At 66.5% G+C, this 57,204-nt stretch carries 48 protein-coding genes, 1 other RNA gene and 1 pseudogene (2 of these 50 running past the window's edge); 25 read left to right on the top strand and 25 right to left on the bottom strand.

Annotated elements, in window-relative coordinates:
- Positions 1-528 carry the 5' portion of a DNA gyrase subunit A gene (gene gyrA, locus L6Q67_RS12405; RefSeq protein ID WP_296569741.1) on the bottom strand. The gene continues 2,064 nt to the left of window position 1, outside the view, so only the first 528 of its 2,592 coding nucleotides appear in the window; the start codon lies at positions 526-528; the stop codon falls past the left edge of the window.
- Between the two features lie 218 nt (positions 529-746).
- Here gyrA and L6Q67_RS12400 point away from each other — a divergent pair, with 218 nt between their 5' ends.
- The 9 genes and pseudogenes from L6Q67_RS12400 to L6Q67_RS12365 all read left to right on the top strand — a co-directional run bounded on the left by L6Q67_RS12400 (position 747) and on the right by L6Q67_RS12365 (position 6,788).
- Complete coding sequence (locus L6Q67_RS12400) at positions 747-1,475, top strand: OmpA family protein (protein WP_296569740.1); 729 nt, start codon at positions 747-749, stop codon at positions 1,473-1,475.
- A 71-nt stretch (positions 1,476-1,546) separates the two neighbouring features.
- Positions 1,547-2,866: a TRZ/ATZ family hydrolase gene (locus L6Q67_RS12395; RefSeq protein WP_296569738.1), complete on the top strand. Its 1,320-nt coding sequence runs from the start codon at positions 1,547-1,549 to the stop codon at positions 2,864-2,866.
- Between the two features lie 89 nt (positions 2,867-2,955).
- Positions 2,956-3,687: an OmpA family protein gene (locus tag L6Q67_RS12390; RefSeq protein ID WP_296569736.1), complete on the top strand. Its 732-nt coding sequence runs from the start codon at positions 2,956-2,958 to the stop codon at positions 3,685-3,687.
- Positions 3,688-3,817: 130 nt separating this feature from the next.
- Entirely contained in the window at positions 3,818-4,513 is a 696-nt protein-coding gene (ubiG, locus tag L6Q67_RS12385; RefSeq protein WP_296569735.1) for a bifunctional 2-polyprenyl-6-hydroxyphenol methylase/3-demethylubiquinol 3-O-methyltransferase UbiG, read from the top strand.
- On the top strand, positions 4,506-5,165 hold the full coding sequence (locus L6Q67_RS12380) for an HAD family hydrolase (protein WP_296569733.1): 660 nt from the start codon (positions 4,506-4,508) through the stop codon (positions 5,163-5,165). Before ubiG ends, L6Q67_RS12380 begins: the two co-directional genes overlap by 8 nt.
- Before the next feature lie 56 nt (positions 5,166-5,221).
- Positions 5,222-5,587, top strand: a transfer-messenger RNA (tmRNA) gene (gene ssrA / locus L6Q67_RS12375).
- Positions 5,588-5,856: 269 nt separating this feature from the next.
- Positions 5,857-5,931 (top strand): annotated as a pseudogene (locus L6Q67_RS24565) (hypothetical protein); the annotation flags it as partial.
- A gap of 174 nt (positions 5,932-6,105) precedes the next feature.
- Positions 6,106-6,435: a hypothetical protein gene (locus tag L6Q67_RS12370; protein ID WP_296569732.1), complete on the top strand. Its 330-nt coding sequence runs from the start codon at positions 6,106-6,108 to the stop codon at positions 6,433-6,435.
- 47 nt (positions 6,436-6,482) lie between these two features.
- On the top strand, positions 6,483-6,788 hold the full coding sequence (locus tag L6Q67_RS12365) for a hypothetical protein (protein ID WP_296569731.1): 306 nt from the start codon (positions 6,483-6,485) through the stop codon (positions 6,786-6,788).
- Positions 6,789-6,931: 143 nt separating this feature from the next.
- On the opposite strand, the gene L6Q67_RS12360 is transcribed toward L6Q67_RS12365, so the two are convergent.
- The 12 genes from L6Q67_RS12360 to L6Q67_RS12310 form a co-directional block, all read right to left on the bottom strand.
- A complete protein-coding gene (locus tag L6Q67_RS12360) occupies positions 6,932-8,554 on the bottom strand; it encodes a methyl-accepting chemotaxis protein (protein WP_296569729.1) in 1,623 nt (540 codons plus the stop codon).
- Between the two features lie 312 nt (positions 8,555-8,866).
- On the bottom strand, positions 8,867-9,337 hold the full coding sequence (locus tag L6Q67_RS24560; RefSeq protein WP_367171640.1) for a DUF4124 domain-containing protein: 471 nt from the start codon (positions 9,335-9,337) through the stop codon (positions 8,867-8,869).
- Between the two features lie 24 nt (positions 9,338-9,361).
- Positions 9,362-9,496: a hypothetical protein gene (locus L6Q67_RS12355; protein ID WP_296569727.1), complete on the bottom strand. Its 135-nt coding sequence runs from the start codon at positions 9,494-9,496 to the stop codon at positions 9,362-9,364.
- Between the two features lie 457 nt (positions 9,497-9,953).
- Complete coding sequence (locus L6Q67_RS12350; RefSeq protein ID WP_296569724.1) at positions 9,954-10,331, bottom strand: DUF192 domain-containing protein; 378 nt, start codon at positions 10,329-10,331, stop codon at positions 9,954-9,956.
- A gap of 137 nt (positions 10,332-10,468) precedes the next feature.
- Positions 10,469-11,119 carry an rRNA large subunit pseudouridine synthase E gene (locus L6Q67_RS12345; protein ID WP_296569722.1) on the bottom strand — a complete coding sequence of 217 codons (651 nt, stop codon included), beginning with the start codon at positions 11,117-11,119 and terminating at the stop codon, positions 10,469-10,471.
- Positions 11,120-11,185: 66 nt separating this feature from the next.
- Positions 11,186-12,358, bottom strand: coding sequence for a fatty acid desaturase (locus L6Q67_RS12340; protein WP_296569720.1), 1,173 nt, complete (start codon positions 12,356-12,358; stop codon positions 11,186-11,188).
- A 106-nt stretch (positions 12,359-12,464) separates the two neighbouring features.
- Positions 12,465-13,796, bottom strand: coding sequence for a mechanosensitive ion channel domain-containing protein (locus L6Q67_RS12335; RefSeq protein ID WP_296569718.1), 1,332 nt, complete (start codon positions 13,794-13,796; stop codon positions 12,465-12,467).
- On the bottom strand, positions 13,762-14,391 hold the full coding sequence (locus tag L6Q67_RS12330) for a phospholipase D family protein (RefSeq protein WP_296569805.1): 630 nt from the start codon (positions 14,389-14,391) through the stop codon (positions 13,762-13,764). Before L6Q67_RS12330 ends, L6Q67_RS12335 begins: the two co-directional genes overlap by 35 nt.
- A complete protein-coding gene (locus L6Q67_RS12325) occupies positions 14,391-15,650 on the bottom strand; it encodes an RsmB/NOP family class I SAM-dependent RNA methyltransferase (protein ID WP_296569717.1) in 1,260 nt (419 codons plus the stop codon). Before L6Q67_RS12325 ends, L6Q67_RS12330 begins: the two co-directional genes overlap by 1 nt.
- 61 nt (positions 15,651-15,711) lie before the next feature.
- On the bottom strand, positions 15,712-16,818 hold the full coding sequence (locus L6Q67_RS12320; RefSeq protein WP_296569715.1) for a DUF3108 domain-containing protein: 1,107 nt from the start codon (positions 16,816-16,818) through the stop codon (positions 15,712-15,714).
- Positions 16,819-16,825: 7 nt separating this feature from the next.
- Positions 16,826-17,470, bottom strand: a complete 645-nt coding sequence (gene purN, locus L6Q67_RS12315) for a phosphoribosylglycinamide formyltransferase (RefSeq protein ID WP_296569713.1) — start codon at positions 17,468-17,470, stop codon at positions 16,826-16,828.
- 7 nt (positions 17,471-17,477) lie between these two features.
- A complete protein-coding gene (locus L6Q67_RS12310) occupies positions 17,478-18,125 on the bottom strand; it encodes a DedA family protein (RefSeq protein WP_296569711.1) in 648 nt (215 codons plus the stop codon).
- On the opposite strand from L6Q67_RS12310, the gene L6Q67_RS12305 reads away from it, so the two are divergent.
- From L6Q67_RS12305 to rffA, 5 genes are all read left to right on the top strand, one after another.
- Positions 18,108-18,275: a hypothetical protein gene (locus tag L6Q67_RS12305; protein ID WP_296569710.1), complete on the top strand. Its 168-nt coding sequence runs from the start codon at positions 18,108-18,110 to the stop codon at positions 18,273-18,275. The genes L6Q67_RS12310 and L6Q67_RS12305 overlap by 18 nt on opposite strands.
- Positions 18,276-18,472: 197 nt before the next feature.
- Positions 18,473-19,453, top strand: a complete 981-nt coding sequence (locus tag L6Q67_RS12300; RefSeq protein ID WP_296569707.1) for a glycosyltransferase family 2 protein — start codon at positions 18,473-18,475, stop codon at positions 19,451-19,453.
- 4 nt (positions 19,454-19,457) lie between these two features.
- Positions 19,458-20,237, top strand: coding sequence for a GNAT family N-acetyltransferase (locus L6Q67_RS12295; protein ID WP_296569706.1), 780 nt, complete (start codon positions 19,458-19,460; stop codon positions 20,235-20,237).
- Positions 20,234-20,653: a GtrA family protein gene (locus tag L6Q67_RS12290; protein WP_296569704.1), complete on the top strand. Its 420-nt coding sequence runs from the start codon at positions 20,234-20,236 to the stop codon at positions 20,651-20,653. The genes L6Q67_RS12295 and L6Q67_RS12290 overlap by 4 nt, the downstream gene beginning before the upstream one ends.
- Positions 20,650-21,774, top strand: a complete 1,125-nt coding sequence (gene rffA, locus L6Q67_RS12285) for a dTDP-4-amino-4,6-dideoxygalactose transaminase (protein ID WP_296569703.1) — start codon at positions 20,650-20,652, stop codon at positions 21,772-21,774. The genes L6Q67_RS12290 and rffA overlap by 4 nt, the downstream gene beginning before the upstream one ends.
- A 78-nt stretch (positions 21,775-21,852) precedes the next feature.
- Here the strand turns inward: rffA and pepN are convergent, their stop codons facing one another.
- Positions 21,853-24,543, bottom strand: coding sequence for an aminopeptidase N (gene pepN, locus L6Q67_RS12280; protein ID WP_296569701.1), 2,691 nt, complete (start codon positions 24,541-24,543; stop codon positions 21,853-21,855).
- A 146-nt stretch (positions 24,544-24,689) separates the two neighbouring features.
- Here pepN and mnmC point away from each other — a divergent pair, with 146 nt between their 5' ends.
- Together mnmC and L6Q67_RS12270 are read left to right on the top strand one after the other, a co-directional pair.
- Positions 24,690-26,606: a bifunctional tRNA (5-methylaminomethyl-2-thiouridine)(34)-methyltransferase MnmD/FAD-dependent 5-carboxymethylaminomethyl-2-thiouridine(34) oxidoreductase MnmC gene (gene mnmC, locus L6Q67_RS12275; protein WP_296569804.1), complete on the top strand. Its 1,917-nt coding sequence runs from the start codon at positions 24,690-24,692 to the stop codon at positions 26,604-26,606.
- 95 nt (positions 26,607-26,701) lie between these two features.
- On the top strand, positions 26,702-27,460 hold the full coding sequence (locus tag L6Q67_RS12270) for a glycine zipper 2TM domain-containing protein (RefSeq protein ID WP_296569699.1): 759 nt from the start codon (positions 26,702-26,704) through the stop codon (positions 27,458-27,460).
- Between the two features lie 86 nt (positions 27,461-27,546).
- Here L6Q67_RS12270 and gltX read toward each other — a convergent pair whose 3' ends face one another.
- The 3 genes from gltX to L6Q67_RS12255 all read right to left on the bottom strand — a co-directional run bounded on the left by gltX (position 27,547) and on the right by L6Q67_RS12255 (position 31,084).
- On the bottom strand, positions 27,547-28,944 hold the full coding sequence (gltX, locus tag L6Q67_RS12265) for a glutamate--tRNA ligase (protein WP_296569697.1): 1,398 nt from the start codon (positions 28,942-28,944) through the stop codon (positions 27,547-27,549).
- Positions 28,945-29,050: 106 nt separating this feature from the next.
- Positions 29,051-29,389: a P-II family nitrogen regulator gene (locus L6Q67_RS12260; protein WP_296569695.1), complete on the bottom strand. Its 339-nt coding sequence runs from the start codon at positions 29,387-29,389 to the stop codon at positions 29,051-29,053.
- A 75-nt stretch (positions 29,390-29,464) separates the two neighbouring features.
- Positions 29,465-31,084: an NAD+ synthase gene (locus L6Q67_RS12255; protein WP_296569693.1), complete on the bottom strand. Its 1,620-nt coding sequence runs from the start codon at positions 31,082-31,084 to the stop codon at positions 29,465-29,467.
- Positions 31,085-31,187: 103 nt separating this feature from the next.
- On the opposite strand from L6Q67_RS12255, the gene L6Q67_RS12250 reads away from it, so the two are divergent.
- Positions 31,188-32,315: a GNAT family N-acetyltransferase gene (locus L6Q67_RS12250; RefSeq protein WP_296569686.1), complete on the top strand. Its 1,128-nt coding sequence runs from the start codon at positions 31,188-31,190 to the stop codon at positions 32,313-32,315.
- A gap of 21 nt (positions 32,316-32,336) precedes the next feature.
- Here the strand turns inward: L6Q67_RS12250 and L6Q67_RS12245 are convergent, their stop codons facing one another.
- The 3 genes from L6Q67_RS12245 to L6Q67_RS12235 form a co-directional block, all read right to left on the bottom strand.
- Positions 32,337-33,569 carry an MFS transporter gene (locus L6Q67_RS12245; protein ID WP_296569684.1) on the bottom strand — a complete coding sequence of 411 codons (1,233 nt, stop codon included), beginning with the start codon at positions 33,567-33,569 and terminating at the stop codon, positions 32,337-32,339.
- 70 nt (positions 33,570-33,639) lie between these two features.
- Complete coding sequence (locus tag L6Q67_RS12240; RefSeq protein ID WP_296569682.1) at positions 33,640-37,917, bottom strand: response regulator; 4,278 nt, start codon at positions 37,915-37,917, stop codon at positions 33,640-33,642.
- 40 nt (positions 37,918-37,957) lie between these two features.
- On the bottom strand, positions 37,958-39,082 hold the full coding sequence (locus tag L6Q67_RS12235) for a two-component system response regulator (protein WP_296569680.1): 1,125 nt from the start codon (positions 39,080-39,082) through the stop codon (positions 37,958-37,960).
- 218 nt (positions 39,083-39,300) lie between these two features.
- Between L6Q67_RS12235 and L6Q67_RS12230 the strand changes: the two genes are divergently transcribed.
- Together L6Q67_RS12230 and fusA are read left to right on the top strand one after the other, a co-directional pair.
- A complete protein-coding gene (locus L6Q67_RS12230) occupies positions 39,301-41,028 on the top strand; it encodes a SulP family inorganic anion transporter (RefSeq protein WP_296569678.1) in 1,728 nt (575 codons plus the stop codon).
- A gap of 104 nt (positions 41,029-41,132) precedes the next feature.
- Complete coding sequence (gene fusA / locus L6Q67_RS12225) at positions 41,133-43,184, top strand: elongation factor G (RefSeq protein ID WP_296569676.1); 2,052 nt, start codon at positions 41,133-41,135, stop codon at positions 43,182-43,184.
- 77 nt (positions 43,185-43,261) lie between these two features.
- Here the strand turns inward: fusA and L6Q67_RS12220 are convergent, their stop codons facing one another.
- The 4 genes from L6Q67_RS12220 to crcB form a co-directional block, all read right to left on the bottom strand.
- Positions 43,262-44,101 carry a tetratricopeptide repeat protein gene (locus L6Q67_RS12220; protein ID WP_296569674.1) on the bottom strand — a complete coding sequence of 280 codons (840 nt, stop codon included), beginning with the start codon at positions 44,099-44,101 and terminating at the stop codon, positions 43,262-43,264.
- 96 nt (positions 44,102-44,197) lie between these two features.
- Positions 44,198-44,611, bottom strand: a complete 414-nt coding sequence (locus L6Q67_RS12215; RefSeq protein ID WP_296569672.1) for a hypothetical protein — start codon at positions 44,609-44,611, stop codon at positions 44,198-44,200.
- A gap of 62 nt (positions 44,612-44,673) precedes the next feature.
- Entirely contained in the window at positions 44,674-48,756 is a 4,083-nt protein-coding gene (gene hrpA, locus L6Q67_RS12210; RefSeq protein WP_296569671.1) for an ATP-dependent RNA helicase HrpA, read from the bottom strand.
- A gap of 49 nt (positions 48,757-48,805) precedes the next feature.
- On the bottom strand, positions 48,806-49,210 hold the full coding sequence (gene crcB / locus L6Q67_RS12205) for a fluoride efflux transporter CrcB (RefSeq protein ID WP_296569669.1): 405 nt from the start codon (positions 49,208-49,210) through the stop codon (positions 48,806-48,808).
- A gap of 168 nt (positions 49,211-49,378) precedes the next feature.
- On the opposite strand from crcB, the gene L6Q67_RS12200 reads away from it, so the two are divergent.
- The 6 genes from L6Q67_RS12200 to L6Q67_RS12175 all read left to right on the top strand — a co-directional run bounded on the left by L6Q67_RS12200 (position 49,379) and on the right by L6Q67_RS12175 (position 56,334).
- Complete coding sequence (locus L6Q67_RS12200; protein WP_296569667.1) at positions 49,379-50,929, top strand: response regulator; 1,551 nt, start codon at positions 49,379-49,381, stop codon at positions 50,927-50,929.
- Positions 50,926-51,240 carry a hypothetical protein gene (locus L6Q67_RS12195; protein WP_296569665.1) on the top strand — a complete coding sequence of 105 codons (315 nt, stop codon included), beginning with the start codon at positions 50,926-50,928 and terminating at the stop codon, positions 51,238-51,240. The genes L6Q67_RS12200 and L6Q67_RS12195 overlap by 4 nt, the downstream gene beginning before the upstream one ends.
- Entirely contained in the window at positions 51,237-52,082 is an 846-nt protein-coding gene (locus L6Q67_RS12190) for an HDOD domain-containing protein (RefSeq protein WP_296569663.1), read from the top strand. Before L6Q67_RS12195 ends, L6Q67_RS12190 begins: the two co-directional genes overlap by 4 nt.
- A gap of 3 nt (positions 52,083-52,085) precedes the next feature.
- On the top strand, positions 52,086-53,897 hold the full coding sequence (locus L6Q67_RS12185; RefSeq protein ID WP_296569662.1) for an ATP-binding protein: 1,812 nt from the start codon (positions 52,086-52,088) through the stop codon (positions 53,895-53,897).
- Positions 53,894-55,189: an HD domain-containing phosphohydrolase gene (locus tag L6Q67_RS12180; RefSeq protein ID WP_296569658.1), complete on the top strand. Its 1,296-nt coding sequence runs from the start codon at positions 53,894-53,896 to the stop codon at positions 55,187-55,189. The genes L6Q67_RS12185 and L6Q67_RS12180 overlap by 4 nt, the downstream gene beginning before the upstream one ends.
- A 227-nt stretch (positions 55,190-55,416) precedes the next feature.
- Positions 55,417-56,334, top strand: coding sequence for a fatty acid desaturase family protein (locus L6Q67_RS12175; RefSeq protein WP_296569656.1), 918 nt, complete (start codon positions 55,417-55,419; stop codon positions 56,332-56,334).
- A gap of 8 nt (positions 56,335-56,342) precedes the next feature.
- On the opposite strand, the gene L6Q67_RS12170 is transcribed toward L6Q67_RS12175, so the two are convergent.
- On the bottom strand, positions 56,343-57,204 hold the final stretch of the coding sequence (locus L6Q67_RS12170) for an EAL domain-containing protein (protein ID WP_296569653.1). 1,286 nt of this gene lie beyond the right edge of the window; only the last 862 of its 2,148 coding nucleotides appear in the window; its start codon lies off the right edge, out of view — the gene reads right to left on this strand; its stop codon occupies positions 56,343-56,345.

The raw sequence follows: 57,204 nt of genomic DNA, 5'->3' as shown, positions 1-57,204 counted from the left end.
CACTGCGATACCGCCGGAACCATTGATCAGCAGGTTGGGCACCCGCGCCGGCAGCACCAGCGGCTCCTTCTCCGAGCCGTCATAGTTGGGGCCGAAGTCGATGGTTTCCTTCTCGATGTCGGCCAGCATCTCATGGCCGATCTTGGCCATCCGGATTTCGGTGTAACGCATGGCCGCCGCGCTGTCGCCATCCACCGAGCCGAAGTTGCCCTGACCATCGACCAGCATGTAGCGCAGGGAGAAATCCTGGGCCATCCGGACGATGGTGTCATACACCGACTGATCACCGTGGGGGTGATACTTACCGATCACGTCGCCGACGATACGCGCGGACTTCTTGTAAGCCTTGTTCCAGTCGTTGCCAAGCTCATGCATGGCAAACAGCACCCGGCGGTGCACCGGCTTGAGGCCGTCTCGCACGTCAGGAAGAGCCCGCCCGACGATCACGCTCATGGCGTAATCCAGGTAGGCATGACGCATCTCGTCTTCGAGGCTGATGGGGAGAGTTTCTTTGGCGAACGGGATCATGGCACCGCGAGGAATCGACTATTCGTCGAAAAGACGAAAAACCCGGAGTTTATCACGCCACCAGTGCCCCACTCCCGCCACCTGTTGCGCCGGGCGCCTGCCCGGGCCGCCGCAGCCCGGATTGTGATCTCCGCAGCTCATATGCTCTAATCCGCGAGCACCTGAACACCACAAGACGGGCGCCCCGAGCGCCTCACCTTATACTGAGGAGGAACCCGATGACCGCAGCAAACCTCCGTCTGACGACGGCCACCCTTCTGATGATTGCCGGCTTCTCGGCCCTGGCCCAATCCAAGGACATCGTCGTCGACCCGAAGGGTGAAGTCCCCTACGCCATCGATCAGCGCAACGTCGTCGTCAAGAGTGGCGCCGACCTGTGCTGGCGCACCGGCTACTGGACGCCCGGCGCCGCCGGAGAAGCCAAGGCTGGCGCCGTTCCAGTGGCCTGTGAATGCGACAAGGATGTCGTAGGTGCCGACAAGTGCGCCCCGGCCGCCGCAGCCGCGCCGGCTCCTGCCCCGGCCCCGGCCCCCGTGGTTGCCGCTGCTCCCGCGCCCAAGAAGTGCGACTTCAGCATGACCCTCCATACCGACCACACCTTCGCCTTCAACAAGGCCGTGCTGGGCCCCATCGCCAAGAAGAGCCTTGACGACATGATCAGCACCAAGCTCGCCGCCTGTGCTGAAGTGAAATCCGTGATCGTCACCGGCCACACCGATCGTCTGGGCACCCAGTCCTATAACCAGAAACTGTCCGAAAAGCGCGCCGAAGCCGTTCAGGCCTACCTGGTCAGCAAGGGCATCAAGGCCGACCTGATCGACACCATGGGCGCTGGCAAGACCCAGCCGGTCCAGAGCTGCGATGACAAGCTCGGCCGCAAGAAGCTGATCGAATGCCTGGCCCCGAACCGCCGCGTCACCCTGGACGTCAAGGGCCCCGCCAAGTAAGCTTCAACGCATCCCTGCCCCTGAAAAACCCCGCCACCCGGCGGGGTTTTTCATATACGGACACCCGCCCCATGACGCCTATCCCCATCGATCTGCTGATCGAAGCCCGATACATCATCCCGGTCGAGCCGTACGACACCACCCTTGAGCACCACAGCATCGCCGTCCGAGGCGGGCGCATAGAGGCGATCCTCGCCACGGACCAGGCCCGAAGCCGCTTCAAGGCCGTCGAAACCGTCAGCCTCCCGGAACACATCCTCACCCCCGGGCTGGTCAATCTGCACTGCCACGCCGCCATGACCCTGATGCGCGGCCTGGCCGACGACCTGCCCCTGATGCGCTGGCTGCAGGAAGCCATCTGGCCCGCCGAGACACGCCACGTCTCCCATGCGTTCGTCCGTGACGGCAGCCTGCTGGCCGGCGCAGAGATGCTGCGCGGCGGCATCACCACCTGCAACGACATGTACTTCTTCCCGCAGGCCAGCGCCGAAGCCTTCGACCGCCTTGGCATGCGTGCGGCCGTCGGCATCACCGTCATCGACTTTCCATCCCAGTACGCATCCGATGCCGACGACTACCTGCACAAAGGGCTCGCTGCCTTCGAATCCTGGCGCGATCACCCGCTGATCAACTTCACCCTCGCTCCCCACGCTCCCTACACAGTCTCCAATGTCAGCTTCGAGCGCATCGGCACCCTCGCCGACGAACTGGAGCTGCCCATCCACATTCACATCCACGAAACTGACAGCGAGATACACGACAGCCTGCGTGACTTCGGCCAACGCCCCATCGCACGATTGGACAGCCTGGGGCTGCTGGGCCCTGGCCTGATCGGCGTCCACGCAGTCCACCTGTCCGACGACGACATCGACCGCCTGGCTCTACACCGCTGCGCCATCGCCCACTGCCCGACCTCCAACATGAAACTCGCCAGCGGCGCAGCCCCCGTCACCCGGTTGCTCGAGCGCGGCCTTCCGGTCGGCCTGGGCAGCGACGGCGCCGCCAGCAACAACCGTCTCGATCTGTGGCGTGAAATGCTCCAGGCCAGCCTTCTTGCCAAGCTCGGCACGGGTGACGCATCATCCCTCCCGGCCCATGCTGCCCTGCGCATGGCAACCCTTGACGGAGCCCGAGCCCTGGGCATGGACGACCACATCGGCTCCCTCCTCCCCGGCAAGGCGGCCGACCTCTGCGCCCTGCGCATCGATTCACCAGACAGCCTGCCCCTCTTCGATGCGGCCTCGCATCTGGTTTATGTGCTCGGAAGACACGAGGTTTCCGACGTCTGGATCAATGGCCAGCAGCGCGTGAGGGGTAGCGAACTGTTGCAAATATCCAACACCGAACTATTGAGCATCGCCCGCCTATGGCAGAATAAGCTCCGCCAATGAATTGGATATGCTGCCTGAGTTCATAGTGCACTTTGGCAGCCTGGATGAATCTTCCGGTTCTACCCCTTTGCCTTGCGACGAGGAAAACGATGATCAAACAAGCCAAAAAACAACTGCTGATGGCCGCCGCACTTGCCGCTCTCGGCCTGTCCGCCTCCGCCAGCTTCGCCAAAGATGTCGTCGTCGATACGAAAGGCGAAGTGCCTTACGTGATCGACTCCCGCGCTGTTGTGGCCCGCAGCGGTCACGACCTGTGCTGGCGCACCGGCTACTGGACCCCGGCCGCCGCAGCCAACACCATGGCCGGTGAATTCCCCGTCGGCTGCGAATGCGACAAGGACGTCGTTCCCCAAGAAAAGTGTGTGAAGGCTGCCGCCGCCGCTCCCGCCGCTGGTTCCAAGGCCGCTCCGCTGGCTGCCCCGGCTCTGGTTGCCGAGAAGATCAAGCTGGCCGCTGATGCGCTGTTCGAATTCGACAAGGCTGTCCTGCTGCCCGCCGGCAAGGCCAAGCTTGACGATCTGGCCGCCAAGTCCAAGAGCGTGAAGCTGGAAGTCATCCTGGCCGTTGGCCACACCGACCGTATCGGTGGCGACGCCTACAACCAGAAGCTGTCCGAGAAGCGCGCTGCTGCCGTCAAGGACTACCTGGTCGGCAAGGGTGTTGAAGCCAACCGCGTTTACACCGAAGGCAAGGGCGAGAAGCAGCCCGTGACCGGCGACAAGTGCAAAAACCTCGGCAAGGATTCCGGCAAGAACAAGAAGCTGGTCGAGTGCCTGCAGCCGGACCGTCGCGTGGAAATCGAAGTGATCGGCACCAAGTAATCGCCGACATCAAGTTTCCCGTCAGTCCTCAAAAAGCCCTGCCCTGCAGGGCTTTTTGTTTTTCCGCAGACCAGGCTCTCGCCCTACAATCTCAGCCTGCCATCCCGAATACTCGATTACGTCTCAAGCCATGAACGCCGATCCCGCCGAACTGCAAAAATTCAGTGACCTCGCCCACCGCTGGTGGGACCCCGAATCCGAGTTCAAGCCCCTGCATCAGATCAACCCCCTGCGGCTCGACTGGATCGACAACACCGTCGGACTTAGCGGCAAGAAGGTGGTGGACATTGGTTGCGGCGGCGGCATCCTGGCCGAATCCATGGCAGCCCGCGGCGCCGAGGTGACCGGTGTGGACCTCTCGGAAAAAGCCCTTGGCGTTGCCCGCCTGCACCTCTACGAAAGCGGCCAGACCGTCAATTATCGGCATATCTCGGCCGAAGATCTCGCCCAAGAATCCCCCGCGAGCTTCGATGTCGTGACCTGCATGGAAATGCTTGAGCACGTTCCCGATCCGGCCAGCACCATCCGGGCATGTGCAAGCCTGGTCAAGCCTGGCGGAAAGGTCTTCTTTTCCACACTGAATCGCAACCTCAAGGCCTACCTCCTGGCCGTGGTCGGCGCAGAGTACGTATTGAACCTCCTACCCAAGGGCACCCACGAGTACGCCAAGTTCATCAAACCCTCCGAACTCTCCCGTTACGTGCGAGAAGCCGGGCTGGACGTCGAGGAACTGCGCGGCATGAGCTACAACCCGCTGACCAAGGTCTATGCACTGGGCCGCGACACCGATGTGAACTACCTGATGTGCACATCGCGGAATGCCTGAAGCTGTCTTCTTCGACCTCGACGGGACGCTGGCTGACACGGCACCCGATCTGGCTGGCGCCCTCAACCGCCTGCAATCTGAGCACGGACTGGCGCCAAGCCCGCTGGAGCAACTGCGTCCCCAGGTTTCAAACGGCGTACGTGGCATGCTCAGCGTCGGCTTCGGAGTCGCCCCCAAGGCCCCGTCCTACCCGGCGCTGGCCGAACGCTTTCTGCATCTCTACACCAGCGCACTGTGCGTCGAAACACAGCTCTTCGCCGGTATCGACGAACTCCTCTCCCATCTCGACGACTCGGGGATAGCCTGGGGCATCGTCACCAACAAAGCTGAACGCTTTGCGCGCCCGCTGATCGACGCCCTCGGCCTCACCTCACGCTGCGCATGTATCGTCGGCGGCGACACCGCCGCCCGTCCCAAGCCCTTCGCCGACCCCTTGCTCCACGCCTGCTCAACAACAGGCGTCATGCCGGCGAAGTGCCTCTACATCGGCGACGACATTCGTGACATCCAGGCCGGCAAGGCGGCCGGCATGCGTACGATCGCCGCAGCCTACGGATACCTGGGAAGTTCGCCCCCCATCCCCTCCTGGAGTGCCGATGCCGTCATCGGACACCCACTCGAGCTGCTCCCGCTACTGGAAACACACGGATAGCGTGCTATCATCGCTCACGTGATCAGACAAAATTCTGGACACAGCAGTAATCACAAGGGGCCGACTTGGCTTCGACGTGGGTTGCAAAGCAGATCAGGGCATACCGAGGACCAGTTACCTCGTAAATCCACTGGAAAATCTACAAACGCCAACGACGAGCGTTTCGCTCTGGCCGCTTAAGGCCTAAGCCACTGCACTGACAGGTCTCCTGGGTCAGATGGGGTAAAACCCGCCGCAGTGTCATTTACAGGGACTAGCAATGAATCGGGTTACTTGGTTCAACGCGAAACTCAAGGTGACTCGCTTGTGGTCGGCCTGCCGATTGGCTAAACCACGGGTTAAACCCAAATAGGTCGGCTAAGTATGTAGAACTGACTGTAGAGGACTTGCGGACGGGGGTTCGATTCCCCCCGGCTCCACCAGAATCGAGTCCGGGATGTTCCGGAGAAGGCCGAGAAACCTAGCAAAATCAGGGTTCTCGGCCTTTTTACGTCCACAGTGTTCCGGACAGGGCTATTGCAAGCCGGCGATTCTTGGGGACATCATTGGGGGAATGGATGCCCCACACAGATTGAATGCCCCTAGATCCCGCTTCCATCAAGGCTTTCCGCCCGCGCGGTAAAACCTACAAGGTGACGGACGGGCTTGGGCTCTATCTCGACGTCCCCCCAACGGTGCGAAGTACTGGCGCCTGTGCTACCGATGGGCCGGCAAGCAAAACACGCTCTCTTGTGGCGTGTATCCGGAAACCGGTCTTGAGGCCGCGCGGGAACGGCGCGATGCCGCGAGAACCCTTCTTGCTGACGGCGTAGATCCGAGTACCCACGCGGGCGGCCTGACAGAGCAGCACTGCCGCGCCTGCTCCGACAGGAGGAAAACCGGGTTCCCTTACCCGGCCGGCGCGGCACTTTTCACAAGAAAAATGCCGAAGGGGGCATTAATGATCGATCCGGAAGAGGAGCGGGAGCGCTTCATTTCCATTCGGGAGTTGGTTGCGGCAATAGCTGCAGCAACGGGAAAGACCGAACAGCAGGCCGCTGCAATGCTATGCGCCACACTTCGCAAGTCTCCGCCAGGCTGGGATCGACTGGCGTTCTATGAATGGAGCCCTGCTTGGGGATGTACGCCGATCAGCAGTCAACTCGGCTCCCTCGATGGGAAAGTCCACCTTCGGCTCGAAGGATGGGCAACAACCGGAAGCACACAAAAGACGTTTGCGGAGATCATGGACGATGACGACATCCTTCTGATGACATTCTTGACCATGTAGGCTTTCTCCTCGCCGACATCATCCCCCTTCTCGAGTCGGCCGGGATCTTGATTGATGGGCTCACCGACTTTCCCTCCCAGACTGTCAACCCACCACCGAAGCCCTTGCCCCCTCCAGACATCCTGCCGTTTGTGCCGAAGGTGACCCTGACCGCCGATCAGGCCGGCGCGATGTACCGGGCAATCACCAGCGTCACCGCCACGCTGGGCCTTGCAGCGAATCACCTCACCCTGCTGGCAGCGGATCGGAAGGACCTGGCCGTGCTGTCGACCAATGACATGGAAACGCTGCTGGCCGGCGCCCTCCAGCTGGCGGAGATGGCGCGGGCGGAACGGGAGGGACTGCACGGCTGAGGGCGTGTCCACCGAGACGGCGCGGTAGGGCAACTACAGCCGATTAGACACTGGGCGTGCACGAAGCCGGATGGCTTGGCGGCAAACGATCCCAAGTGGTGAGCGTCCGGCGCCCTGGCGCCGGAGCTTCTGCAGATCGCTCGCTACACGCGGAAACGCGCAACACTCCTGCGGAGGGCATCGGAGACGCCTTGCAGCTCCCCTGCGGTCTGGGCCACCTCTCCGACTGTGAGGGCGTTGCGCTCTGACATCTGCGCGATCGCTTCCACGTTGTTGGCCAGTTCCGTGGAGGCGCCTCGCTGCTCGTTGAGCGCATCGGAGATGCTCGAGATCGTTGCCTGCATGACCGTCGCGGAAGATTCGATCTCGTTCATGGAGTCGCTGGCCTTGCGCGCTGCCGCGACCACTTCATCCACCAGATCCTTGCTGGCTTGCATGCCCGACATGGCATCGTCGGCTCCCTTCTGAATCTCCCCGACAACACTGCTGATCTCATGAACGGAGTTTGTCGTTCGCTCTGCGAGCTTACGCACCTCATCCGCCACCACTGCAAAGCCGCGCCCCTGCTCACCGGCACGGGCCGCTTCGATGGCTGCGTTTAGGGCGAGCAGATTGGTCTGGTCGGCGACTTCACGGATGACGACGGTGATCTGGTCGATTTTTTGGACTCTCTCAGCCAGTCGTTGCATCTGCTCGGCCGTCTCGGATACTCGGTTGGCAACCTGGCCGATGTGGTCCGTTGCCCGATTGACCTCGCCACAACTGGTGGAGGCCTGAGTCTCGGCCTGTGAGGCTCGGACATGGGCCTCGTCGGCGCTGCTGCCTACGTGATCGATGCTCACCGTCAGTTCCTCAACGGCAGCAGCCGCGGCAGCCGTCGCGGAGGACTGCTGTTCCGTACTGACAGATACCTCCCGGGCCGCGTTCGAGAGCCGGCCGGAGGAGTGTGCAACATCCTCCGCCTCCTTGACGATTTCCCGGATCGTGCTGGAGAGATCCCGTTGCATCTGCTCCAAGGCGACAAGTAGCTCTCCTATCTCATCCCCTCCAGCACCGTTGATACCCGACGAAGTGCGCTGGGAGGAAAAATCTCCTTGAGCGACTTTCTGCGCTACTTTATTTGCTTCGGCAATGCGTTGCCGGATGGATCGAATGGTGACGAATGCGAACGTGACCGTGCTCGCCAACACGGCTAGCAGGAGCACAGCTGAGATCATAGCGGCACGGCTCTTTTCATCGCGGGCCTTTTCTGCCCCCTGCAAGCCAAGCTTCTCGTTGTACGCGAGGTGCGCCTGAATGGCGGCCTGCGCCTCCTTTGCAAGGGGGGTGAGCGTCAGGAGAGCCTTCTGGGCTTCCTCGGTACGCGCGGCAGAGGAGTGCTCGAAGACCTTGTTTGCCCCCTGCATGTAAGCGCTGGTGGTTGCAGTGACAACGCCCAGCAATCGCCGATCCTCATCATCGGCAAGCAGCGGCTCATATTCCTTCAGAGCCTCTTGAAGCAGCCTCTCATCTTCACGGATGGACCTGAGCGCCTCATTCTTCGCCCCGGGATCAACGAGCAGTACATGGCGGTACGCACTCACTCGAATGTCGCTGAGGCGGCTTTGGGCCTTGTAGAGAACCTGCATGCTTGGCACGGTATTGTCGTTGCCAAAGTTTGCGGCGTCGAAGACGAGTGAGGCCTGCCGGAAGTTAACCCCAGCGACGAGCAGGATGCCCACCATGGATATGGCAACAAGCAGCAATAGACGCTTTGCAATCGACATACTTCCCTCCCTATGGATTTTAATCTGTAACCCGCTAACGGCCGGGCATCCGCAGGCTTGATGAGTGTTACAAATCTGTCGACGGCCTTGCGCGAAGCCCATTTTTCTCTTGCAGAAATACGTCCAACTGGCGGCACATCGAACAGCGTCTATGGCTCGCATTCAAACGCGAATCGCCCCCGTTTCAGCACTGGAGTCCTAGAGCAAGACCGGGGCTCCACACACATTCGGCGGTACTGGGATCGAACCAGTAGCGCCTAGCATCGCAAGCGTTTCCCCCATCGCCGGCATGAATACCCCCGACGCGCCCACCTACCTTCGCGACTGGTAGCTCCTGTTCCCGCCCGAGGTAATCGTGTAGTGCCCCCCTCTCGGGCCCACGTAGACCGTACTGCTCCCGCCATAGCTGCTTCCTCCGGAGATGTAGCCGATGCCGCCGCCCCGCGACCTCGAAGCCAACTCGGCAGCCCGTGCTGCAGCTGCTTGGGGATTGTCGTAGCTGAGGTCTTCGAAGTGCCCATCCAATGATCTGGCAGGCGTGGTGAGCTTGCTGCCCACCATGGGGGCAACCGTCACAGCTTGGCTACTGGACGATGAGCCATAAGCCCATCCGGGGGACGCTCCCTGGTTCGCGGGCCTCACTGAGATGGCTTTCCCCGTTCCTTCAGGACAAGGAGCATCGGAGTACACAACCTTGCCGGCCTCGACGCACTTGTAGACCTCAGCGCCGGCAGCATTGGCCGCAAGAAGGCATCCGACAGAGATGATGGTTCTGATCTTCATTTCGCCTCCTGAAGACTCCCTTGGCTACTCGGGAGAACTCACATTGCGACGCAGATCCTCGGCCTTCTCGACGATACCCCCAGGCCCCGCCCAGTCCAGGGCGATGAGCTTGAGGTGGAAGACCTGCGTTTCGCCGGCCACGGTGGTGGCGCGCCACATAGCAGTAGTTGAGAGCTCGGAAATCGGGCCCATACGACGTGCGGGGAATCTAGGGAGCCTTCATCCTAGGAGGCGTGGGAAGCAAGGCGCAATGACGCAGATCACTTGCCAAGGGAGGTGCGCTACCGCGGCCAAAGCCCAGCACGCCCCCCAACCGCTAGCCACCGGTTTCGGCAGGGAGCAGAGGATGAGGCGAGGAAGACCATCTCCAGCCTGGAGGACAAATTGGAAGCAGGTGTAGACTCCTCAAGCGGAATGAGGCTCCCGCGAGGGGTCACATCGAGGCCCCGGGGGCATTTCTTGGGGGCATGCAGAAATATGAAACCCCGACTCACCAAGAACTACAGGCATCTCGGGGCATTTTTTGATAGCCCCCGGCCAATTCAACGTCAAGGGATTGATTTCACTTGATGTTTTTCATTTCCGCCACCATAAGCAGCGAAGCCGTCGCACTGCTTCAGCGTGCAAGGCCTGCCAGGCGCTCCGCGCCTTCGATAGTCTGCCCCGGCTTGACGCCCTTCTGGCGGAACCAGCCCAGGTTCATCTCCAGGGCGAAGCGGGCAGGTTTGGCGGCGCAGTGGTTGTCTTCGGTCTGGGGTTGCATGTCCTCGACGTTGAGGATGCGCCCTTCCTCATCAAGGAAGGCGACGGACAGGGGCAGCAGGGTGTTCTTCATCCACATGCAGTGGCGCTGGGGCTGGGTGAACACAAAGAGCATGCCCTGGTTGGCAGGCATGCTGCGTCGCTGCATCAGCCCGGTCATACGGTTCTCCTGGGTGGAGGCCACCTCGGCCTCGATGCGATACATGCCGATCGACAGTTCGGTGCGGGGCATTGTCGACTGGGCCTGGGCCGGGAGCGTCAACAAGGAGAGTGTGCCGAGAGCAAGGAAGAAAAAGGTGGAACGTGGCAGCGACATGGCAGCAATGATCAGGAAAAACGATATGCGCGAAACTTAGCATGAAACCCGTATCAGCTCTTGCGAGGCGGGCGCCCGTAGAGGGGTGTCGCGTCTCGGCGGAATGAGGACCGCCGCTGCGGGTGAGGAGAGGGCATCGGCGCGGCTGATCGGCCCAAAGGTGCCACAGCGATCTCTCGCCACTCCCCCGGCGCCATCCCGTCAATCGACCATTCCCCAATCCGTACGCGCACGAGTCGCAAGGTGGGGAAGCCCATTTTTGCGGTCATGCGCCTGACCTGCCGGTTCTTGCCTTCCTTCAGCACGATCTCGATCCAGCTCGTGGGGATGGATTTGCGTTCCCGGATCGGTGGATTCCGTGGCCACAGCCATTCCGGTTCGGGCACCAGACGGGCCTGACAGGGCCGGGTCACGAAATCCCCCAGGTCCAGGCCGCCACGCAGCGCAGCCAGGGCAGGCTCGTCGGGCACACCCTCCACCTGGACCAGATAGGTCTTCGCCAGCTTGTGGCGCGGATCGGCAATGCGGGCTTGCAGGGCACCGTCGCCGGTGAGCACGAGCAAGCCCTCGCTATCCGTATCGAGACGCCCCGCCGCATACACACCGGGGACGGGGATGTAGCCCGCCAGCGTCTCGCGGCCGGGCTCACCGGTAAATTGGCACAGGACACCGTAGGGCTTGTTGAACAGGATCAGCGCACTCATTGGGGGGCAGGCTCCATAAACGACAAACCCGCCGAACCGGCGGGTTTGTCGGGGATGCAAACACGCTCAGACGGCGTAACGACGCAGGCGCAGGGAGAAGTCCTCCAGCTGCCGGATGCCGCTCTTCTCGGCCCGGGCGATCCAGTCCTGCAGATCCTGCAGCAGCTGCTCGTGGGTGGCGGTGGAGCGGGCCCACAGGGCGCTCAGCTCCTGGCGCATGGTCACGACGGTCTGCAGCCGGGCGTTGACCTGCAGCAGAGAAGCCAGGCGGGACTTCTCCTCGGGGGCCAGTTCGTTCTCATCGGCAACCAGCCAGCGCCGCAGTTCCTGGACGCTCAGCTTGTCCCCGGACTGGGCTTTGAGGGCCGCGAACTCTTCCTGGGCGATGAGCTTGAGGGATTGCACATAGCGGGTCATGACGTCGTAGCGGCAGGTGATGATGGCCTGCAGCGTGTCGAAGTCAGCCCGGGCTTTGGCGATTCCAAACTTCGGGGTGGGGATGATCTTCTTGACCCGTGCCAGGCCGAGCATTTCGAGAATGCGGATGTACATCCAGCCGATGTCGAACTCGTACCAGCGGGCCGACAGCTTGGCCGACGTGGCAAAGCTGTGATGATTGTTGTGGAGCTCCTCGCCGCCGATCAGGATGCCCCAGGGGAAGAGGTTGGTGGAGGCGTCGGCACAGTTGTAATTGCGATAGCCCCAGAAATGCCCCAGACCGTTGATGACGCCGGCGGCCCAGAAAGGTATCCAGACCATCTGCACACCCCAGATGAGCACGCCGGGCCAGACGCCGAAGAGGAGGATGTCGGCAGCCAGCATGATCACGACACCCATCTTGGGGTAGGCCGAGAGGATGTTCCGCTCCGCCCAGTCGTCAGGAGTTCCATGACCGTAGCGGGCGATGGTTTCCCGGTTGCGGGCTTCCTTGACGTACAGCAGCACCCCGGTCCACAGCACCTTGTTGATGCCATGGATCTGGGGGCTATGGGGATCGTCGGGGGTTTCGCACTTGGCGTGATGCTTGCGGTGAATGGCCGCCCACTCCTTGGTCACCATGCCGGTGCTCAGCCACAACCAGAAACGGAAGAACAGGGCCGGCAGGGGATGCAGGTCGAGGGAGCGATGCGCCTGATGGCGATGCAGGAAGATGGTGACCGATGCGATGGTCACATGCGTCATCGCCAGGGTGGCGACGACATAGCCCCACCAGGGCAGGTCAAGCAATCCGGAAAACATCAGGCCGTAGGTCCTTGTTCTAATGGTGCGCGAATTTTAGTTGAGCCCCCTCCCCAAACCAAGGAAAGTGCTCAAAAATCCGGGCCTTGGCGCCTTCCGGACCGCTCTACTGTGGCTGAACGGAGACAGCACTGCCCAGGTGCTCTATCGGCATGGACGGTGCCGGGTTGAGGACGCGGACCTCCCGCTGGGGAAAGGGGATCTCGATGCCCTCCTCCTTGAAGCGCCGCCAGATCTCCATGTTGATCGCGGAGCGGATGCCCAGCGTCCCCTCGGTCGGGTCGCGGATCCAGAACCCCAGTTGCAGGTTGATGCCACTGTCGGCAAAGGCCTCCAGAAAGGCTCCGGGGCCGGGGTCGTCCATCACCCGAGGCTGCTTGCGGGCCGCCTCGACCATGATCGCCATGGCCTTTTCCAGGTCGGCGGCGTAGCTCACCTGCACAGGCAGGGCGATGCGCACCCGGGGATCGGTGAAGGTTTCGTTCTGCACCACGGCCCCCACCAGGGTCTCATTGGGCACGATGGATTCGATGCCGCTCATGCCCTTGAGCACGGTGTAACGGGTGGTGATCTGGCTGACAATGCCGCGCTCGTTGCCCACCGAGATTAGGTTGCCCATGCGGATGGAGCGGTCCAGCAACAGGATGAAGCCGGACACATAGTTGGCGGCGATCTTCTGCATGCCGAGGCCCAGGCCCACCCCCAGGGCCCCGCCGAACACCGACAGGGCCGTGAGGTCGATACCCACCAGCGGCAGGCCGATGGACACGGCAAGAACAATCAGCAAGGCCTTGGAGAGGCGTGCAAAAACCAGTTTGAGGTTGGCGTCGAGACCCTCCGTGTGCATCAAGCGGGCTTCCACCACACCCGCCAGCCACAGGGCGACGAGCACCGTCAGCATCACCGTCAGCAAGCCCTGCAGCAGCATCCACAAATTGACGCTGGCCTTGCCGACGGGGAAGCTGATCTGCTCCAGCCCGTCGATGACGGCCGGCAACACCCCGACAATGTGCAGGGCCACCACCGCCCAGGCACCAAAGGCGAAGAAGCGCTCGAAGGAGGCCAGCCAGCCAGCCCGGGGAAAGGCGCGCTTGAGAGCATGCACGGTCAACCTGATCACCGCCATCGCCATCAACAGGGGCACGGCCAGCTTGAGCAGATTGACGTGATGCCACTTGTCGAGGGTGACCCGGGCCAGCGTCACCAGCAGCAGGGCCGAGAGGGGGAAGACCACCCGGCGCACCCCCTCCTCACTCGCCCCACGCAAATACTCCGGGTTGGTCGACTGGCGCTGGCGCAGCACGGCCCTGATCTGACGGGCGATCAGCCCGGCAATCAGCAGGCATACGGCCAGCACTCCCACCTGCCAGAAAATGGCGGGTTTCTGGACGTCGTCCCACAGTTCAATCAGCAGGTGCGCGATCTGGTTCTCTTCCATCCTCTTTCCTTTTCCGTCCGGGCAGTTCGTCGAGACTGTGCAGCAATTGCGCTTCGGCCTTGTGACGCCGCCAGTTGCCCAGATAGGCCCTGACCAGCGCCGGATTGCCGCGCAGGATCAGCAGGTTTTCAGCATTGGCCACCCGCGCCGAGCGGGTGAAGTTGTACGACCCGGTCGCCACAGCCCCGCGCACCGTTGCCGGGTCGAAAAGCATGAGCTTGTTGTGAGCAATGTTGTGGCGCGTCTCCACCCACACCGGAACGCCGGCTGCCATGAAGTCGGGCAGCCTGCTGGCCGATGCCGGGCGATTGCTTTCCGCATCGAGCATCACCTCCACACGCACCCCGCGGCGGTGGGCGGCAATCAGGGCACGGGCCAGGGGCTTGCTGGTGAATAGATAGGCCTGGACCAGGATCTGTTCCCGGGAATCGTCGATGGCCTTCAGCAAGGCGGCCTCCGCATCGCCCCACGGCGAGAAGACCACCTCCACCGTTCCGGTTGCCACCACGTTGACGGGCGCTTCCGGTGCCAGCGCCCCGACCGGGGCGGCCACGGCCAGCGCCAGGCCGGCCAGCAGCCACCGCCAGCGCAGCATCAAGCCTTGCGCTCGAGCACGGCGGCAAAGAAGCCGTCGGTATCGTGGGCGAGCGGAGTCAGGCGGAGCTGCTCGCCACAATCGACAGCGATGCCCTGCTTGGCCAGCACCTCCTGGGCATTGACCAGCGCAAAACCCTCATTGGCCGCCAGGAAAGCGGCGACGATGGCTTCGTTCTCTTCGACCAGCAGGCTGCAGGTGGCGTACACCAGGCGGCCGCCCGGCTTGACCAGACGGGCAGCGCTGGCGAGGATCGCCGCCTGCTTGACGGTCAGCTCGGCCAGGGCCTCGGGGCTCTGGCGCCATTTGAGGTCCGGGTTGCGGCGCAGGGTGCCAAGGCCGCTGCACGGCGCGTCCACCAGCACCCGGTCGATCTTGCCGGACAGGCGCTTGACCCGCGGGTCGTTCTCGCTGGCGATGACCACCGGGTGGATGTTGGACAGGCCGGAGCGGGCCATCCGCGGCTTGAGCTTGGAGAGGCGCTTGTCGGACACATCGAAGGCATACAGGCGGCCGCTGTTGCGCATCAGGGCCCCCAGCAGCAGGGTCTTGCCGCCGGCACCGGCGCAGAAGTCGACCACCATCTCGCCGCGCTTGGGCTGCAGCAGGTAGCCCAGCAACTGGCTGCCCTCGTCCTGCACCTCAAAGCTGCCATCGAGGAACAGGGGATGCTTCTGCAGCGCAGGCTTGCCTTCGAGACGCACGGCGGTGGGAGAGAACTTGCCCGGCGCACAGGCGATACCGTCGGCCTTGAGGCGTTCGACGAGGGCATCCCTGTCCATCTTCAGGGTGTTGGCACGCAGGTCGAGGGGCGCCGGCCGGTTGAGGCTCTGGGCCAGCGCCACGACCTGCTCAGCGCTCAGGGTGGCGAGCAGACGCTCGGCCAGCCAGTCGGGCAGATCGGCCGACTCGGCCAGGGTCAGCTCACCGCTCTCGCGGCCCTTGATCTCGGTGAAGAAGTCCGTGTCACGGCCATGCAGGCCGTCACCCAGCTGACGCAGGGTGGTGCCTTCGACACGGGCCAGCCAGGCCAGCACCAGGTGGCGGGTCGATGCCTCGGGGCCGCACAGCCGCTCCAGGGTGCGCTTGCGCCGAAGCACCCCATACACGGCTTCGGCCACGAAGGCCCGATCCCGCGCACCAAGCTCACGCAGATCCCGGAAGTAACGGGACAGCACCGAGTCGGCGGGGTAATCAAAGCGCAGCACGGAGCGGAGGGCCTGGCTGGCGGACTGGATCTGGGCGGGGGTAATGGTCATGTGAATCCGATACTGGAAAAAACGGCCGGACGCCACTGCGCCCGGCAAACTGTCTGTACTGCTACTGGGGCGTGGCCCGTTTGCCCAGGTCTACGCCGGTGGCAACCTGGTCGAGCACATCGCCATTCTTGTCCGTGATCTTGAGGCGCACCGGCAGGTTGGCGTAATCCCGGGCCAACCAGATGTCGATCTTCAGCTCACCGCGATGCCCGGTGCTGCCGAGATGGTAGGCGGAAACACGCCCCGCCGGCACCTCGATCTCTTCGATGCCAAGATTCTCGATCACCGAACGCACCGCACTCTTGCCGGTCACCACCAGCAACTCGGCCTTCAGCGGCCCCTCCGGCTGGAGGGACAGGTGGTGCATCAGGGACAGTACGTCCTGGTCCCCTTCAGCGATCGAGAACTCCCTCCGACGCTCTCCGGCCACCAGCACCACCTTGGCCGACGACCAGTCGAAGTCGGCCCGTTCGCGCATCCGGCCATCCCGTTCGACGGTGAATTTTTCGGGCTGCAGGCCCCGTGGCCCGATCCGGCCCTCGCTGCGCTGGACCATCCGGAAGGGCTTGATCAGGCCCACCAGGCCGGAGGTCTCGATCACGGTCTCCATGGAGTAATGCTCCTGGTCGTGGGTCCAGGCGTGGGTGGTACGGCCGATGATGAAGTTCTGCTCACCGCGGATCACGTTGTACTGGATCTTGCCCGACGCTGCCCAGAGTTCCCCCAGGCTCGGCCCGCTGCCCTTGGCGGGCATCCCACCGGCACCGCCCTTGCCGCTGCCGGCGCTCCCCGCTTCGACTTCCGGGAGAGGGTCGGTGCGCGGGGCGGCGTCCTTGCCCTGTGCATCGTCGCCCGCCAGCGCAGGCTCCGATGCAAGCTGCGCGACCGGCGCCGACGAGGCCTGCGGCTCCGCCGCCTTGACCGGCCTGCGTGGCGGCGGCCGCGGACGGGGTGGCGGCGCATCGCCCAGCACGACACGCTTGTCGTCGGGGTTCTTCAGGGTCGGTTTGGGTAACGGGGTGAGGCGTGCATCCAACGGTGGCAGCACACTGGCCTTCTCGTTGGGAACCTCCCAGGCCGGCCCGAGGAGCACGAACAGATGCACCACCGCCGAAACGGCAATCGCAAAAGCCAGTGTGCGGTCGTAGCGCCGGGTGGCGATGGCCATCGATGGCTCAGGCCTCGACCGGCGGCACCGTCCAGCCATCGGGGCCGGCGGATTCACCCTCCACCCGCACGCCGCCAGTGGCCGTCAGTTGCAGGCGGTCTTCGACGAACCAGCGCACGGCCTGCGGGTAGATGCGGTGCTCCTGCACCAGTACGCGGGCCGCCAGACTGTCCTCGTCATCCTCCGCCAGCACGGGCACAGCAGCCTGGATCACCACCGGACCGCAGTCGAGGGTGGGGGTGACGAAATGCACCGTGGTGCCATGCACCCGCACCCCGGCCTCCAGGGCACGCCGATGGGTGTGCAGCCCCGGGAAGGACGGCAGCAGGCTGGGATGGATGTTGAGCAGACGACCGGCATAGCGACTGACGAAGGCATCGGTCAGCACGCGCATGAAGCCGGCCAGCACCACCAGATCCGGAGACAGTGCGTCGATCTCTCCGGCCAGGGCGGCATCAAAGGTCTCCCTGCTCGGATAGGCCTTGTGATCCACCACCCGCACGGCGATGCCGTGGCGGGCAGCAAAATCAAGACCGCCGGCGTCAGGCCGGTTGGAAATCACCGCAGCAATGCGTGCACCGGGGATCTTCGCCCGGACGATGGCCTCCATGTTGCTGCCACGGCCGGAGATGAGAATGACGATGTTCTTCATGTCGGACTCAGCCGGCAAGCGGTGCACGACGGCTCTTCAGCCAGCCGATGAACACCGGGATCAGCGAGATGGCGATGATCCCGAGGATCACCACCGACAGGTTCTTCTTGACCACCGGCATGTTGCCGAAGCCGTAACCCAGCCAGGTCAGCGAGAAGATCCAGATGCAGCCGCCCAGGAAGTCCAGGGCCACGAAGCGGGCGTAGGTCATGCGCGCCACCCCCGCCACGAAGGGCGCAAAGGTGCGCAGCAGGGGCAGGAAGCGGGCAATGATGATGGTCTTGCCGCCATGGGATTCGAAATAGGAGTGGGTCTTGTCGAAGGCCGCGCGATTGAACAGGCGGGAGTTCTCCCAGCGGAACACCTTCGGCCCGATGGAATGACCGATCCAGTAATTGGTGTTGTCACCCAGCACCGCCGCCAGCAGCAGCACGCCACACAGCACGTAGATGTCCATGCCGCCGGTAGCCGCCAGAGCCCCGGCCACGAAAAGCAGGGAATCGCCGGGCAGGAAGGGAAAGATCACCAGGCCGGTCTCGCAGAAGATGATCAGGAAGAGGATCACGTAGATCCAGGTTCCGTACTGGGCCGTCAGAGCGGCCAGATGGACGTCCAGGTGCAGGATTATGTCGATGAATTGAGTGAGCAGTTCCATTGCCGCGCCGCAAAAAAACAAGACCGCCATGATACCGGAGGGCGCATCCGCACGCTCGCACAGGCTTCGCCGGAACGTGTCGAACCCCACTGCGCCGGCAATCCCGGCTTTTCCACCGAGAAACGTGCCGAACTTGTCAGCAAACAATGACTTGAAGCCATTCGTGACAAATCCGCGTTGTAGCCGGAAGCACGCCTGTGCTACTAATATCGAATAAGGAACTGCCCCGTTCCGGCGCCCCATCGCAGTGCAGCAGGCTGGTCCGGAACAGTGTCCGTCCGGCCCCGCGAGGCGGCAGAACTCCCCTCCCCCTGCCCCCACAGCCCGCCCCCACATGAGGTTCTCGCGTGTCCGTCAGTCTGTCCGTCATCATTCCCTGTTACCGCTCCCAGGCCACCCTGCCCGAACTTCTCCGCCGCCTGGCAAATGCCCTGGATGCGACGAAAAATCCTTTCGAGGTCATTTTTGTTGAAGACTGTGGCGGCGACGACACCTGGCAGGTGATCCAGGAACTCGCCCGCCAGGATGCACGGGTGCGCGGCATCAAGCTGGCCCGCAACTATGGACAGCACAACGCATTGCTGTGCGGCATCCGGGCCGCCCGGGGCGACATCATCGTCACCATCGACGACGATCTGCAGAACCCGCCGGAAGAGATCCACAAGCTGCTCGACAAGCTGCATGAAGGGCATGACGTGGTGTACGGCTCGCCCCAGGCCGAAACCCATGGCTTCCTGCGCAACCAGGCCTCGCGGATCACCAAGCTGGCCCTGCAGGGCACGATGGGGGTCGAGTCGGCGAGCAAGGTAAGCGCCTTCCGCGTGTTCCGCACCCGCCTGCGCAATGCCTTCGAAGCCTACCGCAGCCCCTCGGTCAATATCGACGTCCTGCTCACCTGGGGCACCACGTCCTTCTCGTCGGTCAATGTCCGACAGGATGACCGCCTGATCGGCGACTCGGGCTACAGCCTGAAAAAACTCATCAACCACGCCATCAACATGATGACGGGCTTCTCGGTGCTGCCCCTGCAGATCGCCAGCCTGCTGGGGATCACGTTCGGCGCCCTGGGCATGCTGGTGCTGACCTACGTGGTCGGTCGCTACTTCATCGCCGGCAGTGCCGTACCGGGCTTCACCTTCATCGCCTCCATCGTCGCCATCTTCTCCGGCGTACAGCTCTTTGCCCTGGGCATCTTCGGGGAATACCTGGCGCGCATGCACTTCCGCTCCATGGAGCGCCCGCCCTACACCCTGCTCCACGAAACCCCCCTGGCGGAAGCCACGCCATCCTCCACCGCCATCCCCCCAGTCCATGTCAGCCAGTCCTGAAGCCATGCCCCCCCTGAACGACCTGAGCGGGCACATCGACACCCCGGCCCTCCAGCTGTCCTGGTCCGAAGCCCCCTGGGACTCCGTGCTGTTCGGTGCGCCGGTACTGCAGATCAGCGCCCTGGCCCTGCGTGACGCGGGCGCGGCCGACGACATCGACACCTTCGTGCGGGCCCGGGACAGGGCCGGCGCGCTGCTGATCAGCTGCCGCCTCCGCCACGATCAGCTGGCGGAATCCATGCTGCTTGAACAGATCGGCTTCCGCTTCATCGAGATGCTCTACCAGCCGGAACGCGAACTCACGGCCCTGGCGGCTGCCAGTCACGGTCTGCAGGTCTGCCGGGCCACCGCCGACGACATGCCGGAGATCCTCGACGCGGCGGGTTCGGCCTTCGGCAACGAGCGCTTCCACATGGACCCACGCCTGTCATCGGCGATTGGCGACATCCGCTACCAGAACTGGGTGCGCAGCAGTCTCGAACACCCGGTCCAGCGCCTGCACGCCCTGCGCGATGGCGATACCCTGGTGGCCTTCTTCGTCACCGAAATGCGGGCAGACGGCACCTGCTACTGGCACCTCACAGCCGTCGCGCCGGGCCTGCAGGGCCGTGGCTATGGCCGTCGGGCCTGGGAAGCCATGCTCGAACAGGCCCGCAGCGAGGGCGCATCCCGCGTCCAGACCTGCATCGTGGCGCGCAATCACCGGGTGCTCAATCTGTATGCCCGTCTGGGGTTCCGCTTTCCGCCCCCGTTGATGACCCTGCACTGGGTACGTCCGGCATGAACGGCAACACGACAATCGGGCAGCTGCTCCGCTACGGAGTTGTCGGCATTGCCTCCAATGCCCTGCTCTACCTCGCCTACCTGGCCCTGACCGGCGCCGGCATGAACTACAAGCTGGCCATGAGCCTGCTGTATGCCCTCGGGGTGATCCAGTCCTTCCACTTCAACAAGACCTGGTCCTTCCGCCACGACGGCGCCCGAGGACAGGCCTTCATCCGCTACTGCATCAGCTACGGCATCGGTTACCTGTTCAATCTGGTGGTCCAGTACCTGATGGTCGACCGCCTCGGATATCCACACCAGCTCATCCAGGGCGCGCTGATCATCTGCACCGCCGTCCTGCTCTTCCTGCTGCAAAAACTCTGGGTCTTCCGCAACACATCCCCCACGCCCACCGCCACCACGCCGAGTCTATGAACATCCCCTTCAACAAGCCCTACATGACGGGCAAGGAACTCTGGAACATTGCCCAGGCCCACGCCAACGGCCACCTGGCTGGGGACGGCAATTTCACCAAGCGCTGCTCCCGCTGGCTGGAGGCCCGCACCGGCGCCAACAAGGCACTGCTGACCCACTCGTGCACGGCGGCCCTCGAAATGGCCGCCATCCTGGCCGACATCCAGCCCGGCGATGAAGTCATCATGCCGTCCTACACCTTCGTGTCGACGGCCAATGCCTTCGCTCTGCGGGGCGCCGTGCCGGTGTTCGTGGACATCCGCCCCGATACCCTGAACATCGATGAGAAGCTGATCGAAGACGCCATCACCGAACGCACCCGGGCCATCGCCCCGGTGCATTACGCCGGCGTGGGTTGCGAGATGGACGCCATCATGGCCATCGCCAACAAACACGGGCTGCTGGTGATCGAGGACGCCGCCCAGGCCGTGATGGCCAACTACAAGGGCCGTCCCCTGGGCGCCATCGGCCACATGGGCACCCTGTCCTTCCACGAGACCAAGAACATCATCTCCGGCGAAGGCGGCGCCCTGCTGGTCAACGCCCCCCAATACGCCGAGCGGGCCGAGATCATCCGCGAGAAGGGCACCAACCGCTCCCAGTTCTTCCGCGGGCAGGTGGACAAATACACCTGGGTGGATATCGGTTCGTCCTACCTGCCGGGCGAGATCATCGCCGCCTTCCTGGCCGCCCAGATCGAGGAGGCCGACAGCATCACCCGCCAGCGCCTGGCCATCTGGAACACCTACCACCAGTGGCTGGCCGAAGCGGAAAAGGCAGGCAAGCTGCGGCGCCCGGTGGTGCCCGCCCACTGCGCCCACAACGCCCACATGTACTACATCCTGCTGCCGGATCTGGCGCAGCGCACGGCCTTCATCGACAAGCTGCGCAAGGTGGGCATCAACACCGTGTTCCACTACATTCCGCTGCACAGCGCACCGTCAGGCCAGCGCTACGGCCGTGCCCACGGTGAGCTGCCGGTGACCACCGCAATGGCGGAGCGCCTGGTGCGCCTGCCCCTGTGGGTCGGCCTCGAGGAAGTCCAGGCCGAAGTCATCCAGCACATCCTGGCGTCCCTGTAACCGGCATAACGGCAGCCTTCATGGCGGCAGCGCGGCGGTCCACGCCCCCGCACCCGCGGCGAGGGCGCATCCGGTCCGTCAGGCCAGGGCCTTGCCCACGATTTCGGCGACGTCCGGCGACAGGCCTTCTGCCGCCGCCACCCGCTCCAGGGCCGGGCGGATACGCGCCTGGATCTCCGGCGTAAACTTGCGCCAGCCCTCCAGCGCCCGGGCCATGCGTGAGGCCACCTGGGGGTTGTTGCGGTCGAGGGCGATCACCTGCTCGGCCCAGAAGGCATAGCCTGCCCCATCTTCCCGGTGGAACTCGGCCGGGTTGGCCTTGAAATAGCCGCCCAGCAGGGAATACACCTTGTTGGGGTTGGACAGGCTGAAGGCCGGGTTGCCCATCAGCGCCCGGACCTGTTCCAGGCTGGCCGGGGCCGAATCGGCCCAGCGCCAGGCACCCGCCTGCAGCAGGAACCACTTGTCGAGCACCAGGGCGTCGTCCCGGTAGCGCTCATGGAAGGCCTCCAGCGCCTTGACGCGCTCGGGGCTGTCGCTCTGCACCAGGGCCGCCAGGGCGCCATAGCGCTCGGTCATGTTGCCCGCATGCTGGAACTGGAGAGTGGCCAGCTGCACCGCGGTGGGGCCGCCCCAGGCCATCATGTAGCGCAGGCACAGGTTGCGCAGGGCTCGACGGCCGGCATCGGCCGGGTGATAGCGGTACTCGCCCTCCACCTCCAGGTCCATGTAGCGCGCCACAAAGTCGGCCTGCAGGGCCTGGCCCAGCTCGCGCGTCAGGTGGATCAGGGCCGCCCGCAGGGGTGCCGGATCGGCCTGCCCCATGCGTTCCAGCAGATAGGCCTCGGCCGGCAAAGCCAGGGTCTCGGCCACGAAGGCCGGATCAAGGCTGTCATTGATGAGCAGCGCGCGGAAGGCGTGGCCGAAGGCCTGGGGCACGAGCATGGGCCGGCCGGCGGCCTTGTCGGCAGCCAGGGCCAGGATCACCCGCTCCATGTAGCGCTGGGCTGCGTCCCAGCGGTTGAAGGGGTCGCTGTCGTTGGCCATGCGGAAGGCCAGACGGGTGTCGTCCTCGGCGATGTCAAGGATCACCGGCGCGGAATAGCCGCGCAGCACCGAGGGCACCGGCTCGGCATCGATACCGGTGAAGGACCAGCTCTGGCGCTCGGCCTTGAGCTCCAGCACGCGGGTGGTCTCGCCGGCCCGGGCCTCGCCCTCCAGTTGCAGGGGCAGATCGGCGCCATCGACACCGATCAGGCCCACCGCCACCGGGATGTGCAGGGGCAGCTTGTCGGGCTGGCCCGGCGTGGCCGGGGTGGTCTGGCTGAGGGTCAGGGTGTAGCTGCGGCTGGGGGCGTCGTAAACGCCCTCGGCCTTCAGCCGGGGCGTGCCGGCCTGGCTGTACCAGCGCATGAAGAGGTCCAGGTCGGCGCCGTTGGCCTCGGCCATGCAGCCCACGAAGTCGTCGCAGGTCACGGCCTGACCGTCGTGGTAGGAGAAATACAGGTCCATGCCGTTGCGGAAGCCCTCGCGCCCCAGCAGGGTATGCAGCATGCGGATGACTTCGGCACCCTTCTGGTACACCGTGGCGGTGTAGAAGTTGTTGATCTCCTGGTAGCTGTCAGGGCGGATCGGGTGGGCCATCGGCCCCGCATCTTCGGGGAACTGGCCGCTGCGCAGCACCCGCACGTTGGCGATGCGGGTCACCGCGCGGGCCGAGGCGGCGGCCTCCGGCGAGTCGGACGCGCGGGCCATCATGTCGGCGGTGAACTGCTGGTCGCGGAACACCGTGAGGCCTTCCTTGAGGGTCAGCTGGAACCAGTCGCGGCAGGTCACGCGGTTGCCGGTCCAGTTGTGGAAGTACTCGTGGGCCACCACGCTTTCCACGTTCTCGAAGTCCAGGTCGGTGCCCGTCTCCGGGTTGGCCAGCACATACTTGGTGTTGAAGATGTTGAGGCCCTTGTTCTCCATGGCGCCCATGTTGAAGTCGGACACCGCGACGATCATGAAGCGGTCGAGGTCCAGCTCGAGGCCAAAAACCTCCTCGTCCCAGCGCAGGGAGTGGATCAGGGAATCCATGGCGTGGCCGACCCGGTCCAGGTCACGCGCCTCCACCCACACCTGCAGCAGCACCTCCCGGCCGGTCATGGTGGTGACCCGACGCTCCAGGGCTTTCAGGTCGGCCGCCACCAGGGCAAACAGGTAGGACGGCTTGAGGAAGGGGTCTTCCCAGCGGGCAAAGTGGCGGCCTCCGGGCAGCACACCGGTCTCCAGCAGGTTGCCGTTGGACAGCAGCACCGGGCAGGTGGCCGCGTCGGCCTCCAGGCGCACGGTGTAGCGGGCCATGATGTCGGGCCGGTCGGGGAAGTAGGTGATGCGCCGGAAGCCCTCGGCCTCGCACTGGGTGTAATAGCCCCCGCGGGATTGGTAAAGGCCGGACAGGGTCAGGTTGGCGGACGGATCGATGCGCGTCACGACCTCCAGCAGCACCGCATCGGCGTCCAGATCGACCTCCAGCCCGCCCTCCACCTCGCGCACCTGGCCCGCCGCCGGCGCCCGGCCATCGAGGCTCAGGGACAGGCGCTCCAGGGCCTCGCCAAACAGCACCAGCGGGCCAGCCGGGGCATCGGGGTTTCGCACGCAACGCATGCGATTGGTGACCACCGTCTCCTGGGGGTCGAGCACGAAGTCCAGGTCCACCGTTTCAACGGTGTAGGCCAGGGGCTGATAGGCATCGCGGCGGATGGGGGTGCCTTGCTGGGTACGCATGGGGATGATCCTTGTTGTTGCTTTGACTGACGGGGATTCTACCCCGCCCGTCCGCCCCCCACCCTGACCCCGGTTTCCCTGTCCCAAAAATTGTCGCACTGGAGGACAATCGCGGCCTCGAACGCCCCACCCCCTTGTCCGCCACCATGTTCACGCCCATCCAGCCCGCCACCCTGTCCTTTGCGCCGGACGGCACACCCTACTCCGCCACCTTCGATGACGTCTATCACACCAGCGCGGGTGGCCTGGGCCAGGCCCGGCACGTCTTCCTGGCTGGCAACGGCTTGCCCGGACGCTGGCAGGGGCGCGACCGCTGGGTCATCGTCGAGACGGGCTTCGGCCTGGGTCTCAACTTCCTGGCCACCTGGCAAGCCTGGCGAGCCGACCCCGCCCGCTGCGGGCGGCTCGATTTCGTGTCCGTCGAGAAGCACCCGTTCCAGGCCGGCGACCTGGCCCGCCTGCACGCCGCCTGGCCCGAACTGGCGCCCCTGGCCGAGGCCCTGCAGGCCCACTGGCCGGCCCTGACACCCGGCATCCACCGCTGCCACCTGGACGGCGGGCGGGTCACCCTCACCCTCGCCTTCGGCGACGCCGTGGACCTGCTCCCCCAACTCAATGCCCAGGCCAACACCTTCTATCTGGACGGCTTCTCACCGGCCCGCAACCCGGATCTGTGGTCTCCCCGGGTCTTCGAGCAGCTCGCCCGGCTGGCCGCGCCAGATGCCAGCCTCGCCACCTGGTCGGTGACCGGGCATGTACGCCGGGGCCTGGAGGCGGCCGGCTTCAGCCTCACACGCGAGCCGGGCTTTGGTGGCAAGCGCGAGATGCTCGCCGGCCGGCGCACCGGCGAGGGCTCCGCCGCGGCCGCCCCCCGGCATCGTCATGCATTGGTGATCGGCGCCGGCGTGGCCGGCACCTCGGTGGCCGAGCGGCTGGCGGCCCGGGGCTGGCAGATCAGCCTCATCGACAGCGCCGACGGGCCGGGCCAGGGCGCCTCCGGCAACCGGGCCGGGGTCTTCCGGCCCCTGCCCAGCCTGGACGACAACCGCCTCGGGCGCATCACCCGAGCTGGTTTTCTGTACGGGCTGCATCACCTCAAACAGCTCGCGGCGGCAGGGCATCCGGCACGCTGGGGGGCCACCGGCGTGCTGCACCTGGCACGGGACGACAAGCAGGCCGGCAAGATGCGCGCCGTGGTGGCTGCCCACCAGCCCCCCGCCGACTATCTGCGCTACGCCGAAGAGGCTGAAGCCAGCCAGATCGCCGGCTGGCCCCTGGCCCAGGGCGGCTGGCACTTCCCTGGTGGTGGCTGGATCCAGCCACCCAGCCTGTGCGCAGCCAACCTGGCCGCCGCGGGCACCGCCATCCAGCCCTACTTCGGACGCCAGCTTGCCCGTTTGCAGCATGAGAACGGCGAGTGGACGGCCCTGGACGCCAACGACGCCCCCATCGCCCATGCGCCGGTCGTCATCCTGGCCAATGGCGTCGGCATCCGTGCCCTGCCCCAGGCGGCCACCCTGCCTGTGCGCCCGGCCCGGGGGCAGGTGTCTCACCTGCCGGCAGCCGCCGGCTCGGCGCCCCATGTGGTGGTCTGCCGCAATGGCTATGTGAGCCCCGAGGTGGACGGTATCCGCTGCGCGGGCGCCACCTTTCTGGCGGACGACCCGGACGACGCGCTGCGCGTCGAGGAGCACGCCGAGAATCTCGCCACCCTGGATCTCATCCTGCCCGGCTACTCGGCCGCCTACGACCCGGCCAGCCTGGACGGGCGGGTCGGCTTCCGGCCGGCTTCGCCGGACCGTCTGCCCATGGTCGGCGCCCTCCCCGCCGTGCCCCGGGCCGACAGGGACACCCCACTGGACGCGATTCCGCGCCAGCCCGGTGCATACGCCCTGACCGGCTTTGGCGCGAGAGGCCTGGTGTGGGCCAGCCTGATGGGCGAACTGCTGGCCAGCCAGCTCAACGGCGACCCGCTCCCCCTGGAGCAGGACCTGGTGGACGCCCTGGACCCGGCCCGCTACCTGCGCAAACCACCCCGCCCGAGCACGGGCAGCGACGATTGAAAGCACTTTCCGCAACTTTGTAAGAGGCCTTTGCGCCTGTCCCCAAGGGGCCATCGCCGGCGTTAATCTCTGTGTATTCACAGGAGAGTCACGCCATGAGCACCCATCTGAACACCCCTGCCCTGCACCCGGCGCTGATGATCGCAGCCGTCTCGGTAACAGCCCTGAGCCTGGCCGGCGTCGCCAAACTCACCGGCGTGCTGCCCGACTTCGGCGCCAAACCCACGGCAGTGACAGAGACCGTCGCCTCCCAGCCCGCCCTGCAGGAGGCTCCGCCCAGCGCTCCGGTCGCCAAGCGCGAGGCCGAACCCGCTCCTGCCGCAGCGGAGGCCCCGGCCGCGGCCCCCTCACCCCGCCCCACCCATCAAACCTCCCGTCCCACCTCCACCCGGGAACATGGCCATCCGGCCCCTGCGGTGGTCAAGAACGTCCCGCCGCCGGCCGATGCGGTTCCCGCCCCGCCCCCCGTCAGCCCTCGCCAGACGGCCGACACGGCGCCCCCGGTGTGCCGGGACTGCGGCGTGATCGAACGCATCGAGCCCATCCAGCAGAAGGGTGAAGGTTCGGGCATCGGCGCCGTTGGCGGCGCAATCCTCGGTGGCGTGCTGGGTCACCAGGTGGGTGAAGGCTCAGGCAAGCAGCTGGCACGCATCGGCGGTGCCGTGCTGGGCGGCTTTGCGGGCAACGAGGTGGAGAAGCGTACCCGCACGGTCACCCACTACCAGGTGACGGTGCGCATGGAAGACGGCACCCGCCGGGTCATCCAGCAGCAGGGCCAGCCCGGCTGGCGCAATGGCGACCCGGTGCGGGTACGCAACGGCGAGATCGTCGGGGGCGGCAGCGCGGCGTTCTGATCAAATTGCCCTGTGGGGTCGAATGAGCTCGACCCCACAAGAGAAGCCATACCGGCCGGAGTGCCCCCAGGGGATCGGAGCCGGGCTCAGAGCACCCGGTCGAGGCGCTCCAGCACCCGCTCGCGGCCCATGGTCTCGAGCACGGCGTCGATGGACGGGGTCTGGGGCTGGCCGAGCAGGGCCACCCGCAGGGGGATCGCCACCTGGGGCATCTTCAGGCCGTGGGCGGTGCAGGTCTCCTTGATGGCGGCGTTGAGCGCCGCTTTCTCCCAAACCCCTTCGGCCAGCTTGCCGCGCAGAGTGGCCAGCGCAGCCCTGGCCGCCTCGGTGAGATGCTGGGCAATCAGCTCCGGTGCGGGATGCAGGTCGATGTAGAAGGGCTCGGCCGCATCGGCCAACACGTTGAGGGTGGCGGAGCGGTCCTTGTAGAGGGCGATGATGGCTTCCAGGGCCGGGCCAGCCTCCGGATCTACACCGCGGCGGGCGAGCCGGCGGCTCACGTCGGCGGCAAGGCGGGCATCGTCGGTCTGCTTGATGTAATGGGCGTTGAGCCAGTTGAGCTTCTCGGTATTGAACTGGGCCGCGGACGGGGTGATGTGGTCCAGGTCGAACCATTCGACCAGCTGCTCGCGGGAGAAGATCTCGTCATCCCCGTGGCTCCAGCCCAGGCGGGCCAGGTAGTTGATGACCGCCTCGGGCAGGTAGCCGTCGTCGTCGTACTGGGTCACGCTCACCGCGCCGTGGCGCTTGGAGAGCTTCTGGCCGTCGTCACCCAGGATCATGGACAGGTGGGCGTACTGGGGAACCACCGCGCCCAGGGCCTTGAGGATGTTGATCTGGCGCGGGGTGTTGTTCACGTGGTCGTCGCCGCGGATGACCTGGGTGATGCCCATGTCCCAGTCGTCCACCACGACGCAGAAGTTGTAGGTGGGCGTGCCGTCGGCGCGGGCGATGATGAGGTCGTCCATTTCGGCGTTGGCGATCTCGATGCGGCCCTTGACCAGATCGTCCCAGGCCACGACGCCGTCAGCCGGGTTCCTGAAGCGGATCACCGGCTGCACGCCGGCCGGCGGCTCGGGCAGCACCTTGCCGGCCTCGGGGCGCCAGCGTCCGTCGTAGCGCGGCTTCTCGCCGCGGGCGCGCTGGGCTTCGCGCAGGGCGTCCAGCTCTTCCGGCGGCATGTAGCAGGGGTAGGCGGTGCCGGCCGCCAGCATCTCCTGGATCACCACCTTGTACCGGTCCATGCGCTGCATCTGGTAGAAGGGGCCTTCGTCCCAGTTCAGGTCCAGCCAGCTCATGCCGTCCAGAATGGCCTGCACGGCCTCGGGGGTGGAGCGGGCCACGTCGGTGTCCTCGATGCGCAGGATGAACTGGCCGCCATGGCGGCGGGCATAGGCCCACGAGAACAGCGCCGTGCGCGCGCCCCCGATGTGCAGATAGCCGGTGGGGCTGGGGGCAAAGCGGGTACGGACGGGAGTGGCCATGGCGAGAATCCGGGAATGCGTGAAACCCGGCATTTTACGCAATCCGGTGCGGCAAAAACAAAAAGCCCGGCAGAGCCGGGCTTTTTGGTACGGCGAAGCGGCTGCGTCAGATGGCCGATTCGTTGGTCTCGCCGGTGCGGATGCGCACCACCTGCTCGACGGGCATCACGAAAATCTTGCCATCGCCGATCTTGCCGGTGCGGGCCGCCTTGATGATGGCCTCGACAGCCTGCTCCACCACGTCGGTGGCCACGACCACCTCGATCTTGATCTTGGGGAGGAAGTCCACCACGTATTCGGCGCCGCGATACAGCTCGGTGTGGCCCTTCTGGCGGCCAAAGCCCTTCACCTCGGTCACGGTCAGGCCGGTGATGCCCACCTCGGACAGGGCCTCGCGGACTTCGTCGAGCTTGAAGGGCTTGATCACGGCTTCGATTTTTTTCATCTTCATTCTCCTGGGAAGGGTGCGGCATTCTAGCCGGAATATCCGGCCCGGCGTGCCGGGCGCTGGGTGGGGCGTTCAGGCGTCGCGGTAGCGGGACGTGATGGGGTAGCGCCAGTCTTTGCCAAAGCCGCGCTGGGTCACACGGACGCCGGGGGGCGCCTGGCGACGCTTGTATTCATTGCGCCGGAGCATGGCCACGGTGCGGCGCACGTCGATCTCGGGGTAGCCCCGGGCGATGATCTCGGGGGGCGACAGGTCCTCTTCCATGTAGGCGGCGATGATGGCGTCCAGCACCTCGTAGGGCGGCAGCGAGTCCTGGTCGCACTGGTCGGGCTTGAGCTCGGCCGAGGGCGGACGGGTGAGGATGTTCTCGGGGATCACCGGGCCGCCCGGCTGGGCGTTGCGCCAGGCGCAGACGCGATAGACAAAGGTCTTGTAAAGATCCTTGATGACCGCAAAGCCCCCCGCCATGTCGCCGTAAAGCGTGGCGTAGCCGGTGGCCATCTCGCTCTTGTTGCCGGTGGTCAGCACGATGGCGCCGGTCTTGTTGGACAGGGCCATCAGCAGCATGCCGCGGATGCGCGACTGGAGGTTCTCTTCGGTGGTGTCTTCGGGCAGGCCGGCAAACTGGGGGGCCAGCATGTCGGCAAAGGTCTGCATGGCCGGCTCGATGGCGATCTCGTCGTAGCGCACTCCCAGCCAGCGCACCATCTCGCGGGAGTCGTCCAGGCTCATCTGGGCGGTGTAGGGCGAGGGCATCATCACCGCCCGCACCTTGTCGGCGCCCAGGGCATCCACGGCAATGGCCAGAGTGAGCGCCGAATCGACGCCCCCCGACAGACCGATGAGGGCGCCGGGGAAGCCGTTCTTGCCCAGGTAGTCACGCACGCCCAGCACCAGCGCATCGTAGACATCCGCCTCGACGGGACGCACGTCGGGCACGCCCTGGTCACGCCAGGCGCCATCGGCAAACTGCAGCAGGGTCAGCTCCTCGCGGAAGGAGGCACCCTGCCAGGCCAGCGCACCGTCCGCGTCAAGGGCAAAGGAGCCACCATCGAAGACCAGCTCGTCCTGGCCGCCCACCAGGTTGCAGTAGGCCACCGGCAGGCCGGTGTCGGCCACGCGTTCGCGCATCACCTCGTAGCGGCGCTGCTGCTTGTTCATGTGGAAGGGCGAGGCGTTGAGCACCAGCAGCAGCTCGGCGCCGGCATCCCGGGCGACCTCGGCGGCCCCCGATTCCCAGACGTCGGCGCAGATGTTGACACCCACCCGCAGGCCATTGAGCTCGAACACGCAGGCGCCCGCGCCGGGTTCGAAATAGCGCTCTTCGTCAAAGACCTCGTAGTTGGGCAGGCGGTGCTTGAAATACGTGTCGACGACGCGCCCGTTGCGGATCACCGCGGCCGCGTTGAAACGCAGACCATCCTGCTCGGCCGGGTAACCCACCAGCACGGTGATGCCCTGCACCTGGGCCGCCAGGGCCGCCAGCTCGTCGGTGCAGGCCTGCAGGAAGGCCGGCCGCAGCAGCAGGTCTTCGGGCGGATAGCCGCACAGGGCCAGCTCGGGGGTCAGCAGCACATCGGCGCCCGCAGCCTTCGCCCGGGTGACCGCTTCCAGGATCCGGCGCGCGTTGCCGGAAATGTCGCCCACGACACAATTGAGCTGGGCGACAGCGACGGTAAGAGGGGTTTTCATGGGGCGACACTATACCGCGAAGGGCGTGATCACCGGGTGCATCGCCTGCACGGCCGCCGTCGCCTGACGGTATTCTTGCACCCGGACCCTGCCGCCACCGACCATGCCCGAACTTCGTCTCCACCCCACCATCGATGCTCTCCCCGCCGCCCAGTGGGACAGCCTCACCGACGGCCAGCCCAGCCTGTCCCACGCCTACCTGTCGGCCCTCGAGGCCAGTGGCTGCGTGTCGCCCCGCACCGGCTGGACGCCCCGCCATGCCGGCCTGTGGGACGGCGACACCCTGCTGGCGGCCATGCCCCTCTACCTCAAGACCCACTCCTACGGCGAGTACGTCTTCGACTGGGCCTGGGCCGACGCCTACCAGCGGCATGGCCTCGACTACTACCCCAAGTGGCTGGCGGCCGTCCCCTTCACCCCGGTCCCCGGGCTGCGGGTGCCGGGGCGCGACGAAGCCAGCCGGCGCCTGCTGATCGAGGGCGTGCGCGAGGCGGCAGAAGCCTCCGGCGCCTCGTCCCTGCACATCCTGTTTCCCACTGCCGATGAATCCGCGTGGCTGCAGGCGGCGGGTCTGGAGATCCGCCATGGGGTGCAGTTCCACTGGCACAACGCCAGCTACGGGGATTTCGACGATTTCCTCGGACACCTGGCCCAGCCCAAACGCAAGAAGATCCGCCAGGAGCGCCGCAAGGTCGCCGACGCCGGGGTGAGCTTCCGCATCCTCTGCGGCACCGAAATCGGCCCGGAGGAATGGGCCTTCTTCCACGCCTGTTACAGCCAGACCTACGCCGAGCACCGCTCCACGCCCTATCTGACCCGCGCCTTCTTCGAGGACTTCGGACGCCGCATGCCGGATGCCTGCGTGCTGATGATTGCCGAGCAGGCCGGCTCGCCCATCGCCGCCAGCTTCTTCCTGCGCGACAGGGAAACCCTCTACGGCCGCTACTGGGGCGCCATCGCCTTCATCCCCTGCCTGCATTTCGAGGCCTGCTACTACCAGGCCATCGACTACGCCATCCGCGAAGGCCTGCAGCGCTTTGAGGGCGGCGCCCAGGGGGAGCACAAGCTGTCCCGCGGGCTGGAGCCGGTGCGCACCACTTCCGCCCACTGGATCGCCGACCCCCGCTTTCGCGACGCGGTGGCACGCTTTCTGGCCCAGGAACGGGGCGGCATGGAGGCCTACCTGGACGAGCTGTCGGAACGGCTGCCGTTTCGGGGCGGCAGCGACTGACCCGCCCCTGTCAGCCCAGCCTCAGGCCAGGGCCGCCCGCCGGGGGGATTCCTCGCGGATCGGGATATTCACCAGCGCCGCCAGCGAGGCGAGCACGATGTCGGCATACCACATCCAGTCGTAGTTGCCGAAGTTGACCAGGGCCAGCCCGCCCAGCCAGGCGCCAAAGAAGCCGCCGATCTGGTGGGACAGCAGGGTCAGCCCGAACAGGGTGGCCAGGTAACGCAGGCCGAACAGCTTGCCCACCAGCCCGGCGGTGGGGGGCACGGTGGCCAGCCAGGTGAGGCCGAGGCCGATGGAGAAGGCGTAGAAGGTCAGGTCGGTCTTGGGGGCAAGCAGATAGAGCCCCACCAGTACCGCCCGTGATCCGTACATGCAGGCCAGGATCCATTTCATGCGGTAATGCTGGCCCAGGGCCCCCGCCCCCAGGCTGCCGGCGATGTTTGCCAGGCCGATCAGGGCCAGGGATACCGCCGACACGCTGGCCGGCAGGCCGCACAGGTCTACAGCCCCGGGCAGGTGGGTGACCAGGAAGGCGATGTGGAAGCCGCAGGTGAAGAAGCCGGCGTGCAGACACCAGTAGCTGCGGTCGCGCAGCGCCACGCGCAGCTGCTGGCGCAGCCCCAGGTCGGCCGCTGCCGAGGGCGGATGCTCGACCTTGTGGCGCAGGGGCCACGACAGGGGAATCGTCGCCAGGGCGCAGGCGGCCAGACCGAACAGCGCGGTGGCCCAGCCGAAGCCGGCAATCAGGAACTGGGACAGGGGTGCAAACAGGAACTGCCCGAATGAACCACCGGCGTTGATGAAGCCGGACGCGAAGGCGCGCTTTTCGGCCGGTAGGCGCTGGGCCAGAGCTCCGATGAGGATGGAGAAGCTGCCCGCCCCGGCACCGGCGGCCACCAGCACGCCCAGGGTCAGGGTCAGGGCAAACTCGCTGCTGACAAAGGGCGTCAGCGCCAGCCCCAGGACCAGCATCACCGCCCCGGTGAACAGGGAGCCGCCGGGGCCATAGCGGTCGGCCACCGCACCGAAGATGGGCTGGGAGGCCCCCCACATGAACTGCCCCACCGCCAGCGCGAAGCTGATGCTGGCAATGCCCAGACCGGTGGCCGTGTTGAGCGGCGAGAGGTACAGGCCGAGGGACTGACGAATGCCCATGGTGATCATCAGCACGGCCGAGGCCGTGAGGACCAGGGGCCAGTACGAACGTGGCGCAGCACCGGCTGCCGGGTCGTGGGGAGAGACGGATTTCATGGGGTCATCCACCCGCCTGGCGGGCTTTTCGTGGCCTGCCAGCATCCCCCGGAAGCCGCGCCCGGGTCAATCAGGATTTACGTGTACGTAAGGTCGCCAGGGCAGAGGGGAAGTCGTAAGCGGTCAGCTCCCGGTCGAAGCGGGCCCAGTTTGCACCCAGACCGGCCTTCAGCAGGCCAGCCTGTTCCCGGGCGGCGCGGACTGCGGCGACGTTGTCCTCCGCCAGCAGGGCTTCAAGCTGAGCCAGGGCGGCGACCACCGAGGCCGCATCGGGAGTGTTCTCTGCCGGGGCGTCGACGCCATCGGGCAGGGCTGCGATGGCAGCGGCCACCGCCGCCTGGGCCTCGGCCACCTGGGCAACCAGGTCGTCGATCAGGCTGCGCGCCGCACCGTCGCGGATGGCAGCCTCCAGGCGAGCCGCCAGAGCCTGCACGCCGGGCATGCCGATCATGCCGGCCACCCCCTTGAGGGAGTGGGCGAGGCGCTGGGCGTCGACGTTCTGGCCGGCATCCAGGGTATTGCGGATGGCTTCCGCGTCGTGGCCATGGCCATCGGCGTACTTGCGCAGCAGGCGCACGTAGTTGGGAATGCGCCCACGCAGGTTGCGCAGCCCGTAGGCCACATCCAGCCCGGGCACCCGCTCCAGCAGGGCTTGCATGTCCGTTGCGTCAGCCGGGCCGGCAGGCGCCGCGGCCCCCTGTCGGGGCAGCCACTGGAGCAGCTTGGCGTAAAGCATGGCCGGATCGACGGGCTTGGGGAGGTGATCGTTCATGCCCGCATCCAGGCAGCGCTGGCGGTCCTCGCCAAAGGCATTGGCGGTCATGGCCAGCACCGGCACGTCCGCATGGCCCGCCTGACGGATGGCCCGGGTGGCTTCGAGGCCGTCCATCACCGGCATCTGCATGTCCATGAGGATCAGGCCATAGCCCCCGTTGGCGGCCTTGTCGACGGCGATGGCCCCGTTGTCGGCCACATCGACGCGCAGGCCGACGTTCTCGAGCAGGGAGGTGGCGACCTCCTGGTTGATGCGGCTGTCTTCCACCAGCAGGATCCGCGTGCCGGCGTGATCGCGCATCAGGGTGCGCTCGTCGGGGAGGGCCAAAACCGGGCCCACGTCTCCCGGCAAACCCGGCGGGTGTGCCTTGAGCAGCAGGGCCTGCAGGCTCGAGATGGTCACCGGCTTGGCCAGCACGTCGGCCACACCGAGGCGTCGGGCCTCTTCCTTGCGGGCCGGCGCCTCCCCCAGGGTCAGCAGGATGCAGCGCGGCGGCCAGGCCAGCCCCAGCGCCCCCAGGCGCTGCAGTGTCTGCAAGCCGTCGAGTTCGGGCATGTCGGCATCCACAAGGAGCACCTCGAAGGGGTCATCCTCATGCTCGGCGGCGGCCAGCAGGGTCAGCGCCGAGGCGCCGGACTCGCAGGCGACCACCCGGGCGCCCAGGGCCGACAGCATGGCGCTCAGCACGTCGCGGGATTCGGCAAGATCATCCACCACCAGCGTCCGCAGGGCCGGCAGGCGGGAGGGGTCGGGCTGGCTGCTGCGGGGGGACAGGGCAAAGCGCAGGCTCAGCCAGAAGGTGCTGCCATGGCCGGGCTCACTGCTGACGCCGGCCTCACCGCCCATCAGGCGCGCCAGGTGGCCGGTGATCGCCAGCCCCAGGCCCGTACCGCCGAAGCGCCGGGTGGTGGAGCCATCGGCCTGCTCGAAGGGGGTGAACAGACGCGGCAGGTGTTCGGGGGCGATGCCGATGCCGGTATCGCTGACCTCGATACGCACACTCACCGCGGTGTCACTTTCGTCCTCGCTGCGGCAACGCAGCAGGATCAGGCCGCTCTCGGTGAACTTCACCGCGTTGCCCAGGTAGTTGACCAGCATCTGGCCGAGCCGGCTCGGATCACCCCGCAGCCGGGTCGGTACGCTGCCCATGTCCACCACCAGCTCCAGGCCCTTCTGGTGCGCCTTGTCGGCGACCAGGGCACAGACCTTGCCCACTACCTCTTCGAGATTGAAATCGGTCTCGTCGAGGGTCAGCTTGCCGGCCTCGATCTTCGAGATGTCCAGGATGTCGTTGATGACGGAAAGCAGGTGCTCCGCCGCATCGCTGATTTTCTGCAGTCGGGACTGCTCCTCGGCCCCCTCCAGGCTGCGACGCAGCAGGTGGGTGAGGCCCATGATGGCGTTCATGGGGGTGCGGATCTCGTGGCTCATGTTGGCCAGGAAGGCGCTCTTCGCCCGGTTGGCGGCGTCCGAGGCCTCCCGGGCCGCCTCCACCTCGGCGGTGCGCTGGGACAGCACCACGTTGGCCTCTTCGAGCTGACGGGTACGCACCGCCACCAATTGCTCCAGGTGGTCCCGGTAACTCGCCAGCTCGGCCTCGGCGGCCTTGCGTTCGGTGATGTCCTCCTGGATGCCCAGGTAGTGGGTGACACGCCCGTCCGGTTGCTCGATGGGGGAGATCCGGGCGTGTTCCACCCGCAACTGGCCATCCCGCCGCCGGTTGATGAACTCCCCCTCCCAGGACTGCCCCGCCGTCAGGGTCGCCCACAGGGCCGTGTAGGTGGACGGGGGCGTCAGGCCCGACTTGAGAAAACCGGTACGCCGCCCGAGGATCTCGTCCAGCGCGTAGCCCGACCCCTCCACGAAGGCCTGATTGACGTATTCGATGCGCCCTTCCCTGTCGGTGACGATCACCGCCGAGGGGCTCTGCTCGACAGCCAGGGACAGCTTGAGCAGCTGGTCTTCGGCCTTGCGCCTTTCGGTGATGTCCTTGGCGATGCCGAACACCCCCACCACCTTGCCGGCGGCATCGTGCAGCGGCCCGCGGGTGGTCAGGAAGCTGCGTGGCCCGGCCACCGTGCTGAGGGTCTCCACCGATGTGCTGACCCGGCCGCTGGCCACTACGGCCTTCTCGGCCCCGGCGATGGCGGCGGCCTCTTCTGGCGGAAACAGCTGGCTGTCGTCCGCCCCCAGGACGTCTTCCTGACGCAGCCCGCAAAAGTGGGCGGCGGCCCGGTTGAAGAAGCGATAGCGCCCCTGCAGATCCTTGGCGAAGATCACGTCCGTGGAGCCATCGGCGATCGCATCGAGGAGCTGCAGCGCCCGCAGCTGCATGCCCTGGGCCTCCTCCCGCTGGCGGGTCTGGAGCAGCTCGCGCCGCTGGAAGAGCAGCAGGGCTGCCACGGCGGTGGAGAACAGGGCAAAGCCCACGGCAAGGAGGATCCACCACAACTGGTGCCGTGACGACTCGTGGATTTCGTCCAGATCCATCTTGGCCACCAGCAGCCAGTCGGTTCCGGGGACTGCACGCCCCACCCCCGCCACCTTGACACCGCGATAGTCCAGGGCCTCGATGGCCTTTCCCTGCAGTTCCGGCCGGGAAATCATGATCGCCCCGAGCAGGCCCTCCGGATTGAAGGGAATGCGCAGGGTGAGGGCCGGCGCGGGATGGAGGCGCAGGGGGCTAAGGAACAGCGCGTTCTCCCCCTCCCGGCGCATCAGCAGGGTTTCAGCCGTCTCCGTGGGGGCGGGCCAACCCTTGAGATAGGAGTAGAGAAAGTCGGCCGGATCCACCTGCAGCACGATGGCCGGCATTCCGGCCTCGCCCCGGGTCTTCAGCGGGGCGATGAAATCCAGCATGGGGCGCGCGTCGGGCCCTGTTCCGGCGAGGTAGAAGTTGCTCTCGATGACCTGCCCCGCCTCGTGGGCACGCCGAACATCGTCGCGCAGCCCCGGCCCCAAGGGCATTTCACCCGGGGTGGCGAGCAGGCTCGCCCCCTCGCCATCCACCAGGCTGACGCGGGAGTAGCCATAGGCCACGCGCACGGCATCAAGACGGGACAGGATGTCGTTCCGGGCCCCGACGTCGCCCCCCACCCATCGCTCATGGGCGCGGGCCATGCCCGGGTCACCGGCCAGGGCCGCCGCGTCGGCACGCCGCTCCACCAGCCACGCCGAGATCTGCCACAGTTTGAGATCCGCCACGGCCTCGATGCGCAGCAACTCCTGGCTGGCCCGATCCCGCACCGACAGCACGGCGCTGCCGTAGCCCATCGCGATGACCGCCAGAGCAATCAGGGAAAAGGGCAGCAGCCGCGCCCACGCGCCCTCGCCACCCAAGGCACGCAGGAAGGACGTGGGTTGCGCCGGGGCGGAAGTCTGCATCGTCTGGTGCAGCAGGCCCCACAGCAGCAGGGACGTCACCGCCACGAAGGCCCAGCCCTTGATGGTGCTGATCTCGGCGATCCGCGCCGGATTGGCGGTGATCTGTGCAACCAGTCTGTCGGAAAAAAGAATCCACGCAGCCGAGAAGGCCGCATAGACCAATACGATGCGGAGGATCCGCCCGTTCATGGACCTGGCCCCGACAATGCGCGTCGCAGGCCGATGTATCTCACTCGGCGGCCTCGTCAACGTATCGGCTGGCAATCTCCGCAAAGCGCGGAAACTCCGCCACGAAGGCATCCACCACGTCCGGATCGAAATGGGTTCCCCGCGCCGCACAGATCATGTCGCGGGCGCCATCCTGGGTGATGGGCTGCTTATAGACCCGCTTGGAAATGAGGGCATCGAACACGTCCGCCAGGGCCATCAGGCGCGCCGACAGGGGAATCCCCTCGCCGGCCAGGCCATCGGGGTAGCCGCTGCCATCCCACCATTCATGGTGATGGCGGGCGATCTCCTTGGCGAAGGCCAGGAAGGGCACCGGCCGCTCCGCATCCTTCTCGGCGTGCTCGATGGCCTCGCTGCCCAGGCGGGCATGGGTCTGCATGACGGCCCATTCGTCGGGGGTGAGCTTGCCGGGTTTGAGCAGGATGTGGTCGGGAATGCCCACCTTGCCGATGTCGTGCAGGGGCGCCGACTTGGCGATCAGCTCGATGGTGCGTCGATCCAGCCTCTCGGTGTAGCGCGGATCGAGGGCCAGGCGCTTGGCCAGCACCGACACATAGGCCTGGGTGCGGCGCAGGTGGTTGCCGGTCTCCGGGTCGCGGATCTCGGCCAGGCGTGCCAGGGCACGGATGCTGACCTCCTGAACCAGCAGGTTCTCGCCCATGCGGCGGGCGATCTCCGACTCCAGGAAGTGGTTCTGGTCGCGCAGGCGATCCCGGGCCCGCTTGAGCTCGAGCTGGATGCGCACCCTGGCCTGCACGATGGTCGGGCGCAGGGGCTTGCTGATGTAATCCACGGCCCCCAGTTCGAGGCCCTTTTCCTCCTCCTGCAGGCCATCCAGGGCGGTGACGAAGATCACCGGGATGTCGCGGGTCAGGGGGTCGTCGCGCAAGGCCGCGAACACGGCGTAGCCGTCCATGCCCGGCATCATCACGTCGAGCAGAATGAGATCGGGGATGGGAGGGGTACGGGCCACCTGCAGGGCCCGGGCGCCACTCTGCGCGGCCCGCACCCGGTACTGGGGCTGCAGCAGTTCGCCGAGCACCTCGATGTTCTCCGGCACGTCATCGACAACCAGGATGGTCGACTTTGCCGCGGGAGGGTCGGAGGTGAAGGAGTCTGAAGTCACCGGAGTGGACCGATCATGTTGAGAAATTACGGCGAGGCCGAAAGAGTCAAACGGAATCCATCAACCAGACCATGACAGCCAAACAGCTTATCGACCCCCACGGCCCGGACTTTAGATCATTCACCGCTTTTCTGTGACTCGCCGCACACCGTCACCCCCCGTCGAGCCGCGCTACACTGCCGCCTCGACGCCAGCCTCCGGAGCGCCCCATCCGCACCATGCCGCCTGCCCTCAGTCGCTACCTGCCCTTCCTCGCCTGGCGCCACCAGCTCGACGCCGGCGCCCTGCGCGCCGATCTGCTGGCCGGCTTCACCGTAGCCCTGGTGGCCATCCCCCAGGCCCTCGCCTATGCCCAGCTGGCCGGCCTGCCGCCCTACGTGGGCCTGTACGCCTCCCTGCTGCCGTGCATCGTCGGCGCCCTGTTCGGCTCCTCGGCCCAGCTCAACACCGGGCCGGTGGCCCTGACCAGCCTGCTCACCGCCACCAGCCTCGCGCCCCTGGCCTTGCCCGGCTCCGAAACCTACCTCGTGCTGGCGGTGCAGCTGGCCCTGCTCGCCGGCATCCTGCAGGTGGCCTTCGGCATGCTGCGCCTGGCCCATTTTTCAGATCTGCTCTCCCACCCGGTGCTCCACGGCTTCATCAACGCCTGCTCGCTGCTGATCTGCGCCGCCCAGTTGCCCACCCTGCTGGGGCTGCCCACCTTCGGCCAGCGCCCCTTCGCCGAGGCCGTCATCGACCTGGCCCGGGCCCTGCCCGACATCCATCTGCCTTCCGCCGCCCTGGGCCTGGCCGCCATCGGCCTGCTGGTGGCCCTGCGCCGCCTGCTGCCGCGCTGGCCGGGGGTGCTGATCGTGGTGGCGGGGCTGAGCGTGGTGGCCTGGCTGACAGGCTTCGAAGCAGAAGGCGGACGCGTCGTCGGCACCCTGCCCGCCGAGACCCTGGCCTTCGCCCTGCCCCGGGCCGACTGGGGCCAGACCGTAGACCTGCTGCCCTCGGCCTTCGTGCTGGCCCTGGTCAGCTTCCTCGAGGCCATGTCCAGCTGCAAGGTGGCCTCTGCACGCACCGGCCAGCGCTGGGACGGCAACCAGGAGCTCATCGGCCAGGGCCTCGCCAAGCTCACCGCCTCGGTCTGCCAGGCCTACCCGGTCAGCGGTTCCTTCGGGCGTTCCGCCTTCCTGCTGGCCAGCGGCGCCCGCAGTGGGCTGGCCTCGGTGGTCGGTGCCCTGATGGTGCTGGCGGCCCTGCTGAGCATGCCCGGGCTGATCGCCCGCATTCCGCTGCCGGTGCTGGCCGCCGTCATCCTCGTCACCCTGGCCACCCTGCTCTCGCCGGCCCAACTGCGGGAGGCCTGGCGCACCAGCCGGGACGACGGCCTGGCCGGCACCATCAGCTTCGTTGCCACCCTGGCCTTCGCCCCGCACATCGAGATCGGCATCCTCTCGGGCCTGATCCTGTCCCTCGCCCTGTTGATCTACCGCAGCATGAAACCCCGGGTGGCCGTGCTCGGGCGCCACCCCGACGGCACCTGGCGCGACGCGGCGCGCTTCGACCTGCCCCCGCCCCACCCCGAACTCACCATCCTGCGCTTCGACGGCCCGCTGCACTTCGTCAATGCCGCCACCTTCGAGGACGCGGTGCTCGCCGTGGGCCGCGACCACCCCCACCTGAAGGTGCTGCTGCTGTCCTGCGCCGGCATCAATGACATGGACGCCAGCGGCATCGACACCCTGCGCCGCATCCGCCGCCAGTTGGCCGACGGCGGGCGCTGCCTGGCCTGCTGCGGCCTCAAGAAACAGGTCATCGACGTGATGGAACGCACCGGGCTGTGGACCGAGCTGGCGCCCCACGCCGCCTACCGCACCGAAGAGCACGCCCTGCAGCACCTGCTGCCCACCCTGTCAGCCCCTCCCGCCCCGGCCCCCCAACGCCAGGGATTCGCCTGGTGACAGCGCTTTGTTGACCTGAGTCGTTGTCGCGGCCCTTGCGGAGGCAGATACTTTTGCCTATCTGCGCATCCAGTCTTCAGAACTCTAACGACAAGGGAGCAAGCATGACACCCACCTCGGTCCGCGACATCCGCAACCTCAGTCTTCTCGGCCAGTCCGGCAGCGGCAAGACCACGCTGCTGGAAAAGCTGCTGGCCACCGCCGGCGCCATCGGCGCAGCCGGTTCGGTCGAGAAGGGCGACACGGTCAGCGACTACGACCCCCAGGAGAAGGCCTTCGGCCACTCCCTCAACAGCGCCCTCGCCCACCTGGAATGGGCCGAGCACTGGGTGAACATCCTCGACACTCCGGGTCTGCCCGACTTCCTCGGCCGGGCCCTGGCCACCCTGCCCGCGGTGGAAACCGCCGTGGTCGTCATCAACGCCGCCGCCGGTGTCGAAACCCTGACCCGCAAGGTCATGGAGCTCTCCGCCGACAAGTGCCGGATGATCGTCGTCAATCGCATCGATGCTCCGGCGGTGGATTTCGGCGCCCTGATGGAACGCATCGTCGACAGCTTCGGCAAGGAATGCCTGCCCATCAACCTGCCCACCACAGGCGGCGCGGGCGTCATCGACTGCTTCTTCAAGCCCGACTACGACGCCATACCGGCCTTCTCCAGCGTGCGCGAGGCCCACGACCGCATCGTCGACCAGGTGGTCGAAGTGGATGAGGAATTGATGGCCCTCTACCTCGAGCAGGGTGAGTCCCTGCAGCCCGAGCAGCTCCACGACCCCTTCGAGATCGCCCTGCGCGAAGGCCACCTGATCCCCGTGTGCTTCACCTCGGCCCGCAGCGGCGCCGGCATCCGCGAGCTCCTGGACATCCTCGGCCGCCTGCTGCCCGACCCCACCGAGGGCAACCCGCCGCGCTTCCTGAAGGGTGAAGGCCCCGCCGCCGAAGCCGTCGACGCCACCACCGACGCCGACAAGCACGTGATTGCCCACGTCTTCCAGGTGAGCAACGACCCCTTCCGCGGCAAGCTCGGCCTGTTCCGCATCCACCAGGGCACCGTCACACCCAACACCCAGCTCTACATCGGCGACGCCCGCAAGCCCTTCAAGGTCAGCCACCTGCTGCGCGTCCAGGGCAAGACGCAAACCGAGATCGACATCGGCATCCCCGGCGACATCTGCGCCGTGGCCCGGGTGGACGACATCCACCGGGACGCCGTCCTCCACGACTCCCATGACGAAGACCACTTCCACCTGGTCGCCCCGCGCTATCCCCAGGCCGTCTTCGGCCTGGCCCTGGCCGCCGAAAAACATGGCGACGAGCAGAAGCTCTCCGAAGCCCTGCACCGCCTCCTGGACGAAGACCCCTGCCTCGCCGTCGAGCACAACCTCCAGGCCAAGGAAACAGTGATCCGCGGCCTCGGCGAAGTGCACCTCAAGTCGGTGCTCGACACCCTCAAGACCCGCTGGAATCTCACCCTGGGCACCAAGCCGCCGGCCATCCCCTACCGGGAGACCATCGCCGGCAGCGCCGAAGCCCGCTACCGCCACAAGAAGCAAAGCGGCGGCGCCGGCCAGTTCGGCGAGGTGGCCCTGCGCGTCGAAACCCTGGAGCGCGGCGCCGGGCTGCAGCTGGCCGACGAGGTGAAGGGCGGCACCATCCCCTACAACTTCATGCCGGCCGTCGAAAAAGGCGTGCGCCAGGCCATCGCCGAAGGCGTGATGGCGGGCTTTCCGCTGCAGGATCTGAAGGTGACGGTGTTCGACGGCAAGCACCACGCCGTGGACTCCAATGAAATCTCCTTCATCACCGCCTCCCGCCATGCCCTGCAGGAAGCCGTACAGGGGGCCCGGCCGGTGGTGCTGGAGCCGCTGATCACCCTCACCGTGCGGGTCGCCGACGAGCACTTCGGCGGCATCAGCGCCGAACTCTCCGGCCGCCGCGGCCGCGTCACCGGCACCGACAGCCCGCAGCCCGGCTGGACCGAGATCACCAGCCAGGTGCCCATGGCCGAAATGGAAGGCTTCGAATCCCGCCTCAAGTCCATCAGCGGCGGCGACGGGAGCTGCAGCATCGCCTTCAGCCACTACGAACCGGCGCCCAATGAGGTGCAGCAGCGCCTCGCCCGGGAGCATCTGGGCAAACGGGGTGGCGAGCAGTAAAGACTAAACGAAGGCAAGCTCTCGTGGGGTCGAGTTCATTCGCCCCCACGAAGGGCCGTCTTGCAGGCCGGAGTGGGCTAGTTGAGATACATGGACAGCTGACGCCTTGCGTCGGCCACGGCGCGGGCGTCGGGGCACAGGGCAAACCACTCCACCAGCTTCTCGCGGGCCCGGCCGCGGGCGTCGGCCCGGTCGCGCAGGACCACTTCCAGAAGCTGCGCGAAGGCATCCGGCCACGCGCCGTTGCCGGCCTTCGCGGCAGCCAGCGTGAAGCGCGCTTCAAAATCCCTGGCGTTGGCGGCAATGGAAGCCAGCAGGGCCGCTTCGTCCACATTCGGCGCATCGGTGATGAGACCGAGGCGTGACTTCAGCGCGTCCCACTGCCCGTCCCGTTCGGCCGGGGCCACCGTGTCCAGGCCCGCCGCGGCATCATCGGTGAGGCCGGCATCGAGCAGGGCAGAAACGAGTTCCAGCACGATGGCGGTACGCCCCCCGGACAGGCTGGCCGCCTGACGCAGCAGCTCGGCCCGCTCCAGCGGGTCGGCAACCCCTGCGGCGGCCCGGCGCAGGCGCTCGGCCTCGTCCGGCAGGTGCCGGTCGAGGAAGGCCCGCACCTGGCCCTCGGGCAAGGCGCCGTCAAACGCATCCACCACCTCGCCATTGATGAACAGCTTGACCGCCGGGATGCTGCGCACCGCAAAGCGGGCCGCCACGGCCTGGGCCTCGTCGGAGTTGATCTTGGCCAGCACGAAACGGCCGCCATAGTCAGCAGCCAGCTTCTCGAGCAAGGGCTTGAGCGTACGGCAGGGCCCGCACCAGGGCGCCCAGAAATCCACCAGCACCGGCACGCGATGGGACAGGGCCAGCACCGCGGTATCGAACTCGGATTCACGGACGTCGAAGGAGAAATCATTCATGGCAAGTCGAACCGATAAGGGCAACGCCCGGAAGCATCGGGGCAGCCACTTGAAGATTCAAGCCCTTTCGCCAAAAAGGCCTCTCCACGCCGGACCTCAGCCCCCCACCGGCCTGGCGCCCGACAGGGCCAGCCAGCCGCGTACCACGCGATACGCCACCCACAGGCCCAGGGCCGGGATCATCAGCCAGGCGGCCACCGGGATGCCGATGAGGGTGAGCATCACCAGGCCGGACAGCAGCAGCCACAGAAAAGTGAACCAGAAGGTACGGATCTGCCAGCTGAAGTGGCTGTCGAGCCAGGTGCCGCGCACCGCGCCACGCTTGATGTAATTAAGGAGCACCGCCACGAGGGAAGGCAGGCCAAAGACAAAACCACCGGCCACGGTGGCCGCCGAGGACGTCACCCCGATCACCACGGCAAAGGCGTGCAGGAGGTAGATCACGTGGGTGAGGCGCACCAGCGAGGGACTGACCCCGCGCAGGTCGGGTACGGGAAGGGTTTGATTCATGGGACGGACTCCGTTGGCCAGGGGGTCGGGAGCGTGCCGGCGTGGCACGCTCCCCCGTCACTTTACCGCGGCCGGCTGTCCCAGATCTTCTGCAGGCGCTTCACAGACACCGGCATGGGTGTTTTCAGCTCCTGGGCAAACAGGCCCACCCGCAGCTCCTCCAGCATCCAGCGGAACTCCTCCAGCTGGGGGTCGGTGACGCCGGCCTTGGCCTTGGCCAGCCATTCGCGCTCGAAAGGCTGGGCCAGGCTCTTCCACTCGGCCATCAGCTGGGCATCCCGGGCCGGGCTGGTGCGCAGCTTGTCGATGCGCACCGTCACGCCCTTCAGGTAGCGGGGGATCTGGGCGATGCGCTCGTAGGGCAGCGCCACCAGGAAATTCTTCGGCATCAGCCGGGCGGCCTGGGCGTTGATGTCGGCCACCACGTCGGGGAAGGTCTTCAGGCCGGCGACGCGCTTGCTCATGGTGGCGTGCTCGACGATCAGCTGGCCGGTGAGGCGCATCAGCTCCTGGGCCACCAGGGTGATGCGCGGCTTGGCCTCCTGGCAGCGCCGGGCAAAGCTGTCGGCATCCACCGGCAGGGGCTCGAGCAGACAGCAGCGCTCCAGGGTGGCGGTGACCAGCTGGGCCTTGAGCTCGGCCTCGGAGCCGTAGTTGATGAACTGCAGGGCCAGGTCGCGGATGCCCGGCAGCTTCTCGATAGCCTTCACCTGGGCCGACAGCGTCAGCGCAAACAGGCGGGCCAGGCCGCCCCTGTGCACCTTGGCTGCCTCTTCGGGCGTGTCGTAGGGGCGAAGGGACACGCTGCTGCCGTCATCGTGAAGCGCCGGAAAGCCGACGATGTCGCGCCCGGCCACCTTCACCTCGAGCAGCTCGGGGAGGGCGCCGAATGTCCAGTCGGTAAAGCCGGCCAGGGCCTTGTCACCGGTGGGCGCTGCCGCGGCTGCAGCCGGCTTGCCTTCCGGCGCGGCCCCCTTGCGGGCGGGCGCCGGGGCCTCCGCCGCCGGCACGATGCGCGCGCTCTGGAAGCGCGCCGCCACCTGGTCGCGGTACTTGGCCCGCAGCTCGGCCAGGTTGCGGGATTGGCCGATGATGCGGCCGTGCTCGTCCTGCACCCGGAAGTTCATGAAACAGTGGGGGTTGAGGTTCTCGGGGCGGAAACTCTCCATGGGCAGCTTCAGGGACACGCGCTCCTCCACGAAACGCTGCAGCATCTTGATGAGCGGCTCGTCGGTGTCAAAGTCACCCGCATCGAAGCGCTCCATGAAGGCGCCGGCGCTCTCGGCCATGGGCTGCAGGCGGTGGCGGTGCTTCTGGGGCACGGTCTTGAGCAGGGCCATCACCTTCTCTTCCAGCAGGCCCGGCACCAGCCACTCGCAGCGGTTGGCCGGCACCTGGTTGAGCATGGCCAGAGGCACAGTGAGGGTCACGCCGTCGTCGGACTCGCCCGGCGCGTGCAGGTAGGCGAGCTTGAGCTTCTGCCCCAGCACCTCCAGGCTGGCCGGAAAGCGGTCGGTGGTGATGCCCTCGGCGTCGTGGCGCATCAGCTGGTCGCGGCTCAGCTGCAGGGCCTTGGGCGCCTTCTTCTCGGCAGCCTTGCGCCAGGCCTCGAAGCTGGCCAGATCCAGCACCTCGGGGGGCAGCTTGGCGTCGTAGAAGGCGTAGATGAGCTCCTCATCCACCAGCACGTCGGGGCGGCGGGATTTGTGCTCCAGGCGCTCGATCTCGGCCACCAGGCGCCGGTTGTGGGCCAGGAAGGCCATGCCCCGGGCCGGACCTTCGGCGATCTCGCCCTGCACCAGCCCTTCGCGGATGAACAGCTCGCGGCACAGCTCGGGGTCGATCTCCCGGTAGCTCACGCCACGCCGGGGGTACACCGTGAGGCCATACAGGGTGCCCCGCTCCCAGGCCCGCACCGCGCCGCTGGCCTTGGACCAGTGGGGCTCGGACACTTGCCGTTTGAGCAGGTGCTCGCCCACCTCCTCCAGCCACTCAGGCTTGATGCGGGCCAGGCAGCGCCCGAACAGGCGCGACGTATCCACCAGCTCGGCGCCCATGATCCACTTGCCCGCCTTTTTGGCGATGGCCGAGCCGGGATGCGGCCAGAACTTGATGCCACGGGCGCCCAGGTAGCTGCCGGCCGCCGGCCCCGAGGCATCCTCGACCTTGCAGCCCACGTGGCCCATCAGCCCGCTGAGCAGGGCCTTGTGGATGGCCTCATAGCTGGCCGGCTGGTCGTTCCCCTTCCAGCCGTGCTCGGTGCACAGGGTATGCAGCTGGTTGTACACATCACGCCATTCCCGCAGGCGCAACCAGGACAGGAAGTGGGTCTTGCACCAGGCCTTCTGCTTGCTGGAGGTTTCGTGGCGCTGGATTTCCTCCCACGCCTTCCAGAGGTTCCAGAACCACAGGAACTCGGACTTCTGCTCGTGCTCGGTGCCGCGGAAGCGGGCGTGGGCCTGATCGGCGGCGGCCTGGCGCTCGGGCGGGCGCTCGCGCACGTCCTGGGTGGACAGGGCGGCGGCGATCACCAGCACCTCCGCCAGGGCGCCCCGGTCGCGGGCGGCCAGGATCATGCGGCCGATCTTGGGGTCGAGGGGGAGCTTGGCAAGCTCACGACCGATGGGGGTGAGGTTCATGACGCCCTCGCCCTCCTTTTCCTCCACCGCTCCCAGCTCGGCCAGCAGCTGGTAGCCGTCGGCCACCATGCGCGGCAGGGGTGCATCGATGAAGGGGAAGTCGGCCACCTCGCCGAGCTTCAGGGACTTCATGCGCAGGATCACCCCGGCCAGGGACGAGCGCAGGATTTCCGGATCGGTGTGGGCCGGGCGCTTGTTGAAGTCGTCTTCGTCGTAGAGTCGGAAGCAGATGCCGTCGCTGACCCGGCCGCAGCGCCCGGCCCGCTGGCGGGCGGCCGACTGGGCGATCTTCTCGATCTGCAGTTGCTCGACCTTGTTGCGATGACTGTAGCGCTTGAGCCGCGCCAGGCCGGTATCCACCACATAGCGGATGCCCGGCACGGTGAGGGAGGTTTCGGCCACGTTGGTGGCCAGCACCACCCGCCGCCCCTTCGAGGGGGCAAAGACGCGGGCCTGGTCCTGGGCCGACTGGCGGGCGAACAGGGGCAACACCTCGGTGCCCGCGGCATGGTGGGCCTTGCGCAGGGCCTCGGCGGCCTCGCGGATCTCCCGCTCGCCGGGCAGGAACACCAGCACGTCGCCGGGGCCGCTGCGGTGGGCTTCGTCCACGGCATCCACCAGGGCGTCGTAGAGGTCGCGGTCGGGGCCGCGGTTGTCCTGGCGCGGAGCAGGCTCGCCGGGGCGCTGGGGCTTGGGCTCGTCCCGCTCCACCGGGCGGTAGCGCATCTCGATGGGGTAGAGGCGGCCGGACACCTCGATCACCGGCGCGGGCTTGTCGGCGCTGCCGAAGTGGCGGGCAAAGCGCTCGGCGTCCAGGGTGGCGGAGGTGACGATCAGCTTCAGGTCCGGGCGCTTCTGCAGCAGCTGGCGCAGGTAGCCGAGCAGGAAGTCGATGTTCAGGCTGCGCTCGTGGGCTTCGTCTATGATCAAAGTGTCATAGGCGGAGAGCAAGGGGTCGCCTTGGGTCTCGGCCAGCAGGATGCCGTCGGTCATCAGCTTGATGTAGCTCTGGGGGCCGATGCGGTCATTGAAGCGGATCTTGTAGCCGACCGCGCTGCCCAGCTCGGTCTTGAGCTCCTGGGCAATGCGGCTGGCGGTGGCGCGGGCGGCGATCCGCCGCGGCTGGGTGTGGCCGATCAGGCCGGCCACGCCGCGGCCGAGCTCCAGACAGATCTTGGGCAGCTGGGTGGTCTTGCCCGAGCCGGTCTCGCCGCACACGATGACCACCTGATGCTTGCGGATGGCCTCGGCGATCTCGTCCTTGCGCTGGTTGACCGGCAGCTCGGGCGGAAAGTCCGGCTTGGGCAGGCCCTGGGCCCGGGCGATCAGGCGGGCTGCCGAGTCGGCAATGCGCAGGCGCAGGGGCTCGGGCAGCTCGGCCAGGCTGCGCGGGCGCTTCGGCAGGCGGCGCAGGTCGCGGCGCAGGGCCGGACGGTCGGCCGACAGGCACTGCTCGAGGAGGGAATAGGGATCTTGCGGGTCTTGCCGGTGTTGCGAAGAGGCCATCGGGATTGCAGGAGAAGCAGGAAATCGATCGGAAACGCGGATCGGTGGATCAGGCGCGCAGGCTGTGCACGGTCCACATGCCCAGCGCGGTCATCGTCAGGGAGCCGAACAGGTGCAGCGCCGCGGCGCCGGCCGCCCAGGCATAGCGGGCGGTATCGATCAGGTGCACCACCTCGGCCGAAAACGAGGAAAAGGTGGTAAGGCCGCCCAGAAAACCGGTTACTACAAACAGGCGCACTTCGGCGGGCAGCTCAGGGCGGAAAGCAAAGAAGGCCACGGCCACCCCCACCAGGTAGCCCCCGAGCAGGTTGGCCGCCAGGGTGCCCAGGGGCATCTGCGCCAGCACCGGATTGAGCCGCAAGCCCAGCCACCAGCGCAACCAGGCACCGAAGGCGGCTCCGATACCAATGGCGACGACAGAAAGGAGAGGAAAGTGGTGAGCTTGGGTGGGCATGGGCCGGATTTTACTCTGCCCGGGGCCGGACTGCCCGCCACGCCCAAGAATCGGGCGGAATGTGATGGATTCCCTCAAGCCGCCTGCGCCAGGGCCGATATCCGCTCCGACCTTCCGCAATCGGCAGAGCCCACCCCGAGCCATGGGCCGCCCCAGTCTGGAGATTCGATGCACAGCCCCGCCCCCCCTGCTCAAGCCACACCGCAGCTTCTCTTCCAGCCGCGTTTCGACGGCCGCAGCGGTGCGCTCGTCGGTGCCAAGCTGTATCTGGCCAGGCCCGGACGGCCGGACAACGTCGTCGTCCAGCACGCGGCCCTGGAGGATCTCCTGCCACTGCAGGTCGCCTGCCGGCTGGTCAGCGGGTGGAACACCACGCACCGGCAACGCATCATCCTCACCGTCGGGGCCAGACTGGAGGTGCTGTGCGCACCGGCGTTCTCCCACATCCTGAACTCTGTGCTGCTCGAATCCCGGCTGGAGCCCGACTGCCTGGAGCTCAACATCATCACCGAACAAGGCGAGGTGCCCGACACCACGGCAGCCGCCCTGTGCCACCTCAAGGCCTGCGGGGTTCGCTTCACGATCAGCGCAGCCAGCCAGGCCAACGCCTTGCTGGCCTGGATCGGCCGGCTGCCGGTGGACTGCATCGAGGTGCCGGCCGGACTGGTGCAGGATGTGACCACCGACCCGGAGGGCGTGGCCATCGTCCGGGCGCTGGTCACCCGGGCTCACCGGATGAAACTGTCGGTCAACGCCAAGGGCATCCGCAACGCCCAGGTGGCCGCCGTGATGCAGGCCTGCGGTTGCGACTACCTCCAGGGCCCCCTGCTCGGCCAGCCCCTGATGGCGGAAGACTTCGAACACGGCATGGTCCGCGACATGCGCCTCGACGGCAGCCTGCTGCGGGGCCCCAGCGCAGAGCGCACCCTGCTGCTGGTCGATGACGAGGAGAACATCCTGTCGTCCCTGCGCCGCCTGCTGCGCCGCGACGGCTACACCATCCTCACCGCCACCAGCGGGCAGCAGGGGCTCGAGGCGCTGGCCACCAACCGGGTGGACGTGATCGTCTCCGACCAGCGCATGCCCGGCATGACGGGGGTCGAGTTTCTGCACAAGGCCAAGGACATGTACCCGGATACGGTACGCCTGGTCCTGTCGGGCTATACCGACCTGCAATCGGTCACCGATGCGATCAACGAGGGCGCCATCTACAAGTTCCTCACCAAACCCTGGGACGACGCGATGTTGCGGGCCAACATCGAGGAAGCCTTCCGGCGCAAGGCCCTGTCAGACGACAACCAGCGCCTGGCCGCCGAGCTTCAGCACGCCAACCGGGAGCTGGAACGCATCAACGAACGTCTGACCAGCGTGCTCGCCGACCGGGAGCGTCGCCTGGGGATGGATGAAGCGGCCCTCAGCCTGACCCAGGAGGCCCTGGCGGTGATGCCCCTGCCGGTGCTCGGCGTCGATCCGGGGGGAATGATTGCCTTTGCCAACCGGGCAGCCGAAAAGCTCTTTCCCGACCAGGCCCCCCTGCTCGGCCTGGGTGCGGAGGACGTGCTGCCCGAAGCCTTCTTTCCGCTGCTCCAGGCCAGCACCGGTCAGGCCGACCTGCTCTGCGGCAGCCGCCAGTTCCGGGTCGAGGCCCACCCCCTCGGCGGTCCGACGGCAAGCCGCGGCTGCCTGCTCACCTTCAACGGCTGTGCCAGCACCCCATGAACGCCCCCCTGATTCAGCCCCTTGACGAGACGCTGCCGGGTGCCGTGCTGGCCGCTCCGGTGACGGACGGCGCCGGTGCGGTGCTCCTGCCGGCGGGCCTGAGCCTCACTGCCGCCCACCTGGAAAGCCTGCAGCGGCGCGGCATCGGCATGCTGGCCATCTGCCCGCCGGAAGACCCCGAGGCCCTCGCCCGGCAGCACGAGAAGATCCGCGCGCGGGTCATGTACCTGTTCCGCCATACCGCCGACGAGGCAGGCTCCCAGGCCCTGCTCCACGCCGTGCTGGCTTTCCGCCAGGCGTCCGGAAAATGAAGCCGCCCAGCCTCGAGGAGATGATCGGCCAGGTGCAGAAGCTGCCCGCGATGCCGGCGGTGGCGATCGAGGTGCTTCAGTCCATGGCTGGCGCCGACATCGACATCGATACCCTGGCCCGGCACATCTCCCAGGACCAGGTCATCACCGCCCGGGTGCTGCGGGTCGCCAACTCCCCCTTCTACGGGCTGCAGTCGCGGGTCGGGTCGATCCATGACGCCATCGTGGTGGTAGGCCTTTCTGCCATCCGCTCACTGGTGCTGGCCGCATCCGTGATGTCCGGCCTTCCGGCCATCCACAGCCCGGGCTTCAGCCAGAACCGTTTCTGGCGGCACGTGCTGGGCACCGCGGTGGCCGCCCAGGCGCTGGCCAGCCCGCTCAAACGCCCGCCGGAGGCACTGTTTCTCGCCGGTCTCCTCCATGACATCGGGCGCCTGGCCATGCTGGTGCTCTACCCGGAGGACTTCGCCACCGTGCTGGGCGTCGCGGCAGCCCGGGACTGCCGCCTTGAGGACGCCGAGCGCAGCCATTTCGGCTACGACCACAGCGAAGTGGGGGCCGCCCTGGCCCAGCGCTGGAACTTCCCGGCCGAGATCGTCGACGCCCTGGCCTGGCACCACCGACCCGCCCAGGGCATGCCCGGCGGGCTTGCCGGGATCATCCATTACGCCGATGCCATTGCCCACGCCCTGGATCTGGACCAGGACGGCAATCAGCCCGGCCAGATGCCCAGCCTGGACCAGGACGCGGTGAGCGCCCTGGGGCTCGACTGGGACAGCCTGAACGCCGTGCTGGCCGAAACGCGGGCACGCTTCGACAGTTACGAACCGCTGCTTGGATAGGCCATGCCCCAACTGCCCTCCCCCTACCCCCTGTCCGGCACGCTGTTTCCCCTTGCCGAGTGTCTCAGCTCGGGGCTCCTGCTGCACCGGGGCGGCAAGGTGCTGTATGCCAACCAGGCCATGTCCCGCCTGAGCGGCTTCAGCCCGGAGGAGCTGGTCCAGAAGGACTTCTGGGCCTTCTACCCGGCCAGCGTCGGCGACATCGTCCGCGAACGAGGTCTCGCCCGACTGGCCGGCGAACACCCGGTGGCGCGCTACGAAACCCTGCTGATCACCCGGTCCGGTGATGAGCGCTGGGTGGAGCTGGCCGTCTCCGATGAAAGCCTCCAGGGCCAGCGCACCATCGTCTGCAACTTCATCGACGTGACCGAGCGCAAGCGCGCCGAGGCCGCCCAGAAGCAGGCCCAGCAGCTGCTCACCCAGATCATCGACGCCGACCCGGTGCCCACCCTGGTGATCAACGCCCGGCACGTGGTCACCCACTGGAATCACGCCTGCGAACAGGTCATCGGCCTGCCCGCCAGCAGCCTGGTCGGCACCTCCAATCAATGGTCCGCCTTCTACCCCAGCCAGCGGCCGATCATGGCCGACCTCATCGTGTCGGGGCAGATCGACGACATGCTCGAGTTCTACGGCACCAAGAAGCTCAGACGCTCGCCGGCGATCGATGGCGCCTACGAAGCCGAGGATTTCTTCCCCCAGATGGGCAACACGGGCCGCTGGCTGTACTTCACCGCGGCCCCGCTGCGCAACGCCCTGGGCGAGATCATCGGTGCCATCGAGACCCTGCAGGACATCACCGAACGCAAGACCGCCGAAACCGAGCTGTTGCGCATGCATGCCGACCTGGAGGCCAAGGTGGCACGCCGTACCGAGCAGCTGCAGCAGGCCAAGGCCAGCCTGGAGCAGGACATTGCCCGCCGGGAGAAGGCCGAGGCAGAACTGCTGAAGCGCTACGCCGAGCTCACCGAGCTCAATTGCCGCCTGCAGGACACCCGGCAGCAGCTCGTCCAGTCCGAGAAAATGGCCTCCATCGGCCAGCTCGCCGCCGGTGTGGCCCACGAGATCAACAACCCCATCGGCTATGTGAACTCCAACATCCGCAGCCTGAAGGGCTACGTGGAACAGCTCCTCACCGTGGTGAGCTGCTACGAAAGCAGTGAGAACACACTCCCGCCGAGCGAGCAGGCCCGCATCCAGGCCGCCCGGAAGGCCGCCGACTTCGACTACCTGCGTGACGACATCCACCAACTGCTCAGCGAATCCGAAGAAGGCACCAACCGGGTACGCCAGATCGTCCAGGACCTGCGCGACTTCTCCCGCGCCGAGACCACCCAGGACTGGCAGGCCGCCGATCTTCATCACGGCCTCGACAGCACCCTCAACATCGCCAGCAACGAAATCAAGTACCGGGCCGACATCGTCCGCGACTATGGCCAGCTCCCCCTCGTCGAATGCCTGCCCTCGCAGCTCAATCAGGTCTTCATGAATCTTTTCGTCAATGCCGCCCAGGCCGTGCCCGACGGGCAGCGCGGCACCATCACCGTACGCACCGGCCTCCAGGGCGAGGAGGTGTGGATCGAGGTCGCCGACAACGGCCAGGGCATTCCCCCGGACATCATGGACAAGATCTTCGACCCCTTCTTCACCACCAAGCCCATCGGCAAGGGGACCGGCCTCGGCCTGTCCCTGTCCTATGGCATCGTGCAGAAACACCGTGGCAACATCAGCGTAAGCAGCACGCCCGGGGCAGGCACCACCTTCCGCATCACCCTGCCTGTTCACCACGACGCGTCTGCCGGAGCCCAAGCATGAGTACATCTCCCGAAAACGGCAGCTTCACCCTCCTGTGCGTGGACGATGAAGCCAACATCCTGTCATCCCTGCGGCGCCTGTTCCGCCCCCACGGCTATAACGTGCTGGTGGCCGGCGGTGGCCCAGAAGGCCTCGAGATCCTCGACCGGGAGCACGTGGACCTGATCATCTCCGACATGCGCATGCCGGGCATGGACGGCGCCGCCTTCCTGTCCGAAGCCCGCCAGCGCCACCCGGACGCCGTGCGCCTGCTGCTGACCGGCTATGCCGACATGGAATCGACCATCGCCGCCATCAACTCCGGGCAGATCGCCCGCTACATCTCCAAACCCTGGAACGATCAGGACGTGGTGCTGACCGTGCGCGAAGCCCTTGAGCGCAAGGCCCTGGAGCGGGAGAAGATCCGGCTGGAAAAGCTCACCTTCGCCCAGAACGAAGAGCTCAAGGCCCTCAACGCCAGCCTCGAGGAGAAGGTCGAAGCCCGCACCAGCGAGCTGAAGGTGGCTCACGAGAAGCTCAAGCAGAACTTCCTGACCTCCATCCGGGTGTTCTCCAACCTGATCGAACTGCGCGAGGGCGTGATCTCCGGCCACTCCCGGCGCGTCGCCGACCTGGCCCGCAAGATCGCCCTCAAGCTCAACTTCCCGGCCCCCGAGGCCCAGGACGTGATGCTGGCCGGCCTGCTCCACGACGTGGGCAAGATCGGCCTGCCCGACGAGCTGCTGTCCAAGCCAGTCTCCCACATGAGCGGTGACGAGCTGGGCCTGCTGCGCAAGCACCCGGTCACCGGCCAGGCCGCCCTGATGGGCCTGGAGAACCTGCGCAAGGCGGGCACCTTCATCCGTGGCCACCACGAGCGCTGGGACGGCCAGGGCTACCCGGACCGCCTGTCCGGCCTGGCAATTCCTTACGGCGCCCGGGTTCTGGCCGTGGCCAACGACTTCGACGCCCTGCAGATCGGCACCCTGTCGCCGCGCAAGCTCAAGCAGGACGAGGCGGTCGCCTTCATCCAGCAGAACCGGGGCAAGCGCTACTGTCCCCAGGTGGTGGATGCCCTGGTGGACGTGCTGGGCGCCACCGAGACCATCGCCAGCACCAGCAACGAACTCAACCCCTCCTCCCTCAAGCCCGGCATGGTGCTGGCACGTGACCTCGTCACCCGCGACGGGGTGATGCTGCTGGCCGCCGACTTTGTGCTCGACGAAAGCCTGATCCGCCAGCTGCGCGAGCTCGAAGCCTCGGAAGGCAACCGCCTGTCCATCGCCATCCGCCCGGATCGCCGCCCGACCTGAGCTGCGGGCAGTGCCCATGACACGGCGCTGCCCACCCCGCCTGCCACGCCCCCCGCCGCAGCCCCCCAACAGCCCGCAGAGGCTTGCCAGGCGGGCACACCGGCCCGGCCACCGCGTCTCCCGATATCCATAACAACTAGCTGCACAAGGCCGACCGGGGCAACAGCCTGCGGTATGATTGAGCACGCCAGACCATTCCCATAATCAATATCCCCCCGACAGACAGCATGCCCACCCATGACGCAAGAGATCTGAACCTGAGCATCGGCAAGGAAGCGCTGAAACCGCTCTACGAGGTGAAGCCATCCCGGGTGCTGGCGGCCTATGTGTTCGAGTGGATACTCATCCTCGGCACCATCGCCCTCGCCAACCGGTATTTCTCCATCTGGACCTACATCCCGGCCGTCATCCTGATCGGCTCGCGCATGCACGCCCTGGCGGTGGTGATGCACGATGCCGCCCACTTCCGCTTTCTGAGCAACCGCAAGCTGTCCGACCTCATCACCGACGTGCTGGTGTGCTTTCCGATGCTGATTCACGTGGACGGCTACCGCCGCAATCACATCAGCCATCACCAGCACCTCAACACCGGCGACGATCCCGACTGGGTTGCCAAGGAAGGCCGCCCCGCCTTTGCCCGCCCCCAGACCCGCGGGCAGTTCCTGGGCCGCCTGTTCCTCTACCTCATCGCCTACCAGGGCCTCGCCGACCTGCGCTGGATGGCCCGGCGCATCGGCAAGGACAAGAAGGGGCAAGCGGAAAAGCTGCAGATGCGGGTCTTCTACGCGCTGCTGTTCGCGACGCTGACCCTGCTGGGGCTATGGACCCAGTACCTGCTGTTCTGGGTTGTCCCCTTCCTCACGTCCTTCATGATGTTCCAGTACATCCGCAGCTTCGCGGAGCACTTCGGCGACCTGAAATACAGCAACCTGCTGACGGCCACGCGCACGGTGAAGCCCTTTCTGATCGAGCGCGTGCTGATCGCTCCTTACAACATCAGCTATCACCTGGAACATCACCTCTACCCGGCGGTGCCCTTCTACAACCTGCCGGCCCTGCACAAGCTGCTGATGACCGATCCGGTCTTCCGGGAGCAGGCGCATTTCACCCGTGGCTATCTCCACGGGCTCCTGAAAGAACTCTGAGCCCCCCGCTACAGGCCGGCCGGCAACGGGCCGAGCCCCTGGGGCAGGCGGATGCCGTTGCGCAGGGCCTGGGTGAGCATCTTGGCCGACATGGGCCGGGCAAAAAGGTAGCCCTGGATGAGGTGACAGCCCCGCTGATGCAGGGCCGACAGCTGGGAGACGGTCTCGACCCCCTCGGCCACCACTTCCAGCCCGAGGCTGTGGGCCAACCCGATCACGGCCTCGACGATGGCAATGCCCTGACCATCATCCAGCTCGTTCACGAAGGAACGGTCGATCTTGAGGGTATCCACGGCCAGCCGGCGCAGATAGGCCAGGGATGAATACCCCGTACCAAAGTCGTCCACCGCCACCCGCACCCCCATCTCGCGCAGCTGGGCCAGGATGTTCGTGGCGTAATCCAGATCGCGCATCAGCACCGTCTCGGTGAGCTCGAACTCGATCCGCGAGGCTGGCACGCCGGCACGCTCCAGCTCGGCCAGAACCGTGGGGATCAGCTGGGCATCCATGAAGTTGACGCCGGAGAGATTGACGCTGATGCGGAAATCCGGCGGCAGGACAGCGCCCCACCCGGCAATGTCGGCACACACCTGCTCGAACACCGCGCGGCTGAGGGGCACGATCATGCCGGTCTCCTCGGCCAGGGAGATGAACTCCGGGGGCGGCACCGGCCCGCGCCCCATGTGCGGCCAGCGCACCAGGGCCTCGGCCTTGACGATGGTGCCGGTGGCGGCATCGACGATGGGTTGATACACCACCCGCAGCTCGTCATCACCGATGGCCCGGCGCAACTCGCCCTCGAGGGTGAAGCGCAGGAAGGCCGCCACTTTCATCTCTTCGGAAAACAGGGCAACCGGCTCACCGTTGGTG

It is taken from the genome of Zoogloea sp., from assembly GCF_023150065.1.
In the GTDB taxonomy this organism is placed as follows: domain Bacteria; phylum Pseudomonadota; class Gammaproteobacteria; order Burkholderiales; family Rhodocyclaceae; genus Zoogloea.
This window is presented reverse-complemented; position numbering and strand designations above follow the sequence as displayed.

Excerpts from the sequence above, each read along its gene's own strand:
- L6Q67_RS12395 (WP_296569738.1), top strand. The coding sequence starts at position 1,547 with ATGACGCCTATCCCCATCGATCTGCTGATCGAAGCCCGATACATCATC.
- L6Q67_RS12380 (WP_296569733.1), top strand. The coding sequence starts at position 4,506 with ATGCCTGAAGCTGTCTTCTTCGACCTCGACGGGACGCTGGCTGACACG.
- L6Q67_RS12340 (WP_296569720.1), bottom strand. The coding sequence starts at position 12,358 with ATGTTTTCCGGATTGCTTGACCTGCCCTGGTGGGGCTATGTCGTCGCC.
- rffA (WP_296569703.1), top strand. The coding sequence starts at position 20,650 with ATGAACATCCCCTTCAACAAGCCCTACATGACGGGCAAGGAACTCTGG.
- L6Q67_RS12355 (WP_296569727.1), bottom strand. The coding sequence starts at position 9,496 with ATGTGGCGCGCCACCACCGTGGCCGGCGAAACGCAGGTCTTCCACCTC.
- hrpA (WP_296569671.1), bottom strand. The coding sequence starts at position 48,756 with ATGGCCTCTTCGCAACACCGGCAAGACCCGCAAGATCCCTATTCCCTC.
- pepN (WP_296569701.1), bottom strand. The coding sequence starts at position 24,543 with ATGCGTACCCAGCAAGGCACCCCCATCCGCCGCGATGCCTATCAGCCC.
- L6Q67_RS12370 (WP_296569732.1), top strand. The coding sequence starts at position 6,106 with ATGATCGATCCGGAAGAGGAGCGGGAGCGCTTCATTTCCATTCGGGAG.
- L6Q67_RS12200 (WP_296569667.1), top strand. The coding sequence starts at position 49,379 with ATGCACAGCCCCGCCCCCCCTGCTCAAGCCACACCGCAGCTTCTCTTC.
- ubiG (WP_296569735.1), top strand. The coding sequence starts at position 3,818 with ATGAACGCCGATCCCGCCGAACTGCAAAAATTCAGTGACCTCGCCCAC.
- L6Q67_RS12175 (WP_296569656.1), top strand. The coding sequence starts at position 55,417 with ATGCCCACCCATGACGCAAGAGATCTGAACCTGAGCATCGGCAAGGAA.
- L6Q67_RS12335 (WP_296569718.1), bottom strand. The coding sequence starts at position 13,796 with ATGGAAGAGAACCAGATCGCGCACCTGCTGATTGAACTGTGGGACGAC.
- L6Q67_RS12400 (WP_296569740.1), top strand. The coding sequence starts at position 747 with ATGACCGCAGCAAACCTCCGTCTGACGACGGCCACCCTTCTGATGATT.
- L6Q67_RS12215 (WP_296569672.1), bottom strand. The coding sequence starts at position 44,611 with ATGAATCAAACCCTTCCCGTACCCGACCTGCGCGGGGTCAGTCCCTCG.
- L6Q67_RS12245 (WP_296569684.1), bottom strand. The coding sequence starts at position 33,569 with ATGAAATCCGTCTCTCCCCACGACCCGGCAGCCGGTGCTGCGCCACGT.
- L6Q67_RS12255 (WP_296569693.1), bottom strand. The coding sequence starts at position 31,084 with ATGAAAACCCCTCTTACCGTCGCTGTCGCCCAGCTCAATTGTGTCGTG.
- L6Q67_RS12360 (WP_296569729.1), bottom strand. The coding sequence starts at position 8,554 with ATGTCGATTGCAAAGCGTCTATTGCTGCTTGTTGCCATATCCATGGTG.
- L6Q67_RS12190 (WP_296569663.1), top strand. The coding sequence starts at position 51,237 with ATGAAGCCGCCCAGCCTCGAGGAGATGATCGGCCAGGTGCAGAAGCTG.
- L6Q67_RS12325 (WP_296569717.1), bottom strand. The coding sequence starts at position 15,650 with ATGACCATTACCCCCGCCCAGATCCAGTCCGCCAGCCAGGCCCTCCGC.
- L6Q67_RS12185 (WP_296569662.1), top strand. The coding sequence starts at position 52,086 with ATGCCCCAACTGCCCTCCCCCTACCCCCTGTCCGGCACGCTGTTTCCC.
- L6Q67_RS12220 (WP_296569674.1), bottom strand. The coding sequence starts at position 44,101 with ATGAATGATTTCTCCTTCGACGTCCGTGAATCCGAGTTCGATACCGCG.
- gltX (WP_296569697.1), bottom strand. The coding sequence starts at position 28,944 with ATGGCCACTCCCGTCCGTACCCGCTTTGCCCCCAGCCCCACCGGCTAT.
- L6Q67_RS12180 (WP_296569658.1), top strand. The coding sequence starts at position 53,894 with ATGAGTACATCTCCCGAAAACGGCAGCTTCACCCTCCTGTGCGTGGAC.
- mnmC (WP_296569804.1), top strand. The coding sequence starts at position 24,690 with ATGTTCACGCCCATCCAGCCCGCCACCCTGTCCTTTGCGCCGGACGGC.
- L6Q67_RS12290 (WP_296569704.1), top strand. The coding sequence starts at position 20,234 with ATGAACGGCAACACGACAATCGGGCAGCTGCTCCGCTACGGAGTTGTC.
- L6Q67_RS12270 (WP_296569699.1), top strand. The coding sequence starts at position 26,702 with ATGAGCACCCATCTGAACACCCCTGCCCTGCACCCGGCGCTGATGATC.
- L6Q67_RS12195 (WP_296569665.1), top strand. The coding sequence starts at position 50,926 with ATGAACGCCCCCCTGATTCAGCCCCTTGACGAGACGCTGCCGGGTGCC.
- L6Q67_RS12260 (WP_296569695.1), bottom strand. The coding sequence starts at position 29,389 with ATGAAAAAAATCGAAGCCGTGATCAAGCCCTTCAAGCTCGACGAAGTC.
- L6Q67_RS12250 (WP_296569686.1), top strand. The coding sequence starts at position 31,188 with ATGCCCGAACTTCGTCTCCACCCCACCATCGATGCTCTCCCCGCCGCC.
- L6Q67_RS12350 (WP_296569724.1), bottom strand. The coding sequence starts at position 10,331 with ATGCCCCGCACCGAACTGTCGATCGGCATGTATCGCATCGAGGCCGAG.
- L6Q67_RS12240 (WP_296569682.1), bottom strand. The coding sequence starts at position 37,917 with ATGAACGGGCGGATCCTCCGCATCGTATTGGTCTATGCGGCCTTCTCG.
- L6Q67_RS12320 (WP_296569715.1), bottom strand. The coding sequence starts at position 16,818 with ATGGCCATCGCCACCCGGCGCTACGACCGCACACTGGCTTTTGCGATT.
- L6Q67_RS12295 (WP_296569706.1), top strand. The coding sequence starts at position 19,458 with ATGCCCCCCCTGAACGACCTGAGCGGGCACATCGACACCCCGGCCCTC.
- fusA (WP_296569676.1), top strand. The coding sequence starts at position 41,133 with ATGACACCCACCTCGGTCCGCGACATCCGCAACCTCAGTCTTCTCGGC.
- purN (WP_296569713.1), bottom strand. The coding sequence starts at position 17,470 with ATGAAGAACATCGTCATTCTCATCTCCGGCCGTGGCAGCAACATGGAG.
- L6Q67_RS12310 (WP_296569711.1), bottom strand. The coding sequence starts at position 18,125 with ATGGAACTGCTCACTCAATTCATCGACATAATCCTGCACCTGGACGTC.
- L6Q67_RS12345 (WP_296569722.1), bottom strand. The coding sequence starts at position 11,119 with ATGAGTGCGCTGATCCTGTTCAACAAGCCCTACGGTGTCCTGTGCCAA.
- L6Q67_RS12390 (WP_296569736.1), top strand. The coding sequence starts at position 2,956 with ATGATCAAACAAGCCAAAAAACAACTGCTGATGGCCGCCGCACTTGCC.
- L6Q67_RS12330 (WP_296569805.1), bottom strand. The coding sequence starts at position 14,391 with ATGCTGCGCTGGCGGTGGCTGCTGGCCGGCCTGGCGCTGGCCGTGGCC.
- L6Q67_RS12230 (WP_296569678.1), top strand. The coding sequence starts at position 39,301 with ATGCCGCCTGCCCTCAGTCGCTACCTGCCCTTCCTCGCCTGGCGCCAC.
- crcB (WP_296569669.1), bottom strand. The coding sequence starts at position 49,210 with ATGCCCACCCAAGCTCACCACTTTCCTCTCCTTTCTGTCGTCGCCATT.
- L6Q67_RS24560 (WP_367171640.1), bottom strand. The coding sequence starts at position 9,337 with ATGAAGATCAGAACCATCATCTCTGTCGGATGCCTTCTTGCGGCCAAT.